Raw genomic sequence first — 56026 nt, 5'->3', positions numbered from 1 at the left:
GTCCGCGACTACGCCCGCCGGGTCGACCCCGCGCTGCTCGGCCGCCCCTTGCTCGCGTTCGTCTCGATCGAGCTGAGCCAGCACAGCGCGCAGGGCGCGATCGAGGCACTGCGCGCGATCCCCGAGGTGATCGAGATGCACTCGACCACCGGTGACGCCGACCTCCTGGTGAAGGTCGTCGCCCGCGACACCGCCGACCTCCACCGCCTCACCGGGGAGATCGTCCTCGCCCCCGGCGTGGTGCGCACGGGCACCGTCATCTCCCTCACCGAGGAGATGCCGCTGCGCCTGCGCGCCCTCATCGAGCAGACCGCGCAGGACTGACGATCAGGGGGCGGGCGTGAGCGGGAGGCCCTTCATGACGCGGTCGCGGACGGCCCCGCCGTCCAGCCCGACCTTCGCGAAGAACGCGAAGTCGCCGGGAGCGGCGTCCGGGGCGGCGAGGACCTCGGGGACGAGGAGGTCGGTCAGAGGCGCGTCGGGCGACGGGTCGGCGTAGCCGCCGACCGCGTCGTCCTCGGAGCCGTCGGTGAGGAGCCTCCCGGACAGGGTCCCGGCGACCAGGTCGGGGAAGAACTCGGCGAGGAAGACCGCCACCGAGGTGCGCAGGTCGCCGTGGACCATGACGAGCTTGTCCGTCATGTGACCGACGAAGGCGCGGAAGACCGCGTCGCCGAGCGTGATCAGTTTGGCGTCGCCCTCGAAGTAGGCGTCGCGCGCGGTCAGGCCGCCCAGGACGACGAGGGCCGCGGACCCGTCGTCGATGTCCACGAGACTCCCTTCGACGGTCAGGTCGCCGTCGACGATGTAGCCGGTGGCGGCGTCGGGGGTGTCCTCAGCCCATGGGGTCGCCTCGTGATCGTCCAGCGGCAGGTCGCCGCGCACGACCACCGGACCCTCGACGAGGATGTACTCCTCGTCGTACAGGTTCTCGTAGCTGCTCTCCGGCAGGCCACGCCGCTCGAACAGCGCGACCGCCTCATCCCAGGACACGTACCTCGTCGACATGGCCGGGAACGTAGCACCGGCCACCGACATTCCGGAGCCGTTTCTCCCGGAAGCCGCCTGACGCGATCCGCCGGAAGGCCGCCGACGTCGCGCGCTAGTTGCGCGTCCAGTCCGGCTGGATCAGGTCGGCCACCCGGACGTCACGCCCGAGGAGGACGACCTCGCGGAACTGCCAGAGCATCGCGCCGGTCGGCGCGTGGATCGTCATGCCGGGGCCCAGCCGCATCTGGAGCAGCCGCCCGCCGTCAGGCCGGTCGACCCAGTTGACGGCGCCGTCGGCGGCCAGGACGCGCAGCGGCACATGGTGCACCGACCGCACCTCCCGCGCGTCGGGCACCGGCTCCCCCGCGCCCTGCGCGACGGCCACCACGGGGGTGATCGCGAACCCGGACGCCGCGGGGAAGTCGTCCAGCATGCCGAGCACGTCCGCCTCGGCGATCTCCAGCCCGAGTTCCTCGCGCAACTCCCGCAACCCCGTCTCCTGGAGCGTCTCGCCGTCCTCGGCCCGCCCGCCGGGCAGCGCCCACTGGCCCGGGTTCCGCCCCCGGTTCGCCCGCTTGATCACCAGGACGCCGAGTTCTCCGTCCCGTTCCGCCACGCACAGCACCACCGCCGCCCGCCGCACCCCGTCGGCGTCCCCTAGCGCCACCCGCCCGAACCCGCCGACCCGCCGCCCCGCCGTCTCCCGGAACCCCGCCCAGTCCGCCATCGCACGCCGCCCCTCGTTCCGTCCGCCGCCGGTCCCGCCGGGCCGATGCTAGCGACCCGCCGGCGCGGGCGGGCCGGGAGGTGCTCCCGGCCCGCCCGGGGCGTCAGGCCGTGCGGAGCCCGGCGAAGAAGGCGCGGACGTCCTTCGCGACGTCGCCGGGGGCCTCCATCGCGGCGAAGTGCCCGGCCTTGGGGAACTCGCTCCAGTGCACGATGTTCGTGTTGTCCCTGGCGGCGAGGGACCGGATCGTCTGGAAGTCGTCGGCGAAGACCGCGACTCCCGTCGGCGCGGTGTTGATCGCGGGCTCCGCGCCCGAGCGCGCCTCCTCGTAGTAGTACCGGCTCGCCGTGGCCTGGGTGTTGGTGAACCAGTAGAGGGAGACCTGGGTCAGGACCTGGTCGATGGTCACCAGGCTCGTGCCGTTGCCGAAGGAGTTGAGCAGTTCGCTGTAGGCGAGCTGGCCGACCGGCGAATCCGCGACCGCCGCGCCGATCGTCTGCGGCCGCGCGGCGTTCATCGCGTTGTAGCCGCCGACCGACTGGAACCACTGCATGTGCTCCAGCGCCGCGTACTCCTTCGGGCCGAACCCCTCGAACTCGGCGGGGTCGCCGGACGGGAAGGAGAACAGCTGGAGGACGTGCATCCCGAGGAAACCGGGCGGGTCCAGCAGGCCGAGCTCGCGGCAGAGCATCGCGCCCATGTCGCTGCCGTGCGCGCCGTAGGAGTCGTAGCCGAGGCGGCGCATCAGGGCGTCGAAGGTGCGGGCGACCCTGGCCTGGGTCCAGCCGCCGCCCTCCAGCGGGGTGCTGAAGCCGAAGCCGGGGATCGAGGGGACGACGACCGAGAACGCGTCCTCGGCCTTGCCTCCGTGCGCGACGGGGTCGGTGAGCGGGCCGATCATGTCGAGGAAGTCGATGAACGACCCCGGGTAGGTGTGCAGCAGGAGGAGCGGCGTCGCGTCCTTCTCCGCCGACGGCACATGGACGAAGTGGACGGTCTGGCCGTCGATCTCGGTCAGGTAGTGCGGGAACGCGTTCATCCGGGCCTCCTGCGCCCGCCAGTCGAACGCGGTGCGCCAGTACTCGGCGGTCTCCCGCAGGTAGCCGTTCGGGGTGCCGAGCGCCCAGTCGTCGGCCGCCGCCGGCCGGGGCAGCCGGGTGCGGGCGAGCCGCGCGTGCAGGTCGTCGAGCTCGGCCTGCTCGATCGCGACGGTGAAGGAGCGGATCTCGGGGCGGTTCTGCGTCTTCGTCATGTCCCTTACGTTAGGAGCCATATAGGAAGATTTGATTCCTATATATCCGCGATACTGAGAAAATGTTGGAGACGTCCGCACGACTGCTCGCGCTGCTCTCGCTGTTCCAGTCCCGGCCCGACTGGACGGGCCGGGAACTCGCCGAACGCCTCGGCGTGAGCACCCGCACCGTCCGCAACGACATCGAGCGGCTGCGCGACCTCGGCTACCCGGTCGACGCCACCCGGGGCGCGGCGGGCTCCTACCGGCTCGGCGCGGGCACCAAACTGCCCCCGCTGCTGCTCGACGACCAGGAGGCCGTCGCCGTCGCGATCGGGCTGCGCGCGGCCACGGGCGTCGCCGGGATCGCCGAGAGCGGCGCCCGCGCCCTGGCCAAACTGGAGCAGGTGCTCCCGCACCGGCTGCGCAGGCAGGTCGTCGCCCTGCACGAGGCCACCTCGCGGGCGCCGGAGAACCTGGACACCGACGCCGCCGATCCCGAGACCGACGCCGCGGTCCTCACCGCGATCGCCGCGGCCATCCGCGACCGGGTCGAGATGCGCTTCGACTACTCGGTGGCCGCGACCGAACCGGGTGACGGCGAACCCCCGTCCGCGACCGCCGCCCCGTCCGGCCGCAGGCTCGCCGAGCCGTACCGGCTGGTCAGCTGGCGACGGCGCTGGTACCTCGTCGCGCGGGACCCGGCCTCGGGCGCCTGGTCGTCCTACCGCGCCGACTGGATGACCCCTCTCCTGCCCGGCCGCGCCTTCGCCCCCACCCCGCTGCCCGGCGGCGACTACACCTCCTTCGTCCTGCGGGACGTGGCCGCGACGGGCTGGAAGGTCCACGCCCGCGTCATCGTCCTCGCCCCGGCCGAGCAGGTCCTCGCCCGCATCAACGCGACGGTCGGCGTGGTCGAGTCGGTGGACGCCGACCGCTGCGTCCTGGCCACCGGCGCCGACACCCTCGAGACCGTCGCCGCCTACCTCGGCATGCTCGGCCTGGACTTCGAGGTCGCCGCCCCTCCCGAACTCGCCGACCACGTCGCCGCCCTGGGCCGCCGCTACCTCCGCGCCGCCGAAGGACCGTCCCTCACGGAACGTTCATCCGGGGAGGGATAGGAATTCCGTTCATGTTCCTGCCGTGCGCGTGTGATGTCCGCCATGGGAGATCACGGACACGACCACCACCACGGCCACCCTCACTCGCACAGCCCTCAGGGGCACGGATACGAGGTGGCGGAAGACAGGGGCGTCAGCCGGCGGGCGGCGCTCGGCGCGGCGGCCGGGGGCCTTCTGTTCCTCGCCGCCTCGCCCGGGAGCGCGCGCGCCGCGGCGACCGGCACCGCCGTGGCGCCCGGGGTCGCCGCCCTGGCCGCGGGCGGCGCGGGGCGGACCTCGCTGATCACGCAGGGCACGACCCTGGTCCACGCCGACATGCACAACCACACCACGATGTCGGACGGCGACGGCGACCCGACGCTGGCCTTCGCGTCGATGCGCAGCGCGGGCCTGGACGTCGCGGCGCTGACCGACCACAGCGGCGTGTTCGGCATCGGCGGCCTCAGCTCCGCGGAGTGGAAGCGGACCGCGACCCTCGCCGACGCGGCGAACGTCGTCGACGTCATCGAGACGACCGCAGGACAGGTCACCCGGTTCACCGTCCCCCTCAACACCGCCGACGGCGACTGGGTCGTCCTCCGCGTCTCCGACCCCTCCCAGGCCAACGCCTCCCCCGGCCCCGCCGGCCACGCCTGCAACGACTGGGGCGTCGCCTACAGCAGCCCCTGGTGGCTCCAGGGCTGACCGTGAGGAGGCCCGGCTCCCGCGCACCCGGAAGCCGAGGCCCCGCTCAGGGACGGTCGGGCGCTAGCCGACCTCCATCTCGATCTCGTGCGGGCCCGCGTGGTCGATGCCGTTGGGACCTGGAGCGGGCTCCCGGGTTCGCCGAGGAGGTCAAGGCGGCCCCGGAGAGCTCCCTCGACCGCTACCGGCTCAGCGCCGACGAACGCGCGGCGATCCTCGACCTGGACGCCGCCCGGCTCGTCGGCCTCGGGCTGAACGCGCTGTCCATGCGCAACCTCGTCACGCTCCTCGGGTGGGCAACCCCGAGATCTACACCCAATGGACGCGAACGGCATCGAAAAGGCCGAGGTCGTCGGGCAGAGGCTCGGCGGGTGGATAGCCCTCTACGGCACGAAGGCCCCCGCGCGCGGGGGCCTTCGACGGTCCCGTCCCGGCGGGGCACGGCGTGCCGGGACGGGGCCAGGTCAGACGGCGACGGTGCCGGCGTCCACGCGAAAGGTGGTCGAGGTGACGTATCGGGACTCGTCACTGGCCAGGTAGACGACGGCATGGGACTGGTCGATGGCCTCGGAGGCCTGGACGGGCAGGAGGTTGCCGAGGGTGGCGCCGAGGGCCGGGTGACGCTGGAGGAAGCCCGGGTAGATGTCCTGGAGGCCGTCGACCATCGTGGTGTTCACGCCGGTCGGGTGCAGGGAGTTCACCCGGACGTTGTGCTCGGCGAGCTCCGCGGCGAAGGCGCGCATGACGCCGACGACGCCGTGCTTGGCCGCCACGTAGGGGTTGAGGAACGGCTGGCCCTTGAGGCCCGCGGCCGAGCTGGTGAGGATCATCGAGCCGCCGCCGTTGTCGATGAGGTGCTGGGCGGTCGCCATCACCGTGTTCCACACGCCGGTCAGGTTGGTGGCGATGGTGTCGTCCCACATCTCCGGGGTGATGTCCTGCCATTCGCGCAGGACCATGACGCCGGCGTTCGCGCACACGATGTCGAGGCGGCCGAACGCCGCGACGCCCTCGTCGACGATCGCCTTCATGCCCGCGAGATCCCGTACGTCGCCCTTGCGGGCGATGATGCGGCGGCCCGTCTTCTCGACCAGCCGGACCGTCTCGTCCAGGTCCTCCTGGATCGCGCCCTGGTAGGCGACGAACGGGAGGGGTTCGAGCAGGTCGAGCGCGATGATGTCGGCGCCCTCCTCGGCGAGGCGGACCGCGTGGCTGCGGCCCTGTCCCCGTGCGGCTCCGGTGATGAAAGCGACCTTGCCCTCTACACGGCCGGCCATCGGCGTACTCCTTCTTCTGGCGGTCCGGCGGGGACCGGACCACGGCTGACACCCCTGCGGTAAGTGGACTCCGACACTTACTGAATCAGTACGGTAGCCCATACTGAAGGACTTCGGTATCTCGGCCGTGCCGTGGTCCCCGGCAGGTCGGGGACAATGGGCGGGTGGCATCCAGCGCGCGTTCCCGACGTCCCCGCGGCTCGATCGACCCCGAGCGCATCCTCGACGGGGCCTTCGCGCTCGCCCGGGAGACGGGCCTGGCGAACCTGAGCATGGCCGAACTCGCCGCCCGTCTGGACGTCGGCGTCACCAGCATCTACTGGCACGTCACCAACAAGGACGAGCTGCTGCGCCGGATGGCCGCCAAGGCGATCGCCCGGCTGGACGAGATGCTCCCCCGGCCCGACGGCCGCCCGCCGCAGGAGTGGCGCGCCTACCTGGCCGAGTACTTCGCACTCCAGCGCGCGATCCTCGCGCAGGACTCGCTGCTGTCCGACCTGACCGCCGTGAAGGACGCCCGCTACGACCAGGAGGGCTTCGACACCGCCTACCGCGGGCTCGAAGCGGTCATCCGGTACCTGGTCGCGGCGGGCTTCGGCGCGCTCGACGCATGGCACCTGTACTCGTCGCTCTCCCTGTACACCGAGGGCTTCGTGGGGGCCGAGCGTCGCCGCGCCGCGACCGCGTTCCCCCCCGAGGGCCTGCGCCAGCTCGGCCTCCTCGACCCCGACGGCACCCCCCTGATAGCGAGCCTGGTGCAGCACGAGGGCATCTCGATCGACCTCACCGGCGACGCGGCCTTCACCGCGGGCCTCGCCACGATCCTCGACGGCGCGGGCCACCGCCGCTCCCCCGCCGAGGCCGGTTGACGGGCCGGTGAGCGGGGCGGAGGCCGCCTGAACGGGATTCCCGTTCCAGAGTTAGAATGCGGCCGAACGCGGCGTGACGGCACTTCCCGTGGCGTCCGCGCCCCCCGCGGCACCGCCGCCCGCACGTCAGGAGCACCGCCTTGCCCGCAGAAGACGCGACCTTCGCCGGAGCGCACGCGGTGCCGTGGCCCCTCCTCGACCATCTGGCGATCGGCGTGCGCAGGTGGTCCGACGCCTACGCGCGGTTCGCCACCCACCTCGGCGGCCGCTTCCACCACGCCGGGGAGGCACCGGAGTACGCCCCCTGCCAGCTCGAGTTCGGGACGGGAATGCGCCTCGAGTTCATCGCCCCGTCCGAGCAGAGCGGTTTCATGGACCGCTTCCTGAGCCGCCGGGGCCCGGCGCCGCACCACCTGACGTTCAAGGTCCCCTCGATGGACGAGACCGCCAAGGAGTTCGCCCGCCTGAAGTTCCCGTCCTTCGGCGGGCACCCCGACCTCCCTGGCCGGCGCGAGACCTTCGTCCATCCGAAGGACGCCGCGATCGGCACGCTGGTCCAGGTCATCGAGTCCGACGACTCCCTCCTGGAGACGCACGCCCTGACGGTCGCGCCCGCCGACTTCCCCTCCCCCGCGGCGGAGTCCCGCACGGTCTCGCTCGTCGGGCTGACCGCCGCCGACCTCGGCCGGGCGCACGACCTCCTCGGCCGGGCGCTGCTCGGCGACGTGACCGAGGACGGGGACGGCTGGTTCTTCGTCACCTGGGGACGCGGGCGTGCCCTGCTCGTCCGGGAAGCGGCCGCGACGCCGTGCGCCCCCGAGCTCTGGCGGGACGCCCCCGCGACGGGCGTCGGCTTCGCCCTGTTCGGACCGGAGGACCTCACCGCGTCCGCGCTCACCGCACGCGAAGGCGAACTGACCAGGCTGCCCGCGGATTCCGGCACCGGGCTCCCGGTCTGGTTGCTGTGAGCTGACGGATCGCGCGGCGACGTGCGGGCCTGGGACCCCGCACCTATAATTGCATTCTCATTACATGCCGCTTGATCCCACCATGTCCCGCGCCCGGCGCCGCAGGCGGCACGGTCCGGCCGGGCGGCCTTCAGAGCGGAACGCGACGGTGACCGAGCAGGCGGACAGGGCCAAGGGCACGGAACGGGCCGCGGGCGGGCCCGGCGCCGAGCGCGCGCCGTCGGTCAGGTGGGCGCGGCGGCAGCGGATCGTGGACGCGGCGCTGGCCGCGCTCGAGCGGCAGCCGTACGAGCAGATCCGGATCGCCGAGCTCGCGCAGGCCGCCGAGGTCGCCCTCGGCACGCTCTACCGCTACTTCCCTTCCAAGGAGCACCTGTACGCCGTCGTCCTCCAGGAATGGGTGGAGCGCGACAGGCACCGGCACCGCCAGACCGTGCCCGCCCCGGCCCGGCGCGACCGCGCCCGCAGCCGGATCCACGCCATCATCGCCGCGTTCGAGCGCCAGCCGCAGTTCTACCGGCTCACCCTGCTGCTCAGCGCCAGCACCGACCCCGAGGTGCGCGCCCTCCTCGCGGGCGCCGACGCCACCGCCACGATGCTCCTCGCCGGGGACTTCGCGGGCATGGGCGTCCCCGCGCCGCGGGACCGCGCCCGGATGCTGTACGCGATCAGCGGCTCGACGCTCACCGGCGCCGTCTACCACGGGCGGCCCTTCGCCGACGCCTATCGGCTCGCCGACCGCTTCCTCGACCTGTGCGAGCGGCGGGCCGAGGCCGCGCGGCGTCCCTGACCGACCCGTCCGCCGCCGTCCGGGCGGTCTTCCGAGAGGCAACGATGACGAACTCCCGACCGGCGCCCTCCGCGTCGCCCGCCGCGTCCGGGGCAGGGCTTCCGGCGTTCAAGCGCGAGCGGCGCACCCGCATCCTCGAGGCCGCGCTCGGCGCGCTCCAGGGGCAGGAGTTCGAGCAGATCCGGATCGCCGAGGTGGCCCAAGGCGCGGACGTCGCCCTAGGGACGCTGTACCGCTACTTCCCTTCCAAGGAGCTGCTGTACGCGGTGGCGCTCCGCGAGTGGGTGCACCGGCAGCGCCTCGACGCGGCCATGCCGGGCCGGACGCCCGAGGAGCGCATCCGGGCCCGGCTGCGCGGCGTCATCGGCGCCTTCGAGGCGCAGCCGCAGTTCTTCAAGACCCACCTGCTGCTGTACGGGTCGGGTGACCCTGAGGTGGAGGCGATCCTCGGGGAGGTCTCCGCCCTCGCCGAGGAGGTGCTCACCGGCGACTTCGCCGCCCTGTCCGTCGCCGAGCCGCGCGACGACGCGACGATGCTCTGGTCGATCCTGCACTCGCTGCTCTCGTCGGCCATCTACCAGGGCGGCGCCTTCGGCGAGGTGTACCGCCTGGTCGACGACTTCATCACGCTCGTCCTGGAGACGCGGGACGGTCCGGTCTCGGGCTCCCCGGCGAAGCCAGGCCCCCAAGAGCCCGCCACCGGACCCAACGAGCACGGCCGGTGATGGGCTCCCGGGCGTAGCCGGGCGCGTCAGGCGAGGCGGGAGGCGAGTTCCCACCCGTTGTGCCGCATGATCCGCTCGCACTCCTGCGGCGTGAACTGGAAGTTCTCCAGGTCCTTGATGTACGACGCCGGTTCGGCGAGTCCCTCGACGTGGGGGAAGTCGGAGCCCATGAGAATCCGGTCGACGCCGATGAGCCGCTTCAGCTCGCCCAGGTCGTCCTCGTAGTAGGGGGAGACCCAGACGTGCCGCTTGATGGTCTCGCGCGGGTCCTCGGGGAACCGGAACGGGGCCTGGCCGTAGACCTTCTTGAGCTTCGCGAACAGGTGCAGCACCCACGACGCGCCGGACTCGATGACCGCGATCCGCAGCCGCGGGAAGCGCGTGAACAGGCGGTGGGCGATCATGCTGGCGAACGTGTCGTGGACCGGGTCCGGCGACGAAAGGGCCATGAAGGACGCGGACGCCTTGAACGCCTCGAGCTCGGACGACTCACCCCAGTCCGTCATGTACTTGTTGTAGTAGGTCATGCCCGAGTGGTAGACGACGGTGATCCCCGAGTCGTTCACCAGCTGCCAGAACGGGTCGAAGTAGGCGTCGGCGGGGCTCTTCAGGCCCTCCCGGGTCATCACCGGGCCGGCCACCATGACGACGAAGCGCGCGTCCCGGTCGAGGACGCGCTGGAGTTCGGCGACGGCCCCCTCCACGTCGGACAGGGTGATGTACGGGGCGGCGAAGATGCGCTCTTGGTAGGCGTAGCCCCAGTCGTCGTCGAGCCAGCGGTTGAAGGAGCGGAACGCCGAGCCGAGCGCGGGCAGGTCGTGCAGCATCGCCTGCTCGATCCCCACGCCGAGGGTCGGGAGCAGCAGGGTGCCCCGCATGCCCTGCTCGTCCATGAGGGCGAGGCGGGCGTCGCGGTCGCGGTAGGCCGGGCGGACCGGCTCCAGCTCGCCGAACAACTGCCGCACGTCGGACGACTTGGGGTTGCGGCCCCGGAAGTACTCGTCCATCGCGCCGGGCCGGGCGACCGGGTCGAACGTCGGGTTCGGGATGAACCGGTTGACCTTGCCGGACACCAGCAGCCGCTGCCTGCCGTTGATCTCCGCCCACTGGACGGTCCGGCGCCGGAACTCCGGTTCCGCGTACCGGGTGAAGGCGTCGACCGCCTCGTAGTAGTGGTTGTCGCAGTCGAAGAACTCGAACGGCAACTCGGTCGCCATCAACGCCTCCTGGAATCAGATTTCAATTCTTGCCAGCCGTGAAACAGTGTCAAGAGCCCCGGCCCGGCGGCCGCCGCGGCGGCCGCGCGGTCAGGACCGAGCCGCCTTGAGGGCCGCGGCGAAGTCGGCGACGAGGTCGTCGGGGGCGTTGTAGTGGGGGAAGTAGGCGCAGACGCGGTCGCAGTCTCCGTAGCGGGCGACGACCTCGGCGGCGGCCTCCTCCGGGGTGCCGTGGACGGCGAGCACGTTCATCGCCTTGTCGTCGATGAGCGTGGACATCTCGGCCCAGCGGCCCTGCTTGGACAGGGCGTTCAGCTCGGGCTGGAGGTCGCCCATGCCCTCGACGTCGAGGACCGCCTTGTAGGCGGGAGTGGAGCCGTAGAAGGCGAGGAGGAAGCGGATCGCCTTGGCGGCCTCCAGCTCCTCCTCGGTGCGGCCGACGCCGACGATCACCTCGGCGGTCACCTCGATGTCGCCGCGCGAGCGGCCCGCGGCGTCGAGGCCGGCCTGGATCGCGGGCCTGGTGCGCTCGCGCATGTGCCGGGCGCTGTTGAACGGCATGACGAGGATGCCGTCGGCGACCTCGGCGGCCATCTGGTTCATCTTCGGCCCGAGCGCGCCGACGAGGACCTTCGGGACGCCGAAGGGGTTCGGTCCGGGGTTGAACGCGGGCGTCATCAGCGTGTGCCTGGTGTACTCGCCCTCGAACTTCAGGCGGGTGCCGTCCTGCCAGCAGTTCAGGATCGCCTTCGTCGCCTCGACCCACTCGCGCATCTGCGCGACGGGCTTCCCCCACCGCGCGCCGTACCTGTTCTCGACGTGCGCCCTCACCTGCGAGCCCAGCCCGAGCCGGAACCTGCCCTCGGACATCAGGTGCAGGTCGTAGGCGGCGTGCGCGAGATGCACGGGACTGCGCGGGAACGCGATCGCGACGTTCGTCATCAGGTCGAGCGAGCAGGCCGGCGCCGCCGCGACCAGCGGGAAGAACGGGTCATGGGAGTTCTCGAACGTGAACACCCCGTCCACCCCGCAGCCCTCCAGCGCGCGGGCGCGCTCGGCTGCGGTGACGACGGAGTCGGCGAGCATGACATCGAGCTTGAGCGACATCGGGGGCTCTCTCCTCAGGTCGGGCATGAAGGGGGTGGACCGACGGCACCGAAACTATAAGAACGAGGTTCCTGTTTCAATGACCGGGAACCACCCTCTCCCCTTCGCACCGTTTCCAGCCATTCGCTCCATCCGCCGGAGGCCGTCCCGCTACGCTCCCCCGGTGATCATCAGGTGGAGGCGCGGGGCCCGCGTGACGGCGGCATTGGGCGCATGAACAACGACCAGTCCGGCGCGGGCTGGGACGGCCTGGTCCGGTGGAACGGCGGCCGATGGGCGGTCGCCAAGCGCCTCCCGCGCGCCCGCGACGCCGCCTACCCCCCGACCGGCCTCACGGTCCTGGGCCGGAACGACGTCCGCGTCTTCACCCGCGACGGGCAGCGGTCCACGACCGCGTGGCGGTACGACGGCCGCGCCTGGAAGTCGAGGAAGAGCCGGTTCCTCAGCGCGTTCGAGGTCCTCCCGAACGGGACGATGTGGGCCGCGAACACCACCGGAGGGGAAGATGAGTCGTTCCTCTTCCGGAACGACGGCGGCGGCCGGCGCAAGCAGCCCGTCGAGTCCACGCTCGGGTGCACTCCCGCCGACGAGGACGGAGGGTACGGCGAACGGCTCATCTGGGAGGTCGAGGCCACCTCGAAGAAGAACGTCTTCGTCGGGTACTCCGACCGCGTCCTGCGCTGGGACGGCGCGCGCTGGTCGCTCTTCGCGCGCGGTCTGTTCGGCGGTCTCACCCGGGACCGCGCCGGGGCCTTCTGGTCCATCGGCCTCAACTACCGGGCACTGCCGTACAGCGAAGTCCTGCGCGTCTCGCCCACCGGCGACGTCACCGCCCTTCCCTACACCGGGCCGCCAAGGGGGTCGATCTCCACCGGCTGTCCGTGGCCCCGTCCGGGCGGGTCTTCGCCGTGGGCACCGCCAAGGCCCCGGCCGGCTCTGCCACCAAGCGCCGCTACCACGTCTGGCGCCTCCCGGTCTGAGGCTGCCCGGGGAGGGCGGCGGCGGGCGGGTCGGCGAATCCGCCTTGGTGCGGATCTTCCCTTGAGGTGGCGCTGGTCCGCGGCGGCGGGCGGGATTACGGTGACCGTTATGAGCGACGTGCAGGGGCAGCAGCCGGCCCGGCAGGTGGTGATCGGCGCGGAGGTCGCCGCGGTGCTCGGGCCGGAGAAGGTGGCCGAACTGCTGGCGGGGCCCGAGCCCGGGGAGTACGAGTGCGTCATCTGTGACGGGCCGGGCGACGCCGACCGGGAGCCGACCTCGGTCCTGGTGCGCCGCTTCCCCGTCGCGGAGTATCCCGAGCGGCCGCTGCTGAACATCATCTGGGCGCACGAGGCGTGCTCGCCGTCCACGGTCGAGGACCGCGACACCCCCGTCAGCCTGCACCACTACTTCCGCAGCCAGCATCTGATCCCGCTGCTCCTCGGCAGTGAGACCGCGCCGCGCACGGCGCTGATCATGGAGCCGGTGATGCCGGCGTTGCAGAACCGGAGCACGGACTCCAACGCCTACGTGCAGGCCTGGCTGCGCGAGGGCCTGCACCTGCTGTCCGTCAGCGACCTCCTGCACCCCGGCCCGGACGTGCCGGAGTGGCGGGCCGTGCTCATGCCGGGCGACCCGCCCGACCAGATCCGGGTGACGCTCGTCTGCCGGGCGGAGAGCCCCCGTCCCTTCACCGTCGGCGACGGACTGGGCATCCGCGTCGACCGGGCCTGGCTCGACATCGCGGCTTCCGGCGGCATCACCCTGTGGGCCGGGCTCACCGGCCTGCTCTCCACGCCGGGACGTGACCCGGAGACCATCCTGCGCGCCCTCGCCGACGCCGCGCACGCGGGCACCCTCGTCGGCGGCCGGATCCCCGCCGTCACCGTGGGCCTCCCCGACCTCTGACGGCCGGCACCGCTCAGCGCCCACCGGTCCACGCCTCGGCGCGCCGGCCTTTCAGGGCGTGTGGTCGAGCGGGCCCACGAGACGGCCTCCTTCGGCGAGCAGCCCCGTCCAGGGCACGTCCCAGGCCCCGGCCGTCACCAGGATCGCGTCGAACGGCCCGTGCCCGGCGACCGCGTGCTCGGCGTCTCCGAGCAGGACCCGCACCTCGGTATACCCGGTGTCGGCGAGGAAACGCGACGTCCGCTCGGTCACCCACGGGTCGATGTCGACCGTGACCACGGTCCCGGCGGGGCCGACGAGTTCGGCGAGCACCGCCGCGCTGTAGCCGCCGCTCCCGATCTCCAGGACCCGCATCCCCGGGCCGATTCGGGCCGATTCGATCAGGTCCGCCTGGCGCCAGGGCGCGCTGAGCGAGCTCGCGCGGCGCCCGGACTCGTCGGCCTTCGTCCGCACCGTGTCCCGCGCCGAGTAGGCGGCGGCGACGGACGCCTCGGGGCAGAACCGCTCACGGGGCACCGCGGCGAACGCGGCGGCCACCTCGTCCCTGCGGATGTGCCCCTGCTCCCGGAGCCGCCCCACCATCGCCGCCCGCAGAGATTCCGGAGACTCCGCGCGCACACCGTCCGTCGTCACAGGGTGACACTAACCGCGTTCTCCCGGCCCGGCGGGCGAGTCGCCCGAACGCCTGTGACATCGTGCCCGCCCCTTGACCCCGGACCCGGTCGGCGTCACCGGGAGGCGGGAGCCTCCTGGATGCGCACCGCCCAATTGACGTCTCCGGTGGCGACGACCTTCGGGGCCACGGTCGCGGTGAAGTGGACCGGCCCCTGGAAGGCGGTCGCCCCTGCGTCGGCGCCCTCGCACTCGAAGTCGTTGACGAAGTTCGTGCGGTCCGGTTCCGGCAGGCCCAGCTCGACGCGGATCGAGCCATCGCCGCCGCAGATCACCATGATGCTGATCTCACGCCCCTCCCGCAGGTCGATCGGGTCGAGGATCAGGTCGCCGCGCCGGACCGGAGTCACCAGCAGGGTGCGCATGCCGGGCTCGGCGGCCGGGATCTCGACCCGCGGGTGGCGGGAGGGCTCGGCCGCGTCCACCCGGCCCGTGCCGCCGTCGTTCCGGTAGGCGACCAGCGTCGCGGCGGCCGCGGCCACCCCGAGCAGCCCGATCGCCGTGCGCCGCCGTGCCGACAGCGCTTCCCCGCGCCCGGACATCGCACCACTCCCCTGCCCGCGCCCAGCGCGCCGACTCCCTGCGGCCCTTCTGGCACGCCGAACGGCACGATATCGCGATCTTCCCCGCCGATCGGACAGGGTGCCGGGACGTCAGCCGTTGAGGTAGGCGAGGACGGCAAGGACGCGGCGGTTGTCGTCGTCGGAGGCCTGGAGGTCGAGTTTGTGGAAGATGTTGGTGGTGTGCTTGGCGACCGCGCCTTCGGAGACGACGAGGGCCGCGGCGATCGCGGCGTTGGAGCGGCCCTCGGCCATGAGGGCGAGGACCTCCGACTCCCGGGGCGTCAGCCGGTCCAGGGGGCGGACGGCTCGGCCGCGGGTCAGCAGGCGGGCGATCACCTCGGGGTCCATCGCGGTCCCCCCGGACGCCACCCGCCGAACCGCGCCGACGAACTCCTCGGTGTCGAAGACCCGGTCCTTGAGCAGGTAGCCGACCCCGCCCGTGCCGTCGGCGAGCAGCTCGCGCGCGTAGAGCTGCTCGACGTACTGGGACAGCACCAGCACGGGCAGCCCCGGAACCCGGCGCCTCGCCTCGATGGCCGCGCGGATGCCCTCGTCGGTGAACGAGGGCGGCAGCCGGACGTCCACGATGGCGACCTCCGGCTTGTGCTCGACCAGTGCCCGCAGGAGGGACGGCCCGTTGTCGACCGCCGCGACGGTCTCGAAGTCGTGCGCTTCGAGGAGCCGGACGAGCCCTTCCCTGAGCAGGGCGAGGTCTTCGGCGATCACTGCGCGCAAGGAATCTCCAGGGTCACGAGGGTGGGCCCGCCGGGCGGGCTGCTGAGGGCGAGCACTCCGTCGAACGCGGCGATCCGCCGCTCGATGCCGCGCAGGCCGCTGCCGGTCTCCAGGGACGCGCCGCCCATGCCGTCGTCGGTGACGCCGATCCTGAGCAGCCCCTCGTCGAGCCGCAGGTCGATCCAGACGCGCCGGGCGCCGCTGTGCTTGCCCGCGTTGGCGAGGATCTCCGACACCGCGAAGTAGGCGGCGGACTCCAGCGGCGGCTCCAGCCTCGGCAGCGCCCCGGTGACCTCGACGTCCATGCCGCTGTCGAGCGCGAGGGCGCGGACGGCGTCGGACAGGCCCCGGTCGGCGAGGACGGGCGGGTGGATGCCGCGGACGAGGTCGCGCAGCTCGTTCAGCGCCCGCACCGAGGTCTCCCGGGTCTCGGCGAGCAGCAGCCGCGCCTTCGCCGGGTCCTTCTCCAGCAGGTGCTCGATCGCGCCGAGCGTCATGCCCATCGCGACGAGGCGCGCCTGGGCGCCGTCGTGCAGGTCGCGTTCGATCCGGCGCAGCTCGGCGGCGGACGCGTCGATCGTCTCGGCGCGCGACCTGGTCAGCTCGGTGACGCGGCGGGCCAGCGCGGCCGCGTCGGCGGGTGCCAGCAGGCCGCCGGTCCAGCGCCCGTGGACGCGCTCGAACCACGGCGCGGCCTTGAGCCCGAGGACGAGCAGCACGACGCCGACAGGGACGCACCACCAGGCCGCGTCGGGGTCGCCGTGCCAGACGTGGATACCGGTGTACCAGTCGTTGAAGCCCATGTCGCCGAAGACCTCGTAGATCGCGGGCATGATGATGCCCTCGATCCCGTAGAGCGGCAGCGCGAACGTCATCGCGGCGAGGAAGACGCCGACGACCGGGTCGGTGAGGCCCCAGAGCAGGTCGCGGTAGGTCGCCCTGTCCGTGAGCAGGTGCCGGCAGCGCTCCGCCCGGCCGAGGAACCCGGGCCGTTGGACGGGCTCGGGAAGGTAGGGCCGGGGGATGGCGACGCCGCTCCAGTCGTGCGCCAGCAGCCGCGCCCGGTCGGCGAAGCGCCGGTGCGCGTCCACCAGCGGGGGCGTCAGGTAGATCCCGACACCGACCGGGATCAGGCAGATCGCGACGACCGCGAGCGTCCAGACGAACAGCTGCGCGATGCTCAGCCAGAACCACACGAAACCGTGGCCCATGGCCTGGAATGTCTTTTTCATGCCTTCACTCTGGCTCGGGGGCGGTCTTCGGGCACTGGACCTATTCTCCCTTCCGGGGTGGGTCTAGACCCACCCCGGAGACGCCACCTCGCCGGATGTCCAGTGGCCGCCCCGATTTCTAGCGTCGGGGCCATGGAAATCGCTGAGAGGCTGGGTGGCTGGAGCGCGCGCCACCGGATCGCCGCAATAGTGCTGTGGCTGCTCTTCGTCGTCGCGTCGTCGGTCCTCGGCGGGATGGCGGGCCAGCAGCAGATGAGCAGCGCCGAGGACTCCTTCGGCGGGTCCCGCCAGGCGATCGAGATGCTGGACGCGGCGGGGATCGAGGACCCCGCCGGCGAACTCGTCCTCGTGCACGGGACCGACGCGGGCCCCGTGATCGCCGCCGTCAAGGGCACCGGGCAGGCCGTGCGCGTGAAGGAGGCGGCCCGCAGCGGCGGCAAGGTCCTCGTCTCCTTCGACTGGAAGGGCGACCCGGACGAGGCCATGGACCACTATCCGGCGGTGCGCGACGCGCTCGCCGCGACCGGGGTGCGCACCGAGACGTTCGGGAGCGCCACGGTCGACCTCTGGTTCGGCAAGGCGATCTCCGAGGACTTCGAGCGCGCCGAGTGGACCGCCGTCCCACTCGCGCTCGGCATCCTCCTCGTCGCTTTCGGCGCCCTCGTCGCCGCGGTCCTGCCCGTCGCCCTCGCCCTGACGGCCTTCGTCGCGGCGACCGGGCTCGCGGCCCTGGCCAGCCACCAGTTCCCGGCGGCCGAGGCCACCGGCTCGGTCATGCTGCTCATGGGGCTCGCCGTCGGCGTCGACTACTGCCTGTTCTACCTGCGGCGCGAGCGCGAGGAACGGGAACTCGGCCGCTCGGCGCAGGAGGCGCTGCGGATCGCCGCGCGGACGTCGGGACACTCGGTCCTCGTCTCGGGCGCGACGGTCACCATCGCGATGGCGGGCCTCTTCCTATCCGGAATGCCGATGTTCGAGAGCTTCGCCGTCGGCACGATCCTCGTCGTCCTCGTCGCGATGACCGGCTCGGTCACCGTGCTGCCCGCACTGCTGTCACTGCTCGGCGACAAGGTGGACGCGGGGCGGCTGATCCGGCGGCGCCGCCCGCGCCGTCAGGGAAGGGTGCTGCCCGCGATCCTGCGCGGGGTCATCGCCAAGCCGGGCCTCGCCACGGCGCTCGCGGTGGCCTTCCTGGTCGCGCTCGCCCTGCCCGCCCTCGGCATGCGGACCGAGCTGCTCTCGCTGCGCCAGACGATCCCGGCGAGCGATCCGCTCATCACCGCCTACGAGCACATCGCCGCGGAGTTCCCCGCCAAGGCCGAGACCGGCGAGATCCTCGTCAAGGGACCGGCCGGGGACCTGGCCGCGCTCGGGGAGGCGCGGGAGCAGAACGGGCTGACCCGCATCACGATCCCGCTCGCGACCGAGGCGGACCTCGACCGGGCGCGCGCCGCCATCGAGGACCGTCCGGACGCCGCGATCCACGGCGACCTCGCCTTCAGCGACGACTACAACGCCCGGCTCAAGGACGCCGTGCTCCCGGTGTTCGCCTTCGTCGCCGGAGCCGCGTTCCTGATCATGCTCCTGGCCTTCCGGTCGGTGGCGATAGCGGCGGTGTCGGTCGTGCTGAACCTCTTGTCGGTGGGGGCCGCCTACGGCGTCATCGTCGCGATCTTCCAGCACGGGTGGGGCGACGAACTCGTCGGCACGACCGGTGCCGGGGCCGTCCAGGCGTGGCTGCCGCTGTTCGTCTTCGTCATCCTCTTCGGGCTGTCGATGGACTACCACGTCTTCGTCGTCTCCCGCATTCGCGAGGCCTGGCGGCAGGGCATGCCGACGCGCTCGGCGATCTTCCACGGGATCGGCTCCAGCGCGGGCACCGTGACGAGCGCCGCCCTCATCATGGTCGCCGTGTTCTCGGTCTTCGCGACCCTCTCCATGCAGGACTTCAAGCAGCTCGGCGTGGGCCTGGCCGTCGCCGTCCTCCTGGACGCCACCCTCATCCGGGTGATCCTCCTCCCGGCCGCCCTGTCCCTCCTGAACGATCGGACCTGGTCGCTCCGCCGCCGCCCGACCATCGGCCCCCCGGAACCCGCGCCCCTCACCCCCGTCTCCTGACCCCGGACCCCCACCGCGGCCCCCGCCCGCTCCCGGGTGGGGGCCGCGCGCGCACGGCAGGGCGGACGCCCGGTACCAACCTAGCGTTTGCTACATTGACCGCGGTGCGTGCGCCGTGCCCGCCCCCTGAGCTTGGAGGTGCATCGAATGCCTGAGGCGGTCATCGTCGCGACGGCCCGCTCGCCGATCGGGCGGGCGTACAAGGGCTCGTTGAAGGACCTGCGGCCGGACGACCTGCTGATCCAGATGGTGACGGCGGCGCTGGCCCAGGTACCCGCGCTCGATCCGGCGTCGCTGGACGACCTGATGGTCGGGTGCGCGCAGCCCGCGGGCGAGCAGGGCTACAACATCGCCCGGCAGGCCGCGATCGGACTGGGGCTCGACGCGGTACCGGGCACCGTCGTGCAGCGGTACTGCGCGTCCAGCGTGCAGACGACACGGATGGCGCTGCACGCGATCCGGTCCGGTGAGGGCGACGCGTTCGTCTCGGCGGGCGTCGAGTGCGTGTCGCGGTACTCGCGCGGGAAGTCCGACGGGGCCGAGGGCACCCACCACCCGCGGTACGCCGCGGCCGAGGAGCGCAGCGCGTCCCGGACGGGGGCGGGGGTTCCGGTGTGGCGGGACCCGCGCGAGTCCGGGGAACTGCCCGACCCTTACGTCGCGATGGGGCAGACCGCCGAGAACGTCGCGCAGCTGCGCGGGATCAGCCGGGAGCGGCAGGACGCGTTCGGGGTCCGCAGCCAGCACCTCGCCGAGAAGGCCGTCGCGGACGGGTTCTTCGACCTCGACATCACGCCGGTGACGCTGCCCGACGGGACCGTCGTCTCGCGCGACGACTGCCCGCGGCCGGGGGTCACCGCCGAGTCCGTCGCGGGGCTCAAGCCGGTGTTCCGGCCGGACGGCACGGTGACCGCCGGGAACTGCTGCCCGCTCAACGACGGGGCCGCCGCGCTCGTCATCATGTCCGACCGTAAGGCCGCCGAGCTCGGCCTGGCGCCGCTCGCCCGGCTCGTCTCCACCGGGGTGTCCGCGCTCTCGCCGGAGATCATGGGCCTCGGCCCGACCGACGCGATGCGCCAGGCCCTGTCCCGCGCCGGGATCACCGCCGCCGACCTCGACCTGGTCGAGATCAACGAGGCGTTCGCCGCCCAGGTCCTCCCGGTCTGCGACGATCTGGGCCTGGACGAGGACAAGGTCAACGTCCACGGCGGCGCGATCGCCCTCGGCCACCCGTTCGGCATGACCGGCGCCCGCCTCACCACCACCCTCGTCAACGGCCTCCGCCGCCGCGACGGCCGCTACGGCGCCGTCACCATGTGCGCCGCAGGCGGCCAGGGCATGGCCCTCATCGTGGAGCGGCTCGCATGAGCCTTCCCGTCCCGCAGGACCCGGCCGGCGCCTGGACCGGAGTCCACCTCGGCGAGCGCACCGCCACCTGGACCGAACGCGACGCCATCCTCTACGCCCTGTCCGTCGGCGCCCACGCCGACGACCTCGACCTCGTCTACGAACGCCGCCTCCGCGTCCTGCCCACCTTCGGCCTCACCCTCGCCCAATGGGCCCCCGACGTCGCCGGCGCCAACGGCGCCTTCGAGCAGTCGACCGCCCTCCACGGCTCCCAGCGCCTGGAAGTGTCCGCCCCGCTCCCCCCGAGCGGCGAACTCACCCTCTCCTCCCGCGTATCCGCGGTCTGGGACAAAGGTTCGGCCGCCGTCTTCGACATCGAGGTCGAATCCCGCTGCTTCACCGCCACCTGGACCATCTTCGCCCCCGGCCGAGGCGGCTTCGGCGGCGACCGGGGCCCCTCCACCCCCCGCCCCGCCCCCTCACCCGAGCCTCCCCTCACCATCGACATCCCCACCTCCCCCGACCAAGCCGCCCTCTACCGCCTCTCCGGCGACCTCCACCCCCTCCACATAGACCCCGAGGCCGCCAGAACCGCAGGCTTCGACCACCCCATCCTCCACGGCCTCGCCACCCTCGCCACCACCACCGTAGGCCTGGCCCGGGCCCTAGGCGCCCACCCCGCCGACCTCCACTCCACCTCCGCCCGCTTCACCGCCCCCGTGACCCCCGGCGATCCCCTCACCCTCACCGCCCACCGCACCCCCGAGGGCGCCACCTACACCGCCCTCATAGCCGACCGCCCCGTCCTCTCCTCCGCCACCGCGACCTTCACCCCCTGACCCACCTCACCTTTTCTCGGCCGAGGGTCACGCCCCTCTCACAGACACGCCCCGCTCCGCGCCCAGCGCCCGGCCGGGGCGTGCGACGTTCCGGGGTGAGGAGCGGGATGGGTTGCGTGGGGCGGGGGTTAGGTTGGTGGGGTGAGGGCGGCTCGGTTGATTTCGTTGGTGCTGCTGGTGCAGGGGCGGGGGGTGTTGACGGCGGCGGAGCTGGCCGGGGAGCTGGGGGTGTCGGAGCGGACGGTGTATCGGGATGTCGCGGCGCTGGTGGAGGCGGGGGTGCCGCTTTATGCGGAGCAGGGGAGGTATGGGGGGTATCGGCTGGTCGGGGGGTTTCGGACTCGGCTGACGGGGATGACGCGGGAGGAGGCCGAGGCGTTGTTCCTTGCGGGGCTGGGTGAGGCGGCGGAGCAGTTGGGGCTGGCCGAGGTCGTGGCGTCCACGCGGTTGAAGCTGCTGGCGGCGTTGCCGGAGGGGTTCCGGGGGGCGCCGGAGTGGACCAGCCGGCGGTTTCACCTGGACGTTCCGGGGTGGTGGGTCGGGGGCGAGGCGCCCGTGCTGCTGGTGGCGCTGGCCCGGGCCGTGTGGACGGATCGGGAGGTGGAGATCGGTTACCGGGGGGAACCGCGGACCGTGCTGCCCTATGGGCTCGTGCTCAAAGGGGGTGTCTGGTATCTGGTCGCCTCGGTGCGGGGGCGGTTCCGGACCTACCGGGTGGATCGCATCTCGTCGTTGGCCGAGACCGGGGCGGCGTTCGTGCGGGAGGAGGACTTCGATCTGGCGGGGGTCTGGGCCGAGCAGGCCGCCCGGTTCGTCGCGGGCATGCATCGGAGCGAGATCACCGTCCGGCTGAGTCCTGCCGGGATGGGGGCGTTGCGGCGGGTGGCCGAGCCACCGGCCGTCGCACGGGCGCTGGCGGAGGTCGGTGCGCCGGACGGACAGGGGTGGGTCACGACCGTGCTGCCGGTCGAGGGGCTCGATGTCGCGTTCGACCAGATGATGCGGCTCGGGCCGGAGGCGGAGGTGCTGGCACCTCCGGAACTCCGGGCCCGAGTGCGGGCGGCCGTCACGCGGATGGCCGCGCGGTACGGGCCGGATCAGCGGTAGCCGGTGACGTCGGCCGGTCCACCCTGGTCCTGGACCTCCACGAGGTAGCGCCAGGCGTCGGGACGGCTGCCGTCGGCGTCGGTGAAGCCGTAGACCTGGGCGAGGCCGCCGCTGGACAGGGACTCGCCGTTCCAGCGGCGGCGGTCGGGGTCGGCCGCGAGGGCCGCCACGGCGCGGCCGACGAACAGCGGGGTCTCGGAGATGGCGAAGTGGGGCTGGACCTCGAGCGCGTCCCGCCAGTTCGCCTCGGTGACGCCGTAGTGCTCGAGCATGAGTTCCGACCGCATCCAGCCCGGGGTCAGCGACACGGCGGTCCCGCCGAAGGGTTCGAGTTCCTTGGACTGGGCGAAGCCGAGCCGGTTCACGGACACCTTCGCGAGGTCGTAGAAGAGGGAGACCCGGTAGTGGTCGGCGTTGTACTCGGCGGTGCCGTCGGTCATCTCGACGACGAGCCCGCCCGGGTTCCTGATCAGCAGGGGGAGCGCGTAGTGGCTGGTGACGATGTGGGTGTCGATCGCGAGCCTGAGGATGCGGAGGCCGTCGTCCAGGGAGTGCTCCCAGACCTTCGAGTCCCAGCTGAACAGCAGTTCGCCGCCCCAGATGTCGTTCACCAGGACGTCGAGCCGGCCCTGCTCGGCATCGATCCGGTCGATCAGCGCCTTCACCTGGGCGTGCTCCAGATGGTCGACCACGACCGGGATCCCGACCCCGCCCGCCTCGTCGACGAGCGCGGCGGTCTCCTCGATCGTCTCCGGCCGGTCCATTTCCGACCGCTTCCCTCCCCCGCTCCTTCCCGTCACGTACACCGTCGCCCCGACCTCGCCGAGCGCGATCGCCACTCCCCGGCCCGCTCCCCGGGTCGCCCCCGCCACCAACGCGATCTTCCGTTCGTTCATACCTCCACCCTCCCCGGAAAACCTGCCAGCCAGTGTCAGGCTTTCCGGAAGAAGGTGCGGCACCTCAGCGAAAGGCCGCCGCGTTGCGGGCGGCCCATGCGGCGAAGGGCGCGGCAGGCCGGCCCAGGATCCGCGCGACGTCGCCGCTGACGGCCTGCTCGGCGGGGGTGGGCTCGCCGAGGATGGCGAGGGTGCCCTCGACCACCGCGGCGGGCATGAAGGCCGACATCTGGGCGTGCGCCTCCTCTCGGGTCTGCTCGACGAACGCCACGCGTTCCCCGATCACGGAGGCGATGGCCTCGGCGCGCTCGCGCGGGGTCGTCGGCGCGGGTCCGGTGAGCACGTAGGTCGCGCCGTCGTGGCCGTCGCCCGTGAGCACCGCCGCGGCGACCGCGGCGACGTCGTCCGGGTCGATGAAGGGCAGGCCGACCTCGGCGAAGGGGGCGGCCGCCGCGCGGTGGGCGCGGACGGGCTCGGCCCAGGCGAGGGCGTTGGACGCCATGCCGCCCGACCTCAGGACCGTGTAAGCCAAGCCGGACTCTGCGACGGCCTTCTCGAAGCCCGCGGCGTGCGCGTAGGCCCCGCCGGGCCGGGTGCCGACGCCCTGCGAGGACAGCAGCACCACCTTCGCGGCCCCCGCGTCCTTCGCCCGTGCCAGCAGTCCGGCCGGGTCCTCCCCCGCGACCAGCAGGAACAGGGCCTTCGCCCCGTCCAGCGCGGCCGCCAGGCTCGCCGGGTCGCCGAGGTCCGCGGCGACGGCGCGCACGCCGGCCGGGACGTCGGTCTCGGTGACGCGGCGGGACACGGCGGTCACCGGCTCGCCCGCCTCGGCCAGCGTCCGGACCAGGGTCCGGCCGACGTTTCCGGTGGCGCCCGTGACAACGATCATGTTCGTTCCTCTTTCCGGGAAGACGCGGCGCCATGCCGCGTCCGGTTTTAAGTTAGTCGACTGACTAAGAAGGACGATAGCCAGCACGGTGGATCTTGTCTACCCTTAGTCAGGTGACTGACTCAGATTCCCCGACGCGACCCGTCCGGCGCCGCGGCGGCGCGAAGCGCGAGCGGCTGGCCAACGCGGCGGCGGAGGTCTTCCACCGGCAGGGTGTGGAGAAGACGACGCTGAACGACATCGCACGCCTCGCCGACGTGCCCGTGGGCAACGTCTACTACTACTTCAAGACCAAGGACCAGCTCGTCGAGGCGGCCGTCGGCGCCCACCGCGCCCGACTCGCGGCCCTCACCGAGCGGCTCGACGCGCTGCCCGAGCCGGCCGACCGCCTCAAGGCCCTCATCACGGGCTGGGTCGACCAGCGCGAGACCGCGGCGCGCTTCGGCTGCCCGTTCGGCACCCTCGCCACCGAACTCGACAAACGCGACGACGGCCTCGACCAGGCGGCCGCCGAGGTCATGCGCGCCCTGATCGCCTGGGTCTCCGGTCAGTTCACCCAGATGGGCCGCCCCGACGCCCAGGACCTGGCCGTCGAACTCGTCGCGGCCTACCAGGGCATGTCCGTGCTCACCAACACCCTGCGCGACCCCGGCATCATGGCCGCCCGGGGCGCGCGGCTCATCGCCTGGATCGACGGCCTCGCCTGACCGTCATCCGCCCGCTTCACCCGACGTGAGTCGGGCGAGGAGCCGGGTGAGGTGGGCGAGGTCGGCCTCCGACCAGTCGCGGGTGCGCGCGGAGAACTCGCGTCCCCGCTCCTCCAGCGTCACCGCCACGCGTCGCCGGCCCTCCGCGCCGAGCCCGACGACGACGCCGCGCCGGTCGCCGGCGGCCGGGGAACTCTCCAGGAGGCCGAGCGAGCGCATCTTGCCGATCAGGGTGCTGGTCGAGCTGCGGTCCATCCCGACGGCCTCGGCGACGGCGCTGGGGCGGGCGGGGCCGAAGGCGTAGAGCCAGCGGGCGATGTGGAACGCGGCGGGCTGGAGCCCCGGGTGGAAGTGCGCGGCACTGCGCTCACTCAGGGCTCGGGTCGCGCCGAGCAGGGCGTTGATCTGCTCGCCCAGCGCGAGTTCGAGGTCACGACGCTCTCCACCGGCCGAAGTAGTTTGCATATACAAACTATAGCTGCCTAGAGTGATGGGCATCGGCAAACTACTTCGAACGGGATCCGTCAGTTGCAGCCCCTCTACGTCATCACCGGTGCCACCGGCGGCCTGGGCCGTCTGGCCGCACTCGACCTCGCCCGGCGCGGGGCACGGCTCGCGATCACCGCGCGCGACCCCGAGAAGGGAGAGCTGACCCGGCGGGAGATCCGCGCGCACGCGCCGGGGACCGAGGTCGAGGTGTTCCGCGCCGACTTCACGCGGCTCGCCGACGTCCGGCGGGCCGGGCGCGAGATCTCCGATCGGTTCGCCGGGATCGACGGGCTCGTCAACAACGCGGGCCTCCACGCGTTCACGCCGCGCACGACCCCCGAGGGGTTCCCCGAGATGGTCGCGGTCAACTATCTCGCGCCGTGGCTGCTCACCCGCGAGCTCCTGCCCGCACTGCGCAGGGCGCCCGCGGCCCGGATCGTCAACGTCGCCTCCCAGGCGTCCCGCCGCCACGGCACCCTCCGCCTCCCCGACGACCTGACGGAGACCGTCCCCTTCTCAGCGCGCGGCTCCTCGGCCCACTACGGCAAGACCAAGCTGCTCGACATCATGTTCACGCTAGAACTGGCCCGCCGCCTGGCCGGCACGAGCGTCACCGCCAACTGCCTCGACCCGGGCTTCAACACCACGGGCCTCGGCCGTGAGCTCCGCTTCGCCGCCCCGCTGGAGAAGATCCTCACCCGCCTGAGAATCGGCGATCCCGCCCGCGGCGCCGGCCTGATCGTCGCGCTCGCCGCCGACCCCTCCTTCGCGGGACGCACCGGCGGCTACCACACCGTGCGCGGCACCCGCCTGATCCGGCCGTCCGCACCCGCCGACGACCCCGCCCTCCAAGCGCTCCTCTGGGACGAGACGGAACGGCTCCTCGACGGCTGAGCCCTCCCGCCGAAACCCCTTCGACCGGGATCTATCGCCTGGCCCTCGCCGTGGTGTACGAAGCTTCTGGCGAACGACGGCTGGATTCCTCCGAGTCAGGGAGGCCCGTGTTGGCAGCGAGACCCGACCGGCGCCGGTATCCCTCCGCGACGACCGCGGCGTCCGCGCTGTTCGTCCTCGCCGTGTTCGGGCTCCTGCACCGATTCGGTGCGGGCGGCACCGGGAACACGGCGTTCGGCGACGGCCGCTTCCGGATCTGGGCTGCGGTGGCCACGGTCTCGCTGCTGGTCTGGGTACTGCTGTTCCAGCGAGGGGTCGGCGAGATACGGGCGCTGTCCGGGCCATGGCGCCGCTCCCGTCGCTGGTGGGCGGGCAACCTCGCGGCCTACGCGGTGCTCGGGGTCCTCACCGCCGTGGCGATCGGGCTGGTGGTCTCGGGCGGCAGCGCGAGCGTGCCGATCCGGCATTTCAGCGAGATCGTCGACGGGCTCACCGCGCTGGGCTGGTGCGCCGCCGGACCCTGGATCCTGATGGTCTGGATGGGCCACGAGCGCGTGCGCGACCTCGCCGTGGCGACGGCGGCCGTCGGCGCTCCGGCGCCCGGCCGGGAGGACGATCCTGTGGCGCTGATCGCCCGAGGCGCCGTCGAGATACGCGAACGCGTCGAGCGCTCGGCTCTCGCACTGGCCGTCCTGGGGTCGACCTCGGTGCTGACCACCGGTGCGCTGCGCTGCTCCCTGGTGGACGCCGAGGCCGTCGCAGCCGAGGACTTCTCCTCCTGGTGGATCCTCGGCTACGGTGCCCTGTTCTCCGTCGTGGTGGCCGCCGTCGTCTTCCCGCTGCTGTTCGCCTGGCGCGCCCAGGCGCTCGGCCTCGTCGACCGCGCGCCGGGCTCCCGAACGGTGGGGGCGCTCCGCATTCGCCGTCCCCTCAGCGTGCTCAGCGTCCTCGCCCCGCTGGCGACGTCCGTGCCGACCGCCTTCCTCGTCCCCTAGCCGGACCGGGAGGTACGGGTCGGGGTTTCCCGGACGGGGCGGGTGACCTGCTTGGCGACGCAGGAGGGAAGGCCCTCGGTGCCGGATTCGGCCTGGTGGCGGTAGGCGCTCGGGGAGATGCCGACGAGCTCGGTGAAGCGGGTGCTGAAGGTGCCGAGGGAGGAGCATCCGACCTCGAAGCACACCTCGGTGACGGACAGGTCGCCGCGCCGCAGCAGGGCCATCGCCCGCTCGATCCGCCGCGTCATCAAATAGGAGTAGGGCGACTCCCCATAAGCCCGGCGAAACTCCCGGCTCAGATGCCCCGCCGACATGTGCACACCCCTGGCCAGCGCCTCGACGTCCAGAGGCTGCGCGTACTCCCGGTCCATCCGATCCCGGACCCGGCGCAACCGCGCGAGATCACTCAGCCGCTCCTCGGCGGACCTGCTCCCCATCCCCCGATTCTGGCATGCCCGCCCCGGCAGGACCGCCGACCGGAAACGGGCCGGGACGGCGAAAGGCCGGGACGGCCCGGAGTATGGGCCTTCCCGGCGTCAGGGGCGGGGTCAGCCGAACTGGCCGGGCTGGTAGTCGCCCGCGGGCTGGCGGAGGGTGACGTTGAGGCGGTTGAAGGCGTTGATGACGGCGATGGCGGACACCAGGGCGAGGAGCTGGTCCTCGTTGTAGTGCTTGGCCGCGTTGGCCCAGACCTCGTCGGTGACGCCGGTGCCGTCGGCGAGGCGGGTGGCCTGCTCGGCGAGCTCCAGGGCGGCGCGCTCGGGCTCGGTGAAGACGGTGGCCTCGCGCCAGGCGGCGACGAGGTTGAGGCGGGTGGAGGTCTCACCGGCCGCGATGGCGTCCTTGGTGTGCATGTCGAGGCAGAACCCGCAGCCGTTGACCTGGCTCGCGCGGATCTTCACCAGCTCCGCGGTCGCGTGCGGGAGGACCTCTTCGGCGGCCTTGCCCGCCGCGATGAGGTGCTTCAGCACCTTGCCCGTGAGGGGGTTGGCGAAGGCGTTCAGTCGGGCTTCCATGATCGGCTCCTTTGCCGTTGTCCTTGGCTTCACACAATTGACGGGATAGCCCTCCCCGTTGTGACGCCCCCGGCGGGTGACCCGCGTCACCCGGAGACGCGAAAGCGGCCCCGGATCGCTCCGGGGCCGCCTGGAAGCCGCGCGTCAGGCGCCCACGTAGGACGCCAGGTGCTCGCCGGTCAGGGTCGACCGGGCCGCGACGAGATCGGCCGGGGTGCCCTCGAAGACGATCTTGCCGCCGTCGTGGCCGGCCCCGGGACCGAGGTCGATGATCCAGTCGGCGTGCGCCATGACGGCCTGGTGGTGCTCCACCACGATGACCGACTTGCCGGAGTCGACCAGCCGGTCGAGCAGCCCCAGGAGCTGTTCCACGTCCGCCAGGTGCAGGCCCGTGGTCGGCTCGTCCAGGACGTAGACGCCGCCCTTCTCGCCCATGTGGGTGGCGAGCTTGAGCCGCTGCCGCTCGCCGCCGGACAGGGTGGTGAGCGGCTGGCCCAGGCTCAGGTAGCCGAGACCGACGTCCGCGAGCCGCTCGAGGATCTTGTGCGCCGCCGGGATCTTGGCGTCGCCCGCGCCGAAGAACGCCTCGGCCTCGGTCACCGACATCGCGAGCACCTCGCTGATGTCGCGGCCGCCGAGCCGGTACTCCAGCACCGAGGAGTCGAACCGCCTGCCCTCGCACTCCTCGCAGGTGCTGGCGACCCCGGCCATCATCGCCAGGTCGGTGAAGATGACGCCGGCGCCGTTGCAGGCCGGGCAGGCGCCCGCGGAGTTCGCGCTGAACAGGGCGGGCTTGACCCCGTTGGCCTTGGCGAACACCTTGCGGATCGGCTCCAGCAGGCCCGTATAAGTGGCGGGGTTGCTGCGCCGCGAGCCCCGGATCGGGCTCTGGTCGACCGAGACGACCCCGGCGCCCGCCGGGATCGAGCCGTGCACGAGCGAGCTCTTGCCCGACCCCGCGACGCCCGTCACCACGACGAGAACGCCGAGGGGCACGTCCACGTCGACGTCCTGGAGGTTGTTGGCGGTCGCGCCGCGGATCTCCAGGGCGCCGGCCGGCTTGCGGACCGACTCCTTGATCTTGGCGCGGTCGTCCAGGTGCCGGCCCGTGATCGTGTCGCTGGCGCGCAGCCCCTCGAGGGTGCCCTCGTAGCAGACGGTGCCGCCGCCCGTCCCCGCGCCGGGGCCGAGGTCCACGACGTGGTCGGCGATCGCGATCATCTCCGGCTTGTGCTCCACGACCAGGACGGTGTTGCCCTTGTCGCGCAGGCGGAGCAGCAGGTCGTTGGCGCGCTGGATGTCGTGCGGGTGCAGGCCCGAGGTCGGCTCGTCGAAGACATAGGTGGTGTCGGTGAGCGCGGAGCCGAGGTGCCGGATCATCTTGGTGCGCTGCGCCTCGCCGCCCGACAGGGTGCCCGCCGGACGGTCCAGCGACAGGTACCCGAGGCCGATCTCCACGAACGAGTCGAGGGTGTGCCCGAGCTTGGCGAGCAGCGGCGCGACGGAGGCGTCGTCGAGGTCGCGGACCCAGGCGGCGAGGTCGGTGATCTGCATCGCGCACGCCTCGGCGATGTTGATCCCCTTGATCTTCGACGACCTGGCCGCCTCGCTGAGCCGGGTCCCGTCGCACTCGGGGCAGGCGTTGAACGTCGAGACCCGCTCCACGAACGCCCGGATGTGCGGCTGGAGCGCCTCGACGTCCTTCGAGAGGAACGACTTCTGGATCTTCGTGACCACGCCCTCATACGTGAGGTTGATCCCGTCGACCTTGATCTTGGTCGGCTCCTTGTAGAGCAGGTCGTGCAGTTCCTGCTCGGTGAACTCGCCGACGGGCTTGTCGGGGTCGAAGAAGCCGCAGCCGCTGAAGATCCGGCCGTACCAGCCGTCCATGCTGTAGCCGGGGACCGTCAGCGCGCCCTCGTTGAGCGACTTGGACGCGTCGTAGAGCCCGGTCCGGTCGATGTCGGAGACCTTGCCGCGGCCCTCGCAGCGCGGGCACATGCCGCCCGTGCGGGTGAAGACGACCTTCTCGGCCTTGGCGTTGGCGCCCTTCTCGACGGTGATCGCGCCGCTCGCCCGGACCGTCGGGATGTTGAAGGAGAACGCGTTCGGCGAGCCGACATAGGGCCGGCCGAGCCTGCTGAACAGGATCCGCAGCATCGCGTTGGCGTCGGTGGCGGTGCCGACCGTCGAGCGGGGGTCGGCGCCCATGCGCTGCTGGTCGACGATGATCGCCGTGGTCAGCCCCTCCAGGACGTCGACCTCGGGGCGCGCCAGGGTCGGCATGAAGCCCTGCACGAAGGCGCTGTAGGTCTCGTTGATCAGCCGCTGGGACTCGGCGGCGATCGTGCTGAACACCAGGGAGCTCTTCCCGGAGCCGGAGACCCCGGTGAAGACCGTCAGCCTGCGCTTGGGGATCTCGACGCTGACGTCCTTGAGGTTGTTCTCGCGCGCCCCCTGCACGCGGATCAGGTCGTGGGTGTCGGCGGCGTGCTGCGCGGACGGCGGCGTGTCCGTGGTCATCGTCTCTCCATCGTCGGTGGGGCGGGGCCGCGGAGGCCCGGCCGGCGTGACCCGGCTCGATCGGCCTTCGAGCATATGCGCGAACCCCCGCGGTACGTGCGGTATCTACCGGAAGGTCAGCCCAGTGCGCGGACGCGGACCATGTTGCCCGCCGGGTCGCGGAAGGCGGCGTCGCGCACCCCGTAGGGCTGGTCGGTCGGTTCCTGGACGACCTCGGCGCCGGACGCCGCGACCCGCTCGAAGGTCCCGTCGAGGTCGTGGGTCGCCAGGATGACGCTGGCGTAGGTGCCCTTGGCCATCATCTCGGTGACGGTGCGGCGCTCGTCCTCGGTGATGCCGGGGTCGACGGCGGGCGGGGTCAGCACGATCGACGTGTCGGGCTGCCCCTTCGGGCCGATCGTGATCCACCGCATCCTGCCCTGGCCCACGTCGAGGCGGACTTCGAAGCCGAGCGCGTCCCGGTAGAACGCCAGGGACGCCTCAGGGTCGTCGTGCGGGAGGAACGTGGAATGAATGGTGATGTCCATGCCCTCCACGCTAGGCCGGGCCAGGTCAACGCCGCTTCTCGATTCCTGACCGGTCGGCGGCGTGCTCATCGGGCCCGGCGGAACGCCAGGCGTCGGCGGTCACCGCCATCTCGAAGGACGACCACGGGACGCCGTTCACCAGGACCTGCGTCCCCGCGCCCTCTTCCCGGACGAACCCGAGCCGCTCGTACAGCCGGACGGCCCCGGTGTTCCGGGCGTAGACCCCGAGCGTGAGGCGCCGCGTCCCCGGATCGGCGAACGCGGCACGCTGCGCCGCCCTCACGACGGCCTCCCCGAGGCCCCGCCCGCGCGCTTCCGGTGCCACCAGGACGCGGCCCAGCCGGGCCGTCCCGGCCGCCCGGTCGACGGCCAGGGACGCGTGCCCCACGACGGCCCCGTGATCCACGAACGACCAGATCAGCAGGTCCGTCCCGGCCTCCGCCGCGTACCGGGCGAGCTGCGCCCGGTCCAGCGGCCACCGGAACCTGTTCGGCCCGGTCCACAGGACCAGTGCCTCGAACCCGTCGATCCACCGGAGCAGGCCGGGGACGTCCCCTGCCTCGAACGCCCGTATCTCCACCGCGACCTCCCCGCGCCGAGGACCCTCTCTCATCGCACCCTAAAGGTCCGTCGGGTGGGCGGCGCGCCGCGCGTGGGGACCGGAAGGCCCCGGTGCGCGTCGCGTTCTTCGGTGCGACGGCGGGCCGGGGCCTTCCGGGACGGGTCAGGGGGTCGGTGAGGTGGCCGGGCTCTCGGTCGGGCTCATGGTCGGGGTCTCGGCGGGCTGCATGGTGGCCTCGCCGGTCTCCGCGTCGACCTTGACCTCGTGCGTCATGCCCTGGTCGTCGACGACCTCGACCGTCCAGGAGCCCTTCGAGTCCTTCTCCTTGAACTCCAGCTCCTTGACCGTGCCGGGCTGCTGCTCGGTGGCCTTGGCGATGGCGTCGGTGGCCTTGATCTTGGCGTCCTTGACCGCCGTGGACTGCTTGGACTCCGAGGACTCCTTGTCCTCGGTGACCTCACCGGTCGTCGCGTCGACCGTCACCTGGTGCCACTTGTCGTCCTTGGTCAGGGTCTCGACCTGCCAGGTCTCGGTCCCCGCCTCGCTCTCCAGCTTCGCGGACGCGATCGTGGAGTCCTGCTGCTTCTCCATCGCCTTGGAGATCGCCTGTTCCGCGGTGACGTCCGGCGCGGTGAACGACTCCGACGGGCCGGCGGACGGGCTCGCCCCCGGGCTCTCCGGCGACGACGGCATGGGTGACGCGGTCTCGGTCGCTTGCACGGCGCCGGGCGCCCGGACGGCGTCGTCGGCGAACGCGGCGACGGCACCCCCGGACATCCCGGCGGCCGTGGTGGCGGCGAACGCTAGCGCGAGCACGGTCTTGGCAGGCATCGAATACTCCCCCTGGACGCGAATGCACATCGGCACCACACTCCGTGACGGCGGCTGAAGGCGGCCTGAAGCCCCCTGAAGATCACCTCAGCTTCGTCCGGGCGGCGGAAGAGCGGCCGGGGCCGACGGGACCCGCGCCGGTTCAGGTGCGGCGGGTGCGGCGCAATTCCCGCAGGACGGGCAGCATCGACAGCACCGCGCCCGCGAAGAGCACCGGGAGCAGGTACCTGTCGATGCCCGGGACCACGCCGCCGAGCAGGTATCCGGCGACGATGAGCCCCACCGTCCACACGAGGCCGCCGGTGACCTGCCAGAACAGGAAGGTCCTGGCCGGGACGTCGAGCGCCCCGGCGACGGGGTTCACGACGGTCCGCACGATCGGGATGAACCGGGCGAGGACGATCGCCTTTCCGTAGCCGTACCTGGCGAGCAGTTCCTCGGCCCGCGCCACCCCGTCGTGGAGCCTTCCCTTCTCCTTGCGGGCGAGCAGCATCCGCCCTCCCCGCCGCCCCAGCACGAATCCGGTCTGCGCGCCGAGCAGCGCCCCGGTGACCGCGGAGACCAGCACCCACGGCAGCGACAGCTGCACATCGGTGCTCGCGCCCGCGGTGCACAGCAGCCCCGCGCCGAACAGCAGCGAGTCACCCGGCAGGAAGAAGCCGATGAGCAGCCCGGTCTCCGCGAAGAGGATCACCCCCACCCCGATCACCCCGAAGGCCACCAGCAGCGCGTGCGCGTCAAGCGGATTCACCAACAGCCCGGACATCCGGCCATCCTCTTCCCCGCCGGGACCCGCTCGCGCCGGCCCGGACGGACGGCGTGAGGCCGTCCGCAGGCCGGGCCCGACCGCCCCGACGAGTTCCCGTCGAACGCGCCCGCCTCATGCGGGGCGCCCTGTACGACGGCATCCTCTTCTGCTCCGGCGCGCACGGCAAGGACTCCGGCGCACGGCGCCCTCCCGGCCTGGCGGGGGCACCCGGCCTGGCGGGGGCACCTGGTAAGGAGGCGGGGCGTCCGGCCGCCTGTGGGGTGATGCCGAGCACGTCGTAGAGGTGGACGCCCCGGGCCGCCCAGTCGATCAGGCCGTTCCGGTCGATGAGGTGCATCCCCGACAGGCCCGCGAAGTCCCTGGCCTGCCTCGTGTAGGTGTTCGTGGTGACCACCAGCGTCAACTGCGCCCTGTAGACGGGCCAGGCCGCCCCGGCGACCTTCTGCACGTCCTCGGACCGCACCTTGGACTTCGCCCCGTAATGCTTCGCCTGGACCATCCAGGTCTTGCCCAGGACGGGATCGGCGCCGACGACGTCACCGGAGAAATCGCCCGGCTTCCCCACGTGTTCGGCGGCGATCCCGTCGCGCCGCATCAGGTCACGGACCGCGACCTCGAACTCCAGCCAGGTCATCGCGTCGAGCTGCCCGATCGTCCACCGCAGCGCCGCGAACCGCTCCCGCCGCTCCTGCTCGGCCCGCCACCGTCCCCGGAACCAGCGGTCCGCGAGGAACCACAGGACCGCCAGCACGGGAACCGCGAAGTACCAGTGCGCCACCGCCTCCCGCAGCACCAGCCGGCCCGCCAGGAACACGGCGGCGCAGCCGAGCATGACGAGCAGCCACCCCGCACCGCTCCGCGGCGCCCTGACCCGGCCCGCCCAGCCCGGGATCAGCCACCGGTGCCGATCCTCGTCGTACGGCCCGCACCCGCTCGGATCCCATCCCGCCCGCCCCCTCTCACGCGACCTCACCCGGTGATGGAATCACGACCCTCTGACACATTCGGGCGTGATCACGCGGCCGCCATCGCCGTGGCCGCATCAGGCCACCCGGGAGGGGGCGCGGGCGGGTCAGGCGTCGAGCCCGCCGCGCTTGACGAGCTGGGCGGCGATGACGTTGCGCTGGATCTCGTTGGTGCCCTCACCGACGATCATCAGCGGGGCGTCGCGGAAGTAGCGCTCCACGTCGAACTCGGTGGAGTAGCCGTAGCCGCCGTGGATGCGGACCGCGTTCAGCGTGATCTGCATGGCGGTCTCAGAGGCGAACAGCTTGGCCATCCCGGCCTCCATGTCGACGCGGCGGCCCGCGTCCGCCTCACGGGCCGCGTACAGCGCGAGCTGGCGGGCCGCGGTGAGGGAGGTCGCGGCGTCGGCGAGGTAGTTGCCGATCGACTGGTGCCGCCAGATCGGCTTGCCGAACGACTCGCGCTCCTGCGCGTAGGCGAGGGCGTCTTCCAGGGCGGCGCGGCCGACGCCCAGCGCGCGGGCGGCGACTTGAAGGCGGCCGGTCTCCAGGCCCTTCATCATCTGGGCGAAGCCATTGCCTTCGACGCCGCCCAGGAGCGCGTCGGCGGGCGCGCGATGGCCGTCGAAGACGAGTTCGCAGCTCTCGACGCCCTTGTAGCCGAGCTTCGGCAGGTCCCGGGAGACGGTCAGGCCGGGGCCGTGCTCGACCAGCAGGATCGACATGCCCTTGTGGCCGGGGACGGTGTCGGGATCGGTCTTGCAGAGCAGGGCGATCACCTGGGAGCGGCGCGAGTTGGTGATCCAGGTCTTGCCGCCGTCCACGACGTAGGCGTCGCCGTCCCTGCGGGCGGTCGTGCGCATCGCCTGGAGGTCGGAGCCTCCGCCGGGCTCGGTGAGCGCCATCGTCGCGCGGATCTCGCCCGTCGCCATGCCCGGCAGGTACCGCCGCTTCTGCTCCTCGGTGCCGAACAGAAGGATGAGCTTCGCGACGACGGTGTGGCCGCCCATCGCTCCCGCGAGGCTCATCCAGCCGCGCGCGAGCTCCTCGGTGACCAGGACGTAGCAGGACATCGACACCGCGTTGCCGCCGTACTCCTCGGGGATGGCGAGGCCGTAGACGCCGAGCCGCTTCATCTGCTCGATGAGCGCCTCGGGATAGGTGTCGCTGTGCTCCAGGTCGCGGACGACCGGCTTGACCTCCTTGTCGACGAATTCCCGCACGGTCTGCACGACCATGCGCTCGTCGCCTGAGAGGACGTCGAGAACACTCACAGAAGGCTCCTGGAAAAGACGAACGGTGGTCAGATGACGCGGTCCGCGCGGAGCGCGGCCCGCTGCGCGGGGGTGTGGCCGAGGGCGGCGAGGACGGCGTCGGTGTGCTCGCCTACGGCGGGCACCGGGTCCATCCGGGGGTCGACGCCCGCGAGGTCGACCGGCGGGAGCAGCGCCTGGATCGTCGCGCCCGGGACGCCGACGTCCCGCCACCGGTCCCGCCCGGCGAGCACGGGATGGTCGAGGAACGCCGCGACGTCGTTGACCTCAGCGGCGGCGATCCCGATCCCCTGCAACCGCGCCAGGACGTCCCGGGCCGGGGACGCGCCGACGCGGTCGGCGATGATCGCGTTCAGGGCGTCCCGATGGACGACGCGGTCCGGTCCGGTGGCGAAGCGCGGGTCTCCGGCGAGTTCGGGACGGTCGAGGAAGCGCGCGCAGAGCGCCGCCCATTCGCGCTCGTTCTGGACGGAGAAGAGCACCTCCTCGCCATCGGCCGCGGTGTAGGCCCCGTAGGGGGCGATCGTGGCGTGCTGCGTTCCGACGCGCGGAGGCTGCGTCCCGCCGTATCGGGTGTAGTAGGCGGGCTGGCTCATCCACTCCGCCAGCGCCTCGAACAGCGACACCTCCACGGGGCGCACGCGGCCCTGGACCGCACGCGTGTACAGCGCGGTGAGGATGCCGCTGTAGGCGTACATCCCGGCGGCGATGTCGGCCACCGAGACGCCTACCCGGGCCGTCCCCTCGGGCGTGCCCGTCAGCGAGACGAGGCCGGTCTGGCACTGCACGAGGAGGTCGTAGGCCTTCTGGTCCGCCCACGGGCCGTCGGTGCCGTAGCCGGAGATCGTGCAGGGGATCAGCTCGGGATGGCGCGCGGTCAGGTCGTCCACGCCGAAGCCGAGACGGGCCGCCGCGCCCGGTGCGAGGTTCTGCACGAACACGTCGGCGCCGGCCAGGAGCCCGTGCAGGATGTCCCCGCCCCGCGGGTCCTTCAGATCGAGCGTCACCGACTCCTTCGAGCGGTTGAGCCAGACGAAGTAGCTGGAATGCCCATGGACCGTTCCGTCGTAGCGGCGGGCGAAGTCGCCTTCGCCGGGCCGCTCGATCTTGATCACCCGCGCGCCCAGATCGGCGAGCTGACGCGTCGCGAACGGTGCGGCCACCGCCTGCTCCAGGCTGACGACGGTGACGCCGGACAGCGGACGCTCGGTCATGCGGTGTGCTCCCTGGGATACGGCCGAAAGGGACGCCCGGGACATCTCCGGACCTCGCTCCCATCATCAGTGATGATGGGAGCGAAAGTGAAATAGCATTTCCTGATGGGATCATGCGTCGGCGCGATGGCAGAAGGAGGCCCGGGATGGATCTCAAGCAGCTCAGGGCGGTCATCACCGTGGCCGAGGTCGGCGGCGTCACGCGGGCCGCGGAGCTGCTGCACCTGGTCCAGCCCGCCGTCACCCGGCAGATCCGCGGCCTGGAGCGGGAACTCGGGGTGACGCTCTTCGAGCGGACCCGGCAGGGCATGCGGCCGACCGAGGCCGGGACGAAGCTCATCGAACGGGCCCGCCGCGCGCTGACGGAGCTGGACCGCGCCCGCGCCGAGATCCAGCCCGCGCCCGGGGAGATCACCGGGATCGTCACCGTCGGCCTGCTGGAGAGCTCCGCCGACCTCCTCGCCGAACGCCTCGTCGCCGCGCTCGCCCACGACCATCCCGGCATCGAGCTGCGCGTCCTCACCGGCTACTCCAGCTACCTCCAGCAGTGGCTCGACGACGGCGACGTGGACGTCAGCCTCCTCTACGACCTCGCCGCCGCGCCTCCGCTGAACGCCCGCCCCCTGGTCCGGGAGAAGCTGTGGGTGGTCGCGCCGCCGTCCGCCGGGCTGCGCCCCGACGAACCGGTGCCCTTCGCCGAGGTGGCCCGCCACCCGCTCGTCATGCCCGCCGCGGGCAGCGGCCTGCGCGCGCTCGTCGACGCGGCCGCGGCCAAGGCCGGGGAGCGCCTCGACATCACCGTCCAGACCAACTCGATGCGCCTCCAGAAGCTCTTCGTCCTCGGCGGCCACGGCTGGACGGTCCTCCCCGGCATCGGCATCGCCGCCGACGTCCGCGACGGCACCCTCACCGCCTCCCCGCTCCGCGACCCCGAGGTCTGGCGCGCCCTCGTCCTGGGCACCTCCCGCGCCGCCCGTTCGTCCCCCGCCGTCACCGCGGTCGCGACCCTCCTCACCACCCAGGTCCACGCCACCGTCCACGAAGGCCGCTGGCCCTCCGCCCTCACCGCGGACACCCCGCCCGCCTCGCGGCGCTGACATCCGCGGGCGGAGGGCGGAAGCGGGCGTGAGCGTGCCGGGATGACGTGGGGCAGGCCGTATCCCGCGATTCCGGCGTACCGGCGCGTCCACGTCCTGGGCGACCTGGACCGGCAGGACATCCCGCTCCGCACGCCGGCCACGGACCTGGGCGCACCCGTCGGCGGCGACGGGCCGATCACCATGCCCGAGACGCGCGAGTCCGTCCTGGAGTACTTCCGCGCCGGCGACAGGGCCCGCCCGAGGAGCGCGAAGCCCTGGCCGTCCTTGCACGCCGACGACCCGTCCGCGACGGGGTCCCCGGCGATCGCCCTCCACCAGCAGATGAACCCTCCGACGGAACGGCCGACCGACCTCCACGGGCGGGCGCTCCGCAACGAGTTCCCCTCCCCGTCTCCCACGGCGACCGCACGTACCCCACGATCGTGTACGCCTGCCGGGCCTGCGCGGCGGGGGGCCGGGGGGCGTTCCGGGCCGGCGGTTCAGTACCGTCGCTCGGGTGAGCGGAGATCGGTGGGACGTGGTGGACGAGGCGGCCGAGGTCGTGCGGTTCTGGGAGCGGCTGGGGCTGCCCGGGGTCATCGACGTGCACACGCACTTCCTTCCGAAGAACGTGATGGACAAGGTGTGGGCCTACTTCGACGGGGTGGGGCCGCTCACCGGGGTGGCCTGGCCGATCCGGTACCGGGCCGACGAGGACGAGCGGCTGGCGGCCCTGCGGTCCTTCGGCGTCCGCGCGTTCACCGCGATGGTCTACCCGCACAAGCCGGACATGGCGGGGTGGCTCAACTCCTGGGCCGCGGACTTCGCCGCCCGCACCCCCGACTGCCTGCGCACCGCGACGTTCTTCCCCGAGCCCGGCGCCGTGGACTACGTGCGCCACGCGATCGAGGGCGGCGCCCGCGTCTTCAAGGCGCACCTCCAGGTCGGCGGCTACGACCCGCGCGACCCGCTGCTCGACGGGGTCTGGGGGCTGCTCGCCGAGGCGGGTGTGCCGGTCGTCGCGCACTGCGCGTCGGGGCCGGTGCCCGGGAACTTCACCGGGCCGGGGCCGATCGGCGAGGTCCTCGCCCGCCACCCGCGGCTGCCCCTGATCGTCGCGCACCTCGGTATGCCCGAGTACACCGCGTTCCTCGACCTCGCCGACCGGTACGCGGAGGTCCGCCTCGACACCACGATGGCCTTCACCGACTTCCCCGACTTCACCGAGCCGTTCCCCGCCGCCGACCTCTCCCGGCTTCGCGCGCTCCAGCACCGGATCCTGCACGGCAGCGACTTCCCCAACATCCCCTACCCCTACCTGCACTCCCTGGAGTCCCTGGCCCGGCTCGGCCTCGGCGACGCCTGGCTCCGCTCCGTCGTGCACGACAACGCCGCCGCCCTCTTCGCGCTCTAGCCCGGTACAGAAGGTGAAATCTCGGTCATCGGCACCGCCCGCACGTCGCTGACCTGGGCGTCCACGGTTACGGTGGGAGACATGGTTCCGACGATCACGCTCAACGACGAGACGACCATTCCGCAGCTCGGTTTCGGCACCTACCTCGTGCCGCCGGAGCAGACCGCGGAGACGGTCGGCCAGGCCCTGGAGGCGGGCTACCGGCACATCGACACCGCGCAGATGTACGGCAACGAGGAGGGCGTCGGCCGGGCGGTCGCGGCCTCCGGCATCCCGCGCGACGAGATCTATCTCACCAGCAAGCTGAACAACGACAGCCACCGGCCCGACGACGTGCGCGCCTCGTTCGAGGAGACGCTGCGGCGGCTCGGCGTCGAGCGGCTCGACCTGTTCCTCATGCACTGGCCGCTGCCGACCCGGTACGACGGCGACTACGTCTCGACCTGGCGGGCGATGACGGAACTCGTCGCCGACGGACGCCTGCGCAGCGTCGGCGTGTCGAACTTCCAGCCCGCGCACCTCGACCGGATCATCGCCGAGACCGGCGTCGCCCCGGCCGTCAACCAGATCGAGGTCCACCCGTACTTCGGGAACGAGGCGGCCCGCGCGGCGTCGTTGCGGCACGGCGTCATCGTCGAGGCGTGGGGGCCGCTCGGCCAGGGCAAGGTCCTCGACGACCCGGTCATCGCGCGGATCGCGGACGAACGCGGCAGGACCAACGCGCAGGTCATCCTGCGCCGGCACATCCAGCGGGGCGACGTGATCTTCCCCAAGTCGACGCACCGCGCCCGGATGGACGAGAACTTCGCGCTCTTCGACTTCGAACTCACCGAGGCCGAGACCGCCGCGATCGACGCCCTCGACCAGGGCGAGGCGGGGCGCGTCGGCCCCGACCCGGACACCTTCGACTGGATCCCCTGACGGCCGGGCTTCCGGGACGCGCTTCGGCCGCTCCGAGCCCGTGCCGCGATCTCTTTTCCACACCACCCGAAAGGGCCTTTTCCCATGCCTCGTATCGCCACCGCCGACCGCGTGGACCGCGCCGCGCTCCTGGACTTTCTGCGCACCCGGCACCACGGCGTCCTCGTCACCGCGAAGTCCGACGGCACCCCGCAGATGTCCCCCGTGACCTGCGGGGTGGACGCCGAGGGCCGCGTCGTCGTCTCCACCTACCCGTCCCGCGCGAAGGCGCACAACGCGCGGCGCACCCCGGCGGTGTCGATCTGCGTCCTTTCCGACGACTGGGACGGCCCCTACGTCCAGGTCGACGGGCAGGCCGAGGTCCTCGACATGCCCGAGGCCCTCGAAGGTCTGGTCGACTACTACCGCTGCATCGCCGGGGAGCACCCGGACTGGGACGACTATCGCGAGGCCATGGCCCGCCAGAACAAATCCCTGATCCGCATCACCATCGATTCCTGGGGTCCGGTCGCCACCGGTGGTTTCCCACCCGCCGGTTGAGTCGCTCCGGGGCATTTTTGCGTTAAGTTCCCGGCCGCGATCGCCGGTTGTACATATCAAGGGAATACGTCAACCCGCCACTCCGCGAACACGAGCACATGTGCGTCACCGAGCACAGAGCCACCACTCGAAAAGCTCTAGTGTCGGCATGCCTCATGCGTCGACTCGTGTTTCGGAGAACTCTGTGAAGAAGTCCTTTTTCATGCTGGCCGTCGCGCTCGTCTTCGGCCTGTCCGGATGCGCCCCGGCCGAGGTGACGACCAATCCTGACGGCGGGGGCGGCGGCACCGGGCAGGAGCAGGGTGCGCCGTCGTCCGCGAAGGTCGGGGACAAGATCACATTGAAGGGCATGGACGATAATCTGAAAGTCGCGATCACCGTGCTGAAGCCGCCGAAGACGGTCAAGGCCACCGACGGATTCAAGCCTTCCGAAAAGGGGAACCGATTCGTCGCCGTGCAGATCTCCCTGGAGAACGTCGGCACCGTCGTGTACGACGACTCGCTCCTGACCAGCTCGGTACTCCTCGACGCCGACGGCCAGGAGTACAACACCACGATCCTCACCAAGATCTCGGCGGGGCCGATCGTCGACAACCTGAAAATGGCCCCTGGAAAGAAGCGGAAAGGCTGGGTCGTCTTCGAGATGCCGAAGAAGGTCAAGCCGGCCGGACTCCAGATCACCCTGGACAGCGGCATGGGACCGCAGACCGGCGAATGGAAGCTGAACTGATCTCCGGCTGAACCGGGCTCAGCACCGCCCCGGCCCCGTCGTCCCCCCGGACGGCGGGGCCGTCCGCGCCTCCGGGCGAGTCCGCCGCGCGGGCGGCCGAGCGGCGGATCCGGGAGACGCGGGGCAGTTCGTCCTGCGAATTTCCCGATGCCGGAAGGTATTCTCGGCGGATGGGAAAGGGTCTGGAAGAGCGGATCGGGATCGTGCCGGCGCTGGTGCGGGCGACGTTCCTGGTGAACGCGGTGTACGTGGAGTCGGCGCGGGAGTTCGGGCTGACCCAGCAGCAGGGGCAGCTGCTGTGCGTGCTCATGGGGCAGCCGTACGGGATGGGCGAGCTGGGCGCGACGCTCGGGCTCGCCAAGTCCAGCCTCACCGGGCTGGTGGACAGGACCGAGCGCAACGGCCTGGTCAGGAGGGAGCCCGAGCCGCGGGACACCCGCGCGGTACGGGTCTCGCTCACCGCGCGCGGCGCCTCGCTCGCCGAGGAGTTCTACGCCGAGACCTGCCGCCGGGTCGACGCGCTCGCTACAGGACTCGACCCCGCCGAGCGCGAGGTGCTCGCCGGGCTGCTGGGCCGCGTCATCGTGGACAACGAGGTCCCGGCGGTCTTCGCCGCGTCCGAGGCGGAGCCCGCGAGCCGGGAGCCCTAGCGGGCGGCACCCGGATGGCGCCACGGGGTTGAAGTTCGTACCACGAACTAATACTGTTCGTGGTACGAACTTCTATCTCGCGAGGTGCGCACGCATGTCCACTCCAGAAGTCCACTTCGGTTTCGGCGGGCACACCGGCCTCGACGAGACGCCGGAACTGCTGCGCGCGGTCCAGCGGGCCGACCGCGACGGGCTCGACCTGTTCTCCGTCTCCGACCACCCGTACCTCGGTTCCCGCGTGGACGCCTACGCGGCACTCGGCTTCCTGCTCGGACGGACCGAGCGCATCGCGGGGCTGGCCAACGTCACCAACCTGCCGACGCGGCCCGCGCCCATGCTCGCCCGCACGGTGACGTCGCTGTCGGCCCTTTCGGGCGGCCGGGTCGTGCTCGGCATGGGCGCGGGCGGGCTGTGGGACCGGATCGCCGACATGGGCGTGCCGCGCCTCTCCCCGGGCGCCGCGGTCGAGGCCTTCGAGGAGGCGATCACGTTGGTCAAGCTCCTGTCCGGGGGCGGCCCGCCCGTCACCTTCCAGGGCCGCCATTACCAGGTGGAGCGGATCGAGCCGTCCCCCGAGCCCGCCCCGCCGGTGTGGACCGGCTCGGTCGGCCCCTCCTCGCTGCGCGCGACGGGCCGGGTGGCCGACGGCTGGATTCCCGGCCACGCGGCGGACTGGCTGAGCGAGCGCTACCGGGCCTCCCGCCCCCTCATCGACGAGGCCGCCCGCTCCGCCGGCCGTGATCCGCGGGAGATCCGCACGGTCTTCAACCTCCCCGGCCGCATCACCGAACGCCCACTGCCCGCCACCCGCGACCGCGACGGCCGCTGGATCGGCGGTTCGCCCGCCCAATGGGCCGACGAACTCACCACCGCGGTCCTCGACCACCGCGCCTCCGGCTTCCTCCTGTTCCCGCCCGGCCACGCGGCCCACGACGACGCGTCCCTCGGCCGCTGGGCCCGCGAGATCGCCCCCGCGGTCCGCGAAGCGATCGCCAAGGAGCGTTGAACCGCGCATGCCGGCCGCGCCGTCCGGGCACCACTCTCGGTAGAGACTTGGGCATCTTTCGGTAATTCATCACTTACGGCACAGATTTCACTTATTTACCCGGCGGCTTGCTTCTCGCGCGGGCGCCGGTCATGTGACCGTCGCTGGTAACCGACGACGAGGAGCAGTGGCATGATCACCAAGTTGCTGGTCGCCAACCGCGGCGAGATCGCCGTGCGCGCCTGCCGCGCCGCGTATGAGCTGGGCATCGCGAGCGTCGCCGTCTACGCCGAAGAGGACAGGTTCTCCCTGCACCGGCAGAAGGCCGACGAGGCGTACCCGATCGGCGAGCCGGGCCACCCGGTCCGCGCCTACCTGAACGTCGAGGAGATCGTCGCGACGGCGCTGCGGGTGGGCGCGGACGCCGTCTACCCCGGCTACGGGTTCCTGTCCGAGAGCCCGGAGCTGGCCGAGGCGTGCGAACGCGCGGGCCTGGTCTTCGTGGGGCCGCCCGCCGCCGTCCTGCGGCTCGCCGGGAACAAGATCGAGGCGGTCGCGGCGGCGCACCGGGCCGGACTGCCCGTGCTGCGGTCGGTGACACCCGAGCCCGGCCGCGAGCTGGAGGCCGCCGACGAGGTCGGGCTTCCCCTGTTCGTCAAGGCGGCGGCCGGAGGGGGCGGGCGCGGCCTGCGCCGGGTGGACCGGCGCGAGGACCTGCTCGAAGCGGTCGAGTCGGCCCGCCGGGAGGCGATCAGCGCGTTCGGCGACGCGACGGTCTTCCTGGAGCAGGCGGTCGACCGGCCCCGGCACATCGAGGTCCAGGTCCTCGCCGACGGCACGGGGCACACCGTCCACCTGCGGGAGCGCGACTGCTCGGTGCAGCGCCGCCACCAGAAGGTCGTGGAGATCGCACCGGCGCCCGGGCTCGACCCGCTGGTCGCGCGGCGGCTCTGCGCGGACGCCGTGGCCTTCGCCCGCGAGGTCGGCTACGTCAACGCCGGGACCGTCGAGTTCCTGGTGGACGAACGCGGCGACCACGTCTTCATCGAGATGAACCCGCGCATCCAGGTCGAGCACACCGTGACCGAGGAGGTCACCGGCATCGACCTCGTCCAGGCGCAGCTGCGCATCGCGGGCGGCGCGACCCTCGACGACCTGCGCATCGGCCAGGACGAGGTGACCGTCTCCGGGTTCGCCGTGCAGTGCCGCATCACCACCGAGGACCCGGCCAGGGACTTCCGCCCCGACACCGGGCGCATCTCCGCCTACCGCTCCCCCGGCGGCGCGGGCGTCCGGCTCGACACGGGCACCGCCTACGCGGGCGCGGAGGTCTCCCCGCACTTCGACTCGCTGCTGGTGAAGCTCACCACCCGCGGCCGGACCTTCGACGAGGCGGTGCGCCGCGCGGCCCGGGCCGTCGCGGAGTTCCGGATCCGGGGAGTGGCCAGCAACATCCCGTTCCTGCTCGCCCTGCTGGACGAGCCGGACTTCCGGGCCGGAGGCGTCACGACCGCCTACATCGCCGACCACCCCGAGCTGCTGACGGCCCGGTCCAGCGGCGACCGGGCGACAAGGCTCGTCCGGTACCTCGCCGACGTCACCGTCAACAAGCCTTACGGCGACGCGCCCACCGAGCTCGACCCCGCGGTCAAGCTTCCGCCGCTGCCGGGCGGGCCGATGCCGCGGGGATCGCGGGATCTCCTGCTCGCCCTCGGGCCGAAGGCCTTCGCCGAAGGGCTGCGCGGGCAGAGCGCGCTGGCCGTCACCGACACGACGTTCCGGGACGCCCACCAGTCGCTGCTGGCCACCCGGGTGCGGACCGCCGACCTGCTGCGGGCCGCCCCGCACGTCGCGCGGACCCTGCCGGAGCTGCTGTCGATCGAGGCGTGGGGCGGCGCCACCTACGACGTCGCGCTGCGGTTCCTCGGCGAGTCGCCGTGGGAGCGGCTGGCCTCCCTGCGCGAGGCCGCCCCGAACACCAACGTGCAGATGCTGCTGCGCGGCCGCAACACCGTCGGGTACACGCCCTACCCTGACGCGGTCGCCAAGGCGTTCGTCGCGGAGGCCGCGAAGACCGGCGTCGACATCTTCCGCGTCTTCGACGCGCTCAACGACGTCGAGCGGATGCGCCCGGCCATCGACGCGGTGCTCCACACGCACGCGATCGCCGAAGGCACCCTGTGCTACACCGGCGACCTCTCCTCGCCCTCCGAGCGCCTTTACACACTCGACTACTACCTGCGGCTCGCCGAGCAGCTCGTCGAGGCGGGGGCGCACGTCCTGTGCGTCAAGGACATGGCCGGGCTCCTGCGCGCGCCCGCCGCCCGCACCCTGGTCACCGCGCTGCGCGCGCGCTTCGACCTGCCCGTCCACCTGCACACCCACGACACCGCGGGCGGCCAGCTCGCGACGTACCTCGCCGCGATCGAGGCCGGCGTGGACGCGGTGGACGGGGCGTCGTCGCCGCTGTCGGGGACGACGAGCCAGCCGCCGCTCCAGGCGATCGTCGCGCACACCGACCACACCGAGCGCGCCACCGGCCTCGACCTCGACGCGGTCCTCGCGCTGGAGCCCTACTGGGAGGCCGTGCGGCGGCTGTACGCGCCGTTCGAGATGGGCCTCCCGGCGCCGACGGGGCGGGTCTACCGGCACGAGATCCCCGGCGGGCAGCTGTCCAACCTGCGCCAGCAGGCCGTCGCGCTCGGCCTCGGCGACAGGTTCGAGGAGATCGAGCGGCTGTACGAGGCGTCGGACCGGATCCTCGGACGGCTCGTGAAGGTGACTCCGTCAAGCAAGGTCGTAGGCGACCTGGCACTCCATCTGGTGGCCGCAGGCGCCGACCCCGCCCGGTTCGCGGCGGACCCCGCGGCCTTCGACCTGCCCGACAGCGTCGTGGGGTTCCTTTCCGGGGAGCTCGGCGACCCGCCCGGCGGCTGGCCCGAGCCGTTCCGCGGCGCGGCGCTGCGCGGCCGGACGTACACTCCGCCGAAGGCCGACCTCACCGAAGAGGAGGAGAAGGCGCTCAATGGAACGGACGTCCGCACAACGCTCGACAGGCTGCTCTTCCCGGGCCCGGCGAAGGCCTACGCCGAGTCCCGGGCCGCGTACGGGGACCTGTCCGTCCTCCCGACGGGCGCGTTCCTCTACGGGATCCGGCCGGGCCAGGAGGTGACCTTCGACCTCGAACCCGGCGTACGCGTCCTCACCTCCGTGGAGGCGGTCGGCGAACTCGACGAGGCGGGCTGCCGCCAGGTCATCTGCACCGTCAACGGCCAGATCCGCACACTGACCGTCCGGGACCGCTCGGTCGCCCCGGAGACCCCCCGCGCGGAGCGCGCCGACACGGCCGACCCCCGCCAGGTGGCGGCCCCCTTCTCCGGCTCCGTCACGGCGAAGGTCTCCCCCGGCGACCGGGTCGCGGCGGGCGACGCCGTAGCCCTCATCGAGGCCATGAAGATGGAGGCCGCCATCACCGCCACCGTGGACGGCACCGTCGCCCGCGTCGTCGTGCCCGGCCCGTCCCAGGTCGAGGCGGGCGACCTCCTCGTCGTCCTGGAGTGACCCGCGGCCGCGCGGCCCGGCACCCGCCCGGGCCGCGCGGCGCCAAAGGGCGGCGGGCACTGTCGGCGGGGCGGGAGGGGTTCTACCCTCGTGGGGTGGACATCCGGGTGCTGGGGCCGTTGGAGGTCGTCGGGGACGACGGAGGGCCGTGCCGGGTCGGGCCGCTGAAGGTGCGGGCGCTGCTGTGCCTGCTGGTGCTGGCGGAGGGGCGGCCGGTCGGGTCGGGGGCGCTGATCGACGGGCTGTGGGGGGAGGAGCCGCCGGCGGAGGCGCAGGCGTCGCTGCACTCGTACGTGTCGAATCTGCGGCGGTCACTGGAGCCGGGACGGACGGCCAGGGCGCAGAGCCGGCTGGTGTTCGGGCCGGTCGGGTACACGCTGGCCGTGGACCCCGGGCAGGTGGACGCGGCGCGGTTCCTGCGGCTGGTCGGGCGGGCCGAGCAGGCCGAACGGCCCGCGGAGGCCGAGCGGCTGGCGGACGAGGCGCTGGCGCTATGGCGCGGTGAGCCCTACCAGGACCTCGGGGACGGGCACCACGCCGCGGCCGTCCGGGTGCGGCTCACCGAGGCCTGGGAGCGGGCCCGCGAACTGCGGGTGGACGCGGTCGTACGGCAGGACCGCCACGATGAGGTGCTGGGCGAGCTGAAGGCGCTGACGTACGAGCACCCTCTCCGTGAGCGGCTGTGGGCCCTGCGCGCGCTGGCGCTGTACCGGAGCGGCCGCCAAGGCGAGGCGCTGGAGGCGCTGCGCACGGCGCGCCGCGTCCTCGCCGAGGAGCTCGGCGTCGACCCCGGCGACCGGCTGCGCGCGCTGGAGCGTGACATCCTCGGCCAGTCCCCCTCGCTGCTGCCCGCCCGTCCGCCCGCCCCGGAGCCGCGGCTCGCCGGGATCGCGGGCCGCCGGACGGAGCTCGCCGCGCTGGACGGGCTGCTGCGGTCCGCCGCCGCGGGGACCCCCGGATTCGCGCTGATCACCGGGGAGCCCGGCATCGGCAAGACCCGGCTCACCGAGGAGCTGGCGGGCCGGGCCCGCGCCCGCGGCTTCACGGTGGCGGTGGGGAGGTGCGCCGCGACGGAGGGGGCGCCCGCCTTCTGGCCTTGGGTGACGGTGCTGGAGCGGCTCGCCGACACGTCGCCTCCGCTGCCCGCCGACGTGCGCGCGAACCTGCCCGGCGTCGGCTCGGCGACCGGGACCGACCCCGAAGGGGCCAGGTTCCGCACCTACGAGGCCGCCGCGAAGGCGCTGGCCGCGGGCCCCGGGCCGGTGCTGGTGGTCCTGGACGACCTGCACTGGGCCGACCGGTCGTCGCTGAGGCTGCTGGAGTACCTGGCCCAGAACGTCCGGGACGGCAGGCTCGCCGTGGTGGGCACGGCACGCGACCATCCGGTGCCGGAGGGCGCGCTGGCCGAGGCGTGCGAGGCGCTGGCCCGCCGCGGCGCGGTCCGGTGCCACCTGCCCGGCCTGTCCGAGGACGACCTCGCCGAGCTCTCCCCGGCGGGCACCGACGTGCGCGCGCTCCGGCACCGGACGAACGGCAACCCGTTCTTCGTCACGGAGCTGCTGCGCTATCTCGAAGCCGGATCGTCGGGGGGCCGTGCTCTTCCGCTGGGCGTCCGGGACGTCGTCCTCGGCCGGGTGAGCCGGCTGCCCGCGCCGTCCGCCGAGCTGCTGCGCACGGCGGCCGTGGCGGGCCGGGAGTTCGACGCGGCGATCGTCGCGGAGGCCGCCGGACTCGGCCTGGACGCGGCGCTGGACGGGCTGGAGCCCGCCCTGGCCGCCGGTCTGGTCGCCGAAGGGCGGCCCGGCCGGTTCCTGTTCGTGCACGCGCTGGTGCAGGAGGCGCTGACCGAGGTCGTGCCGGTGCTGCGCAGGGCGCGGCTGCACGCCGCCGTGGCCTCCGCGATCGAGGCGCGCGGCGGCGGCGCGGTCTCGGACCGGCTGGCCGCCGCCGCCCACCACTGGTTCGAGGCGATCCCCGCGGGCCACGCCGCGCGCGCTTGGCGGGCGGCGTGGCGGGCCGCGGAGGAGGCCAAGCGGTTGCGCGCTTACGACGCGGCCGTCGACCTGCTGGAACGCGCGGTGCGCGTGGCCGACGACGACCCGGATCCGGACCCCGCTGAACGGATGGACCTGCTGTTCGCACTCGCCGAAGCGCGGTTCGGCGCGGGCGACTCCCTCGGCCAGGAGGCAGAGCTCGCACGGATCCGCCGCCTCGCCGCGCGGGCGGGAGACCGGCGGCGGTGGATCGACGCCGCGACGGGCTACGGCGGCCGCGTCCTCCAGCCCTGGAAGGTCTACGGCGACCATGACGCCGAGCTCATCGCGGATCTGCGCGCCCTGGCCGCCGACGACGCGCTGGCGCCGGTGGACCGGGCCCGGGTGCTGGCGTGCCTGGCGGTCCAGACGTACTACCAGCCGGGGTGCTCCCCCGCCGACCGGGACCGCTGGAGCGCCGAGGCGGTGCGGCTCGCCCGCGCCGCCAAGGACGCGACGCTCCTGGGCCGCGTGCTGTTCGCCCGCTTCTACGCGCTGCTCGACCCGGACTCGGCGCACCAGCGGCTGGAGGCGGGCGCGGAGATGGCCCGCGCCGGTCTGGAGTCCGGCGACGACGAGCTGCGCACGATCGGGCTCACCTGCCACGGCGGGTCGCTGCTGGAGCTGTGCCGGGTGCCGGAGGCCCTCGACGCGCTGGCCGAGGCGGAGCTCCTGGTCGGCAGTGCCCGGCTGCCGTACGTGCGCGTCATGCTGGGCTGGCTGCGGATCGGCGTGCTGCTCCACCACGACGACCTCGCGGCCGCCGAGGCGCTGCTCGCGGCCACCGAAGCCGAGCACCGGGCCACCTCGATGTGGGGCGCGGAGTCGAGCGCGGCGGGCGCGGCCTACCAGGTCGGGCTCGCGCGCCTGCGCCGCGGCGACGCGCCGCGGGCGCCGCAGGTCGTGGAGCACGAGCAGCTCGACCGGTTCAACCTCGAAGGGCACGCCCACCACCTCGTCGTCTCGGGCCGCCTGGAGGAGGCGCGGGCGGCGCTGGGCCCGTGGGAGCGGCAGCCGCCGCTCCCCCGCACGTTCGTGTACCTGTTCTGGCTCGTCATGCGCTGCGAGGTCTGGTCGGCGCTGGGCGACCGGACGGCCTGCGCCGCCCTCTATGCGGAGGCGACCCCGTACGCCGACCGCATGGGGATGTCCGGGCTGAGCCTGCTGATGTGGCCGGTCAGCCGGTCGCTGGCGCAGCTCGCCGGGGCGCTGGGCGACGCCGAGGCGGCGCGGCGGCACACCGCGCATGCCGAGCGGGTGGAGCGCGAGCTGCGTCAGCCCCACAGGTAGGCGGCCCGGCGGCGGTAGCGGCGCGCGGCGAGGGGGTGGAGCAGCAGCATCGGCTTGGGCGACGTCCGGCGCAGGTGCTCTTCGACGTCGGGGGGCAGCTCGGAGGTGAGCCAGCCGAGCAAGGTGATCATCTTGCCCGGGCCGAACCTCCTGGAGATCGCCTTGTGCATCGCCGCGTCCTCCGCCGGCGCGATGTGGGCCATCATCAGCGGGATGCCCTCGGTCTCCTCGTGCGCCAGATGCGCGCCGAGGGCGTCGGCCAGCCCGCGCAGCGCCGTCATGAGCCGTTCCCCGGCCTCCCCGGCCGGGCTGCCCTCGAACTCCCGGAACGCGTCGGTGCTCTCGAGGATCCAGCGGTCGCAGGCCGCGTGCTCGGCCTCCAGCGCGTCGATCGTGCCGCGGGCCTCGGGCGCCCGGTCGCGCAGCAGCGGCCAGATCGCCTCGTCCTCCGCGGTGTGGTGGTGGCGCAGCACGAACAGCACCCAGCCGAGGTGCTCGCGCAGCGCCGCGACGCGGCGGCGGTCGTCCGGCCGGACCCGGCCTACGGCGGTGATCAGCCGGCCGAGGTCGCGGCGGAAGCCGTAGTGGGCGAGGTACATGTTGCCCATGTCGAGCGGTCCCGGCGCGGCGGCGGCCTGGCCTGGCAGCGTGATCTGCGGGAGGTGCGGGGGCGCGGCGGCCTGCATGGCGGTGCTCCTTCTCGGTACTGCGGGTTCTCGGTGCGGTGCGGACGGCGCCATCGTGGGGGCCCGCTCTTGGGCGGTTCTGGCAAACGGACCCCAAGAAGGGCGCAAGTCGTGGTCCTTAGCGTTCCCGGCATGACACTCACGCTTCCCGCCGCCGTGTTCCAGGACGCCGCGGCCTGCGCCTACACCTCGCTCACCCGGGACGGGCGGCCCGTCAGCTGGCCCGTCACGCCCTATCCGGGACCGGACGGCACGATCGACGTCAGCACCGGTCTCGCCTATCCCGACAAGGCGGAGCGGGCCCGGCGCGACCCGCGCGTCGCGCTGCTGTTCGAGGGGGATCCGGTGGTGCTGGTGCAGGGCCGCGCGGCGGTCCGCGACGCCGACCTCCAGGCGAACACCGACCGGTACGTCCGCGAGTCCGCCGCCAAGTTCCCCGACGCGCTCGCGGGGGCGCCCTGGTTCGTGCTCAAGCGGTGCGCCTGGTACTTCGCGCGGATCTATGTGGAGGTCGAGCCCGAGCGGATCACCTGGTGGCCGGGCGGCGACCTGAGCCGCGCGCCTGAGGTCTGGACCGGCCCGCCCGGCACCGCTGCCCCCGTATCGGACCCGGCCCCCTCCGGCGGGCGGCTGCCCGGCCGCTCGGCGCCTCCCGCCGACTGGCGCCCCTACGCCGACCGCGCCCTCGGCCTGGGCCGTCCGCTGGTGTCCCTGACCGGTGACGGCCTCCCGGTGACGGTGCCCGCGCGCGCGTTCACCCGCACCGCGACCGGCTACGACCTCACCCTGCCCGCCGGGATCGCCGCCGCGTCCGGTCCGGTCTGCCTGACGTTCGACAGGCACGATCCGGATCTCAAGTGGCAGGAGAACGTGGTGCTGCTCGGCAGGGCCGCCGCCCGAGGCGGCGACCTCCTCTCCGTCACCGTCGAGCGGGCGCTGCCCGACTGGAGCCTGCCCGAGCATCCGCTCAAGCGCATGGTCTCCCTGCTGACGCACGGCAGGCAGCTGCGGCACCGGATCCGGGCCGAGGCGGCCCGCCGCGGCCAGCCGGTCCCGGAGGTCCGCCGCCTCTGACGCCCTCTCCTCAGGAAGGGGCGCCCGCGAGGGCGGTCAGCGCGGCGCGGAGACCGGCGGGGTCCTTACCCGCCCAGCCGAGGTAGCCGTCGGGGCGGACGAGGACGAGGGGGGCGTCGGGGGTGAGCGCATGGGCCGTGCGGACGCGGTCGGCCCAGCCGGTGACGTCGGCGGCGCCGAGGACGACGAAGCGGCCGCCGCGCAGCGCCTCGTACAGGCGGGTCCCGTCGGTGAGGGGGACGTCGGCGGCGCGGGTGCCGACCAACTCGTGCGCGCCGGCCGGCCGGGGGTAGGCGAAGCCGACGCCGCTGATCTGCCCGATGAGCCCGGCCAGGACGGGCGGGACGGCCAGGGCCGCGCGCGCCACGAGCCCGCGGACGGCCCTGCCGACCGGCGACTCGATCATCGCGCCGCGGATGATCGCGCCGCTGCTGCGCAGAACGGCCCGGCCGACGGGGTGGCGCTCGGCCTGGTAGGTGTCCAGGAGCCCATCGGGCGCGCCGCGGAGCACGGCGGCGAGCTTCCAGCCGAGGTTCGCGGCGTCCTGGAGGCCGGTGTTCATGCCCTGGCCGCCCGCGGGCGAGTGGACGTGGGCTGCGTCGCCGGCCAGGAAGACGCGCCCGACGCGGTAGTCGGGCACCTGCCGCTCGTCGCTGTGGAAGCGGGCCAGCCAGCGCGCGTCGTGCATTCCGAAGTCGGTGCCCAGCGCGCGGCGGGCGACATCGCGGACCTCCTCGAGGCTCAGCGGGGCGTCGTCGGGGACGGAACTGCGGCGATCCCAGGCGAAGATCCGGTAGTAGCCGTCGCCGAACGGGGCCATGAACGCGAAGGAGTCGCCGACGCCGTTGACGGTCAGGGTCTCGGTGGGCTCCTCGGTGACCTTCACGTCCGCCAGCATGATCGACTTCAGCACGGACCTGCCCGGGAACGGCTGGCCGAGAAGCCGCCGGACGGCGCTGTGGAAGCCGTCGGCCCCGACCGCGTAGTCCGCCCGGTACGTCCCACCGGGGGTCGTGACCGTGACGCCGGCGCCGTCCTGCTCCAGACCGGTGACCTCGGCATTCCGCACGATCTCGGCGCCCGCCTTCAGCGCCCGCTCCAGGAGCAGTTCCTCGACGTGGAACTGCGGGGTGACGAGCAGGTAGGGGAAGCGGCTGGGCAGCCCGCCCAGGTCGACCTCCAGGCGCCCGAACAGCCGCAGCCGCCGCAGCGCCGCGCCGGTCGCCACGAGCCGGTCGGCGAGTCCGCGCGCGTCGAGCTGCTCCAGCGTCCGGGCGTGGACGCCGAACGCGCGGGAGAGGTTGGAGATGTGCCCGTCCCTGCGCTCCAGCAGCGTGACGGCCGCCCCGGCCTCGGCCAGGTCCCCCGCGAGCAGCAGTCCGGTGGGTCCGGCCCCCACCACGATCACCTCGGCCATGACTCCTCCTTTGGGTCAACGCCTGTTGGTCAACGACCGTTGGCATTATTCGAACACCGCGAAGGAGCGGTGTCAACGCTTGTTGGCCTACCATCGACGGCATGGAGAAGGCGGGCAAGGCACGGCGCTCGGACGCCACCAAGGAAGCGATACTCAACGCGGCGCGCGAGCGCTTCGCCGAGGACGGGTACGAGCGGGCCACGATCCGCGCGATCGCGGCGGACGCGGCCATCGACCCTTCCATGGTCATGCGGTACTTCGGCAGCAAGGACAAGCTCTTCGCCGCCGCCGCCGAGTTCGACCTCCGTCTCCCCGACGCCGCGCACGTCCCGCCGGACGAGCTGGGCCGCACCGTCGCGGCGCACATCATGGACCGCTGGGAGCACGACGAGGCGCTCAAGGCGCTGCTGCGCGCGGCCGTCACCAACCCGGCGGCGGCCGACCGGATGCGCGAGATCTTCACCGTCCAGCTCGCCCCCGCGGTCTTCGCGGTCGCCCCCGACGCGCCCGCCACCCGGGCCGGCCTGATCGCCACCCAGGTCCTCGGCCTGGCGTTCACCCGCTACCTGCTGCGGCTGCCCCCGGTCGTCGCCATGAGCCGGGAGACGGTCATCGCCTGGCTCGGCCCCACCCTCCAGCGCTACCTCACCGGCGGCCTCGACCGCGCCGACGGGACGGCCGACCTCAGGGAGTGAACGCAGGGAAGGGCGGCGGCGGCGCCGCACGATGCCGGGCGGCGGCCTCCGGTTCGTCCAGGCGGTCGGCGAGGTCGGCGAGGATCCGGTGGAAGGAGCCGCGGCAGGCCAGGGCGCTGCCCGCGACGACCAGGCGGCCCGCGAAGGGGAGCAGGGCGCGGTAGGCCGCGGCGGGGTCGGGGACGCCGAGGGCGGCGGCCGTGGCGGCGAGTTCGGCGAGCTGGAAGTCGGAGTGCCAGTCGTGGGCGTCGGGGAGGCGGTCCAGACCCCAGCGGCGCAGCAGGGTGCGGGCGTGGGTGTGCTCGCCGAGGTCGGTGAGCAGCCGGACCGCCGTCGGGCGCAGCACCGCGTGCTCGTCCCGCACGGCGGCTTCGGCGAGTTCGTCGGCGAGGGAGGCGAGGTCGGCTTCGCGGCCGCGGGCGTAGGCGAGCGCGACCCGCTGCATCCGGTGCGCGAACAGCGCGCCCCACATGCTGGTCCTGCGGTGGGTGCGGAACGCCTGGGCGCCGATCTCCTCTGCGGTCTCCCAGTCGCCCTGGAGCGCGGCGAAGCAGGCCCGCTGGTAATCGGTCTGGACCTCGATCTCGGTGACCCCGAGCGTCGGGGCGAGGGCCGCGCAGACCTCCAGGTCCGCCCGGAACTCCGCGGCCCTGCCGTGCCGCAGGTGCAGGGTCAGCCGGTGCATCCGCGCGACGACCTCGGTGGCGCGCGGCAGGCCCTTCCCGGCCAGGGCCAGGGACTCGTCGAGCGAGGCGAGACGGCGGTCGTCGGCTTCCGGGGTCCAGGCGGCCATGACGTGGTTGTTGAGCACCCTGCCGAGCAGTTCCGGATCACCGAGCCCGCGCGCCAGCCCCACGGCCTCGGCGGCGAGTGCCTCGGCCCGCCCGTCGACGCGCTCGGGCCCGTAGTACAGCTCGACGGCGAGGGTGCCGAGCAGTTCGGCGCGGCGGCGCGGCCCGTGCTCGTCGGTCAGGAGATCACGCAGCCGGTCGGCCATGGCGTGATCGACGACGCCGAAGGGACGCCAGTTCCACAGCGTCACCCAACCGAGGACGCCCGCGGCCCGCGCGGCGCGCTCCCGGTCGCCGCCGGCCTCGGCCAGCGCCTCGTCCAAGGTGGCGAAGGCGATCTGGAGGTCGCCGGACAGCCGCTGCTCCTCGGTGAGCGCGATGAGGGCGGCGAAGCGCCGGTCGTCGCCCGGCGGCAGCGCGGCGAGCGCGCGTTCGCGGTGCCGGGCCGCCTGGTCGGGGGCGAGGCGGCGGCGGGCCAGGTCTGCGGCCTCCGTGCAAGCCAGGTAGGCGGCCTCCGACGCGCCGCCCCGCGCCGCGTGGAACCGGTGCCTGGCCAGCTCCTCGGCGTGCTGCGGGACACCGCCGTAGACCGCGGCGACGGCGTCGGCGAGCAGCCCGTGCAGTTCGGCCCTGTGCACGGGGCTGAGCGCCGACGCGAGCGCGTCGCGGGCGATGTCGTGCGCGAACCGCCAGCTCCAGTCGTCCGGATCGTGCTGGAGGAGTCCGGCCCGTAGCGCGGGCTCCAGCGCCTCGGTGACCTCTCCGGAGACGGCGTGGCCGAGGACGCGCGGGTCCAGGTCGGCCCCGGCGAGGGCGGCGAGCCGCAGGACCCGCCGGGTCGCCACGGGCAGGCGCTGGAACCTGTGCTCGACGACGTCCCGGACCGTCGAGGGCACGGGCCCGTCCTCGGCCGCGGCGTCCCGTCCGGACAGCAACCGCACCATCTCGGTCAGGAAGAAGGGGTTGCCTCCGGTCCTCTCCCGCAGGACGTCGGCGTGCTCGCGGTCCTCGCCCAGGAACTCCTCGACCTCGGCGAGGGAGAACGGCCGGAGCGACATCCGCCGGACGGCCCGCTCCCGGCCGAGCGCGGTGCGGGCGGCGTCCAGCGCGGACGGGTCGGCGGCGTCCCCTTCGCGGCTCGTCGCGACGACCGAGCACGCCGCGGTGCCGAGCCGCGCGGCGAGCAGCCGCAGCACCTGGAGCGAGCCGGCGTCGGCCCACTGGAGGTCTTCGAGCACCAGCAGCAGCGGCCGCTCCCGGACTGCCGCGAGCAGAGCTCGGACCACGCCTTCCAGCAGCCGGAACCGCGCCACCGCGGGGTCCGCCGTGCCGTCCCCGTCGGCCGTGAGGGCGGGACGCGCGGGCAGGCCCAGGTCGGCGAGGACCTGCTCCCAGAGCCAGAG

General features: G+C 72.9%; 52 protein-coding genes and 1 pseudogene (2 of these 53 cut by a window edge). 27 read left to right on the top strand and 26 right to left on the bottom strand.

The window, feature by feature from the left end; genetic code table 11:
- On the top strand, window positions 1–324 hold the 3' portion of the coding sequence (locus EDD29_RS15075) for an Lrp/AsnC family transcriptional regulator (protein ID WP_123665014.1). The gene continues 138 nt to the left of window position 1, outside the view; only the last 324 of its 462 coding nucleotides appear in the window; its start codon lies beyond the left edge, outside the window; the stop codon is at window positions 322–324.
- A gap of 3 nt (window positions 325–327) precedes the next feature.
- On the opposite strand, the gene EDD29_RS15070 is transcribed toward EDD29_RS15075, so the two are convergent.
- The 3 genes from EDD29_RS15070 to EDD29_RS15060 all read right to left on the bottom strand — a co-directional run bounded on the left by EDD29_RS15070 (window position 328) and on the right by EDD29_RS15060 (window position 2969).
- Entirely contained in the window at window positions 328–1008 is a 681-nt protein-coding gene (locus EDD29_RS15070; protein WP_123665013.1) for a hypothetical protein, read from the bottom strand.
- 94 nt (window positions 1009–1102) lie between these two features.
- Entirely contained in the window at window positions 1103–1717 is a 615-nt protein-coding gene (locus tag EDD29_RS15065) for an NUDIX hydrolase (protein ID WP_123665012.1), read from the bottom strand.
- 103 nt (window positions 1718–1820) lie between these two features.
- Window positions 1821–2969, bottom strand: coding sequence for an epoxide hydrolase family protein (locus EDD29_RS15060; protein ID WP_123665011.1), 1149 nt, complete (start codon window positions 2967–2969; stop codon window positions 1821–1823).
- A 62-nt stretch (window positions 2970–3031) separates the two neighbouring features.
- Between EDD29_RS15060 and EDD29_RS15055 the strand changes: the two genes are divergently transcribed.
- Window positions 3032–4069 carry a helix-turn-helix transcriptional regulator gene (locus EDD29_RS15055; protein ID WP_123665010.1) on the top strand — a complete coding sequence of 346 codons (1038 nt, stop codon included), beginning with the start codon at window positions 3032–3034 and terminating at the stop codon, window positions 4067–4069.
- A gap of 114 nt (window positions 4070–4183) precedes the next feature.
- The gene (locus EDD29_RS15050) at window positions 4184–4753 is read left to right on the top strand and encodes a PHP domain-containing protein (RefSeq protein ID WP_123665009.1); all 570 of its coding nucleotides are present in this window, start codon (window positions 4184–4186) and stop codon (window positions 4751–4753) included.
- 464 nt (window positions 4754–5217) lie between these two features.
- On the opposite strand, the gene EDD29_RS15045 is transcribed toward EDD29_RS15050, so the two are convergent.
- On the bottom strand, window positions 5218–6030 hold the full coding sequence (locus EDD29_RS15045) for a mycofactocin-coupled SDR family oxidoreductase (protein WP_123665008.1): 813 nt from the start codon (window positions 6028–6030) through the stop codon (window positions 5218–5220).
- 164 nt (window positions 6031–6194) lie between these two features.
- Between EDD29_RS15045 and EDD29_RS15040 the strand changes: the two genes are divergently transcribed.
- From EDD29_RS15040 to EDD29_RS15025, 4 genes are all read left to right on the top strand, one after another.
- A complete protein-coding gene (locus EDD29_RS15040; protein ID WP_123665007.1) occupies window positions 6195–6899 on the top strand; it encodes a TetR family transcriptional regulator in 705 nt (234 codons plus the stop codon).
- 140 nt (window positions 6900–7039) lie between these two features.
- Complete coding sequence (locus tag EDD29_RS15035) at window positions 7040–7867, top strand: VOC family protein (protein WP_123665006.1); 828 nt, start codon at window positions 7040–7042, stop codon at window positions 7865–7867.
- 64 nt (window positions 7868–7931) lie between these two features.
- A complete protein-coding gene (locus EDD29_RS15030; RefSeq protein ID WP_211359729.1) occupies window positions 7932–8657 on the top strand; it encodes a TetR/AcrR family transcriptional regulator in 726 nt (241 codons plus the stop codon).
- A gap of 44 nt (window positions 8658–8701) precedes the next feature.
- Window positions 8702–9382: a TetR/AcrR family transcriptional regulator gene (locus EDD29_RS15025; RefSeq protein WP_123670486.1), complete on the top strand. Its 681-nt coding sequence runs from the start codon at window positions 8702–8704 to the stop codon at window positions 9380–9382.
- Between the two features lie 26 nt (window positions 9383–9408).
- Here EDD29_RS15025 and EDD29_RS15020 read toward each other — a convergent pair whose 3' ends face one another.
- Window positions 9409–10599: an amidohydrolase family protein gene (locus tag EDD29_RS15020; RefSeq protein WP_123665004.1), complete on the bottom strand. Its 1191-nt coding sequence runs from the start codon at window positions 10597–10599 to the stop codon at window positions 9409–9411.
- A 90-nt stretch (window positions 10600–10689) separates the two neighbouring features.
- Window positions 10690–11706: a TIGR03617 family F420-dependent LLM class oxidoreductase gene (locus EDD29_RS15015; RefSeq protein ID WP_123665003.1), complete on the bottom strand. Its 1017-nt coding sequence runs from the start codon at window positions 11704–11706 to the stop codon at window positions 10690–10692.
- 213 nt (window positions 11707–11919) lie between these two features.
- On the opposite strand from EDD29_RS15015, the gene EDD29_RS15010 reads away from it, so the two are divergent.
- Window positions 11920–13593 (top strand): hypothetical protein, encoded by a 1674-nt coding sequence (locus EDD29_RS15010; RefSeq protein ID WP_123665002.1) that lies wholly within the window; start codon window positions 11920–11922, stop codon window positions 13591–13593.
- Window positions 13594–13644: 51 nt separating this feature from the next.
- Here the strand turns inward: EDD29_RS15010 and EDD29_RS15005 are convergent, their stop codons facing one another.
- The 4 genes from EDD29_RS15005 to EDD29_RS46885 form a co-directional block, all read right to left on the bottom strand.
- A complete protein-coding gene (locus EDD29_RS15005; protein WP_211359728.1) occupies window positions 13645–14226 on the bottom strand; it encodes a methyltransferase domain-containing protein in 582 nt (193 codons plus the stop codon).
- 95 nt (window positions 14227–14321) lie between these two features.
- Window positions 14322–14807 (bottom strand): hypothetical protein, encoded by a 486-nt coding sequence (locus EDD29_RS15000; protein ID WP_123665000.1) that lies wholly within the window; start codon window positions 14805–14807, stop codon window positions 14322–14324.
- 111 nt (window positions 14808–14918) lie between these two features.
- The gene (locus tag EDD29_RS14995) at window positions 14919–15563 is read right to left on the bottom strand and encodes a response regulator transcription factor (protein WP_123664999.1); all 645 of its coding nucleotides are present in this window, start codon (window positions 15561–15563) and stop codon (window positions 14919–14921) included.
- Window positions 15551–16795, bottom strand: a complete 1245-nt coding sequence (locus tag EDD29_RS46885; protein WP_123664998.1) for a sensor histidine kinase — start codon at window positions 16793–16795, stop codon at window positions 15551–15553. Before EDD29_RS46885 ends, EDD29_RS14995 begins: the two co-directional genes overlap by 13 nt.
- 132 nt (window positions 16796–16927) lie before the next feature.
- Between EDD29_RS46885 and EDD29_RS14985 the strand changes: the two genes are divergently transcribed.
- The 4 genes from EDD29_RS14985 (at window position 16928) to EDD29_RS14970 (ending at window position 22206) form a co-directional block, all read left to right on the top strand.
- Window positions 16928–18913, top strand: a complete 1986-nt coding sequence (locus tag EDD29_RS14985) for an MMPL family transporter (RefSeq protein WP_123664997.1) — start codon at window positions 16928–16930, stop codon at window positions 18911–18913.
- 147 nt (window positions 18914–19060) lie between these two features.
- On the top strand, window positions 19061–20281 hold the full coding sequence (locus tag EDD29_RS14980) for an acetyl-CoA C-acetyltransferase (protein ID WP_123664996.1): 1221 nt from the start codon (window positions 19061–19063) through the stop codon (window positions 20279–20281).
- Entirely contained in the window at window positions 20278–21099 is an 822-nt protein-coding gene (locus EDD29_RS14975) for a MaoC/PaaZ C-terminal domain-containing protein (protein ID WP_123664995.1), read from the top strand. Before EDD29_RS14980 ends, EDD29_RS14975 begins: the two co-directional genes overlap by 4 nt.
- Before the next feature lie 168 nt (window positions 21100–21267).
- Window positions 21268–22206 (top strand): helix-turn-helix transcriptional regulator, encoded by a 939-nt coding sequence (locus tag EDD29_RS14970; protein WP_342774434.1) that lies wholly within the window; start codon window positions 21268–21270, stop codon window positions 22204–22206.
- Here the strand turns inward: EDD29_RS14970 and EDD29_RS14965 are convergent.
- Both EDD29_RS14965 and EDD29_RS14960 read right to left on the bottom strand, forming a co-directional pair.
- Window positions 22197–23102, bottom strand: coding sequence for an SDR family oxidoreductase (locus tag EDD29_RS14965; protein ID WP_123664993.1), 906 nt, complete (start codon window positions 23100–23102; stop codon window positions 22197–22199). The genes EDD29_RS14970 and EDD29_RS14965 overlap by 10 nt on opposite strands.
- A 64-nt stretch (window positions 23103–23166) precedes the next feature.
- Window positions 23167–23991, bottom strand: a complete 825-nt coding sequence (locus EDD29_RS14960) for an SDR family oxidoreductase (RefSeq protein WP_123664992.1) — start codon at window positions 23989–23991, stop codon at window positions 23167–23169.
- A 113-nt stretch (window positions 23992–24104) separates the two neighbouring features.
- Here EDD29_RS14960 and EDD29_RS14955 point away from each other — a divergent pair, with 113 nt between their 5' ends.
- Window positions 24105–24698 carry a TetR/AcrR family transcriptional regulator gene (locus EDD29_RS14955; protein ID WP_123664991.1) on the top strand — a complete coding sequence of 198 codons (594 nt, stop codon included), beginning with the start codon at window positions 24105–24107 and terminating at the stop codon, window positions 24696–24698.
- A 3-nt stretch (window positions 24699–24701) separates the two neighbouring features.
- Here EDD29_RS14955 and EDD29_RS14950 read toward each other — a convergent pair whose 3' ends face one another.
- Window positions 24702–25163, bottom strand: coding sequence for a MarR family winged helix-turn-helix transcriptional regulator (locus EDD29_RS14950; RefSeq protein WP_123664990.1), 462 nt, complete (start codon window positions 25161–25163; stop codon window positions 24702–24704).
- A gap of 63 nt (window positions 25164–25226) precedes the next feature.
- On the opposite strand from EDD29_RS14950, the gene EDD29_RS14945 reads away from it, so the two are divergent.
- The gene (locus EDD29_RS14945; protein ID WP_211359727.1) at window positions 25227–26081 is read left to right on the top strand and encodes an SDR family NAD(P)-dependent oxidoreductase; all 855 of its coding nucleotides are present in this window, start codon (window positions 25227–25229) and stop codon (window positions 26079–26081) included.
- Between the two features lie 110 nt (window positions 26082–26191).
- Window positions 26192–27076 (top strand): hypothetical protein, encoded by an 885-nt coding sequence (locus EDD29_RS14940; RefSeq protein WP_123664988.1) that lies wholly within the window; start codon window positions 26192–26194, stop codon window positions 27074–27076.
- Here EDD29_RS14940 and EDD29_RS14935 read toward each other — a convergent pair.
- The 10 genes from EDD29_RS14935 to EDD29_RS14890 all read right to left on the bottom strand — a co-directional run bounded on the left by EDD29_RS14935 (window position 27073) and on the right by EDD29_RS14890 (window position 36757).
- On the bottom strand, window positions 27073–27513 hold the full coding sequence (locus tag EDD29_RS14935; protein ID WP_123664987.1) for a helix-turn-helix transcriptional regulator: 441 nt from the start codon (window positions 27511–27513) through the stop codon (window positions 27073–27075). The genes EDD29_RS14940 and EDD29_RS14935 overlap by 4 nt on opposite strands.
- A gap of 111 nt (window positions 27514–27624) precedes the next feature.
- Window positions 27625–28092, bottom strand: coding sequence for a carboxymuconolactone decarboxylase family protein (locus EDD29_RS14930; protein WP_123664986.1), 468 nt, complete (start codon window positions 28090–28092; stop codon window positions 27625–27627).
- Between the two features lie 144 nt (window positions 28093–28236).
- On the bottom strand, window positions 28237–30615 hold the full coding sequence (locus tag EDD29_RS14925) for an ATP-binding cassette domain-containing protein (protein ID WP_123664985.1): 2379 nt from the start codon (window positions 30613–30615) through the stop codon (window positions 28237–28239).
- A gap of 116 nt (window positions 30616–30731) precedes the next feature.
- Window positions 30732–31142 carry a VOC family protein gene (locus EDD29_RS14920; protein WP_123670485.1) on the bottom strand — a complete coding sequence of 137 codons (411 nt, stop codon included), beginning with the start codon at window positions 31140–31142 and terminating at the stop codon, window positions 30732–30734.
- Window positions 31143–31167: 25 nt separating this feature from the next.
- On the bottom strand, window positions 31168–31755 hold the full coding sequence (locus tag EDD29_RS14915) for a GNAT family N-acetyltransferase (protein ID WP_123664984.1): 588 nt from the start codon (window positions 31753–31755) through the stop codon (window positions 31168–31170).
- A 111-nt stretch (window positions 31756–31866) separates the two neighbouring features.
- Complete coding sequence (locus EDD29_RS14910; protein WP_170201415.1) at window positions 31867–32535, bottom strand: PepSY domain-containing protein; 669 nt, start codon at window positions 32533–32535, stop codon at window positions 31867–31869.
- Window positions 32536–32677: 142 nt separating this feature from the next.
- Window positions 32678–33301 (bottom strand): DedA family protein, encoded by a 624-nt coding sequence (locus tag EDD29_RS14905; RefSeq protein WP_123664982.1) that lies wholly within the window; start codon window positions 33299–33301, stop codon window positions 32678–32680.
- Window positions 33273–34277 carry a restriction endonuclease gene (locus EDD29_RS47685; RefSeq protein ID WP_148085966.1) on the bottom strand — a complete coding sequence of 335 codons (1005 nt, stop codon included), beginning with the start codon at window positions 34275–34277 and terminating at the stop codon, window positions 33273–33275. The genes EDD29_RS14905 and EDD29_RS47685 overlap by 29 nt, the downstream gene beginning before the upstream one ends.
- 99 nt (window positions 34278–34376) lie before the next feature.
- Complete coding sequence (locus EDD29_RS14895; RefSeq protein ID WP_123664981.1) at window positions 34377–35543, bottom strand: acyl-CoA dehydrogenase family protein; 1167 nt, start codon at window positions 35541–35543, stop codon at window positions 34377–34379.
- 29 nt (window positions 35544–35572) lie between these two features.
- The gene (locus tag EDD29_RS14890; RefSeq protein WP_123664980.1) at window positions 35573–36757 is read right to left on the bottom strand and encodes a CaiB/BaiF CoA transferase family protein; all 1185 of its coding nucleotides are present in this window, start codon (window positions 36755–36757) and stop codon (window positions 35573–35575) included.
- Window positions 36758–36903: 146 nt separating this feature from the next.
- On the opposite strand from EDD29_RS14890, the gene EDD29_RS14885 reads away from it, so the two are divergent.
- From EDD29_RS14885 to EDD29_RS14845, 10 genes and pseudogenes are all read left to right on the top strand, one after another.
- Window positions 36904–37854, top strand: coding sequence for a LysR family transcriptional regulator (locus EDD29_RS14885; RefSeq protein ID WP_123664979.1), 951 nt, complete (start codon window positions 36904–36906; stop codon window positions 37852–37854).
- A gap of 42 nt (window positions 37855–37896) precedes the next feature.
- Window positions 37897–38088, top strand: a pseudogene (locus EDD29_RS48090) (DUF7639 domain-containing protein); the annotation flags it as partial.
- A gap of 265 nt (window positions 38089–38353) precedes the next feature.
- Window positions 38354–39250, top strand: coding sequence for an amidohydrolase family protein (locus EDD29_RS14880; RefSeq protein WP_246052773.1), 897 nt, complete (start codon window positions 38354–38356; stop codon window positions 39248–39250).
- Window positions 39251–39331: 81 nt separating this feature from the next.
- A complete protein-coding gene (locus EDD29_RS14875) occupies window positions 39332–40171 on the top strand; it encodes an aldo/keto reductase (RefSeq protein WP_123664977.1) in 840 nt (279 codons plus the stop codon).
- Between the two features lie 84 nt (window positions 40172–40255).
- Window positions 40256–40711: a PPOX class F420-dependent oxidoreductase gene (locus EDD29_RS14870; RefSeq protein WP_123664976.1), complete on the top strand. Its 456-nt coding sequence runs from the start codon at window positions 40256–40258 to the stop codon at window positions 40709–40711.
- 184 nt (window positions 40712–40895) lie between these two features.
- Window positions 40896–41441, top strand: coding sequence for a DUF4352 domain-containing protein (locus EDD29_RS14865; RefSeq protein WP_170201414.1), 546 nt, complete (start codon window positions 40896–40898; stop codon window positions 41439–41441).
- Between the two features lie 170 nt (window positions 41442–41611).
- Complete coding sequence (locus EDD29_RS14860) at window positions 41612–42091, top strand: MarR family winged helix-turn-helix transcriptional regulator (RefSeq protein ID WP_211359726.1); 480 nt, start codon at window positions 41612–41614, stop codon at window positions 42089–42091.
- A 94-nt stretch (window positions 42092–42185) separates the two neighbouring features.
- Complete coding sequence (locus EDD29_RS14855) at window positions 42186–43097, top strand: LLM class flavin-dependent oxidoreductase (protein ID WP_123664974.1); 912 nt, start codon at window positions 42186–42188, stop codon at window positions 43095–43097.
- Window positions 43098–43268: 171 nt separating this feature from the next.
- Entirely contained in the window at window positions 43269–46637 is a 3369-nt protein-coding gene (locus EDD29_RS14850) for a pyruvate carboxylase (protein WP_123664973.1), read from the top strand.
- 95 nt (window positions 46638–46732) lie between these two features.
- The gene (locus EDD29_RS14845; protein ID WP_170201413.1) at window positions 46733–49960 is read left to right on the top strand and encodes an ATP-binding protein; all 3228 of its coding nucleotides are present in this window, start codon (window positions 46733–46735) and stop codon (window positions 49958–49960) included.
- On the opposite strand, the gene EDD29_RS14840 is transcribed toward EDD29_RS14845, so the two are convergent.
- A complete protein-coding gene (locus EDD29_RS14840; protein WP_170201412.1) occupies window positions 49945–50646 on the bottom strand; it encodes a hemerythrin domain-containing protein in 702 nt (233 codons plus the stop codon). The two genes, EDD29_RS14845 and EDD29_RS14840, sit on opposite strands and share 16 nt — an antisense overlap.
- A 132-nt stretch (window positions 50647–50778) precedes the next feature.
- Here EDD29_RS14840 and EDD29_RS14835 point away from each other — a divergent pair, with 132 nt between their 5' ends.
- Window positions 50779–51720: a pyridoxamine 5'-phosphate oxidase family protein gene (locus EDD29_RS14835; RefSeq protein WP_123664970.1), complete on the top strand. Its 942-nt coding sequence runs from the start codon at window positions 50779–50781 to the stop codon at window positions 51718–51720.
- A gap of 10 nt (window positions 51721–51730) precedes the next feature.
- On the opposite strand, the gene EDD29_RS14830 is transcribed toward EDD29_RS14835, so the two are convergent.
- Window positions 51731–53137 (bottom strand): FAD-dependent oxidoreductase, encoded by a 1407-nt coding sequence (locus tag EDD29_RS14830; protein ID WP_123664969.1) that lies wholly within the window; start codon window positions 53135–53137, stop codon window positions 51731–51733.
- A 101-nt stretch (window positions 53138–53238) separates the two neighbouring features.
- Here EDD29_RS14830 and EDD29_RS14825 point away from each other — a divergent pair, with 101 nt between their 5' ends.
- Window positions 53239–53832 (top strand): TetR/AcrR family transcriptional regulator, encoded by a 594-nt coding sequence (locus EDD29_RS14825; RefSeq protein ID WP_123664968.1) that lies wholly within the window; start codon window positions 53239–53241, stop codon window positions 53830–53832.
- Here the strand turns inward: EDD29_RS14825 and EDD29_RS14820 are convergent.
- On the bottom strand, window positions 53822–56026 hold the 3' portion of the coding sequence (locus EDD29_RS14820) for an ATP-binding protein (protein ID WP_170201411.1). The gene runs 996 nt beyond the window's last position; the window shows 2205 of its 3201 coding nt (coding positions 997–3201); the start codon falls outside the window, past its right edge; the stop codon is at window positions 53822–53824. The two genes, EDD29_RS14825 and EDD29_RS14820, sit on opposite strands and share 11 nt — an antisense overlap.

Source organism: Actinocorallia herbida (assembly GCF_003751225.1).
GTDB classification, from domain to species: Bacteria; Actinomycetota; Actinomycetes; order Streptosporangiales; family Streptosporangiaceae; genus Actinocorallia; species Actinocorallia herbida.
This window is presented reverse-complemented; position numbering and strand designations above follow the sequence as displayed.

What these genes read in the sequence shown, in the direction of transcription:
- EDD29_RS14885 (WP_123664979.1), top strand. Translation starts at nt 36,904, where the DNA reads ATGGATCTCAAGCAGCTCAGGGCGGTCATCACCGTGGCCGAGGTCGGC.
- EDD29_RS15000 (WP_123665000.1), bottom strand. Translation starts at nt 14,807, where the DNA reads ATGTCCGGGCGCGGGGAAGCGCTGTCGGCACGGCGGCGCACGGCGATC.
- EDD29_RS14930 (WP_123664986.1), bottom strand. Translation starts at nt 28,092, where the DNA reads ATGGAAGCCCGACTGAACGCCTTCGCCAACCCCCTCACGGGCAAGGTG.
- EDD29_RS14920 (WP_123670485.1), bottom strand. Translation starts at nt 31,142, where the DNA reads ATGGACATCACCATTCATTCCACGTTCCTCCCGCACGACGACCCTGAG.
- EDD29_RS14860 (WP_211359726.1), top strand. Translation starts at nt 41,612, where the DNA reads ATGGGAAAGGGTCTGGAAGAGCGGATCGGGATCGTGCCGGCGCTGGTG.
- EDD29_RS14925 (WP_123664985.1), bottom strand. Translation starts at nt 30,615, where the DNA reads ATGACCACGGACACGCCGCCGTCCGCGCAGCACGCCGCCGACACCCAC.
- EDD29_RS15015 (WP_123665003.1), bottom strand. Translation starts at nt 11,706, where the DNA reads ATGTCGCTCAAGCTCGATGTCATGCTCGCCGACTCCGTCGTCACCGCA.
- EDD29_RS14910 (WP_170201415.1), bottom strand. Translation starts at nt 32,535, where the DNA reads ATGCCTGCCAAGACCGTGCTCGCGCTAGCGTTCGCCGCCACCACGGCC.
- EDD29_RS15010 (WP_123665002.1), top strand. Translation starts at nt 11,920, where the DNA reads ATGAACAACGACCAGTCCGGCGCGGGCTGGGACGGCCTGGTCCGGTGG.
- EDD29_RS15055 (WP_123665010.1), top strand. Translation starts at nt 3,032, where the DNA reads ATGTTGGAGACGTCCGCACGACTGCTCGCGCTGCTCTCGCTGTTCCAG.
- EDD29_RS14980 (WP_123664996.1), top strand. Translation starts at nt 19,061, where the DNA reads ATGCCTGAGGCGGTCATCGTCGCGACGGCCCGCTCGCCGATCGGGCGG.
- EDD29_RS14870 (WP_123664976.1), top strand. Translation starts at nt 40,256, where the DNA reads ATGCCTCGTATCGCCACCGCCGACCGCGTGGACCGCGCCGCGCTCCTG.
- EDD29_RS46885 (WP_123664998.1), bottom strand. Translation starts at nt 16,795, where the DNA reads ATGAAAAAGACATTCCAGGCCATGGGCCACGGTTTCGTGTGGTTCTGG.
- EDD29_RS14850 (WP_123664973.1), top strand. Translation starts at nt 43,269, where the DNA reads ATGATCACCAAGTTGCTGGTCGCCAACCGCGGCGAGATCGCCGTGCGC.
- EDD29_RS14935 (WP_123664987.1), bottom strand. Translation starts at nt 27,513, where the DNA reads ATGGGGAGCAGGTCCGCCGAGGAGCGGCTGAGTGATCTCGCGCGGTTG.
- EDD29_RS14875 (WP_123664977.1), top strand. Translation starts at nt 39,332, where the DNA reads ATGGTTCCGACGATCACGCTCAACGACGAGACGACCATTCCGCAGCTC.
- EDD29_RS15065 (WP_123665012.1), bottom strand. Translation starts at nt 1,717, where the DNA reads ATGGCGGACTGGGCGGGGTTCCGGGAGACGGCGGGGCGGCGGGTCGGC.
- EDD29_RS14975 (WP_123664995.1), top strand. Translation starts at nt 20,278, where the DNA reads ATGAGCCTTCCCGTCCCGCAGGACCCGGCCGGCGCCTGGACCGGAGTC.
- EDD29_RS15060 (WP_123665011.1), bottom strand. Translation starts at nt 2,969, where the DNA reads ATGACGAAGACGCAGAACCGCCCCGAGATCCGCTCCTTCACCGTCGCG.
- EDD29_RS14950 (WP_123664990.1), bottom strand. Translation starts at nt 25,163, where the DNA reads ATGCAAACTACTTCGGCCGGTGGAGAGCGTCGTGACCTCGAACTCGCG.
- EDD29_RS15030 (WP_211359729.1), top strand. Translation starts at nt 7,932, where the DNA reads ATGCCGCTTGATCCCACCATGTCCCGCGCCCGGCGCCGCAGGCGGCAC.
- EDD29_RS14985 (WP_123664997.1), top strand. Translation starts at nt 16,928, where the DNA reads ATGGAAATCGCTGAGAGGCTGGGTGGCTGGAGCGCGCGCCACCGGATC.
- EDD29_RS14830 (WP_123664969.1), bottom strand. Translation starts at nt 53,137, where the DNA reads ATGGCCGAGGTGATCGTGGTGGGGGCCGGACCCACCGGACTGCTGCTC.
- EDD29_RS14835 (WP_123664970.1), top strand. Translation starts at nt 50,779, where the DNA reads ATGACACTCACGCTTCCCGCCGCCGTGTTCCAGGACGCCGCGGCCTGC.
- EDD29_RS14855 (WP_123664974.1), top strand. Translation starts at nt 42,186, where the DNA reads ATGTCCACTCCAGAAGTCCACTTCGGTTTCGGCGGGCACACCGGCCTC.
- EDD29_RS15070 (WP_123665013.1), bottom strand. Translation starts at nt 1,008, where the DNA reads ATGTCGACGAGGTACGTGTCCTGGGATGAGGCGGTCGCGCTGTTCGAG.
- EDD29_RS14905 (WP_123664982.1), bottom strand. Translation starts at nt 33,301, where the DNA reads ATGTCCGGGCTGTTGGTGAATCCGCTTGACGCGCACGCGCTGCTGGTG.
- EDD29_RS15045 (WP_123665008.1), bottom strand. Translation starts at nt 6,030, where the DNA reads ATGGCCGGCCGTGTAGAGGGCAAGGTCGCTTTCATCACCGGAGCCGCA.
- EDD29_RS14825 (WP_123664968.1), top strand. Translation starts at nt 53,239, where the DNA reads ATGGAGAAGGCGGGCAAGGCACGGCGCTCGGACGCCACCAAGGAAGCG.
- EDD29_RS15025 (WP_123670486.1), top strand. Translation starts at nt 8,702, where the DNA reads ATGACGAACTCCCGACCGGCGCCCTCCGCGTCGCCCGCCGCGTCCGGG.
- EDD29_RS14965 (WP_123664993.1), bottom strand. Translation starts at nt 23,102, where the DNA reads ATGAACGAACGGAAGATCGCGTTGGTGGCGGGGGCGACCCGGGGAGCG.
- EDD29_RS14890 (WP_123664980.1), bottom strand. Translation starts at nt 36,757, where the DNA reads ATGACCGAGCGTCCGCTGTCCGGCGTCACCGTCGTCAGCCTGGAGCAG.
- EDD29_RS15020 (WP_123665004.1), bottom strand. Translation starts at nt 10,599, where the DNA reads ATGGCGACCGAGTTGCCGTTCGAGTTCTTCGACTGCGACAACCACTAC.
- EDD29_RS14915 (WP_123664984.1), bottom strand. Translation starts at nt 31,755, where the DNA reads ATGAGAGAGGGTCCTCGGCGCGGGGAGGTCGCGGTGGAGATACGGGCG.
- EDD29_RS14840 (WP_170201412.1), bottom strand. Translation starts at nt 50,646, where the DNA reads ATGCAGGCCGCCGCGCCCCCGCACCTCCCGCAGATCACGCTGCCAGGC.
- EDD29_RS14960 (WP_123664992.1), bottom strand. Translation starts at nt 23,991, where the DNA reads ATGATCGTTGTCACGGGCGCCACCGGAAACGTCGGCCGGACCCTGGTC.